Source organism: Brevundimonas sp. UBA6550 (genome assembly GCF_002434505.1).
In the GTDB taxonomy this organism is placed as follows: domain Bacteria; phylum Pseudomonadota; class Alphaproteobacteria; order Caulobacterales; family Caulobacteraceae; genus Brevundimonas.
The window spans coordinates 53616-98645 of the sequence record NZ_DJKE01000010.1 but is presented as its reverse complement, the minus strand read 5'-3'; the positions used below and the strand labels follow the sequence as shown (position 1 = coordinate 98645).

Here is a 45030-nt window from a genome sequence, read left to right as displayed (position 1 = left end):
GCCGACGACCTGTCGCGCCGCACCGAACAACAGGCCGCCAGCCTGGAAGAGACCGCCGCCGCGCTGGATCAGATCACCGCCACGGTGAACAAGACCGCCTCGGGCGCGCGTCAGGCGTCGGATGTCGTCCAGGCCGCACGCGGCGACGCCGAAAAGAGCGGCGTGGTGGTGCGTGACGCCGTCTCCGCCATGACGGCCATCGAGACCTCGTCCTCGCAGATCGGCCAGATCATCGGGGTGATCGACGAGATCGCCTTCCAGACCAACCTTCTGGCCCTGAACGCGGGAGTGGAGGCGGCGCGGGCCGGGGACGCCGGTCGCGGCTTCGCCGTCGTCGCCTCCGAGGTTCGCGCCCTGGCTCAGCGCTCTGCCGAGGCGGCCAAGGAGATCAAGACCCTTATCTCGGCCTCGACGGGCCAGGTCGGCGCCGGAGTGAAACTGGTCGGGGAAACCGGCGAGGCCCTGCAACGGATCGTGGACCGGGTCGCCGAGATCGACAGCCTGGTCACCGAAATCGCCGCCTCGGCCCAGGAGCAGGCCGTCGGCCTGGCCCAGGTCAATAAGGCGGTGAACCAGATGGATCAGGTCACCCAGCAGAACGCCGCCATGGTCGAACAGTCCACCGCCGCCAGCCACTCCCTGGCCCAGGAGGCGGAAAGCCTGCAGGCCTCGGTGGGGCGGTTCCGCGTCGGAGAAAGCCTGTCGCGGACGGCCCCGGCCGCGCCGCCGCGCGCATCCGCCGCGTCCGCGCCCAGCCGCATGGTCGCCGCGCTGAAGACTCTGGGACGCGGCGGCGCCGCCCTGAAGCCGCAACCCGCGCCCACCGAAGACGGATGGGAGGAGTTCTGATGCCCGACACCCTGATCCTTCCCGACATTCTGGACCTGAAAGCGGCCGCGCCGCTGAAGGTCGAGCTTCTGGCGCGGCGCGGCCACGATCTGGTGCTGGACGCCTCGGGCGTCCAGCGCCTGGGCGGCCTGTGCCTTCAGGTCCTGCTTTCGGCCGCCCGGACCTGGGCCGTCGATGGCGTCAACCTAAGGTTAGGTTCTGTGTCGCAGGCTTGGAGCGAACAATGGGCCGCGTTCGGCGCGCCCGATCTGATCACCGAGGGGGCTCAAGCGTGACCAAGACCGTTCTGACCATCGACGATTCGCGCACCATGCGCGACATGCTGCTGATGGCGCTGGAGGATGCGGGCTACACCGTGATCCAGGCCGTGGACGGCATCGACGGTCTGGAGACCCTGGCCGCGCGGGGCGCCGACGTCGTCATCACCGACATCAACATGCCGCGCATGGACGGTTTCGGTGTGATCGAGGGCGTGCGCGCCGATCCGAACCACCGCGCCACGCCCGTCCTGGTCCTGACCACCGAAAGCGACGTGGAGAAGAAGGCGCGCGCCCGCGCCGCGGGCGCCACCGGCTGGATCGTCAAACCCTTCGACCCCGCAAAGCTGGTCGACGCCGTTCGCCGCGTCGCGGCCTGATCGAAAAGCCCGCCGGACCCGCACCTAATGGACGCCTTCGAAGCCATCAAAGCCACCTTCTTCCAGGAGTGCGACGAATTGCTCGCGGATCTGGAGGCCAAGCTGATGCTGCTCGAGCAGGGCCAGACGGACCTGGAGACGATCAACGCCGTCTTCCGCGCCGTCCACTCCGTCAAGGGCGGCGCGGGCGCCTTCGGGCTGGAGGCGCTGGTCCGGTTCGCCCATGTCTTCGAGACGCTGATGGACGAACTGCGCGCGGGCCGCAAACCCTGCGACGCCGTCACGATCAAGACCCTGCTGCGCGCCTCCGACGTGCTGGCCGACCATATCCAGGCCGCCCAGGGACTGGTCCCGCCGGTGGACGAGGCGCGCTCGGCCGCCCTGGTCGCCGAACTGGAAGTCCTGACGCATGGCGGCGAGGCTCCGCCGCCCGTCATGGAGGAAGACGACGACTTCGACTTCACCCCCATGGCCTTTGACATGGCGCTGGACGAACCCGCCGCGCCCCTGGACGCCGCCCCCGCCGGGTGGCGCATCGTGTTCAAGCCGATGGGGCGGATGTACGCCAACGCCAACGAGGCGGGCCTGCTGTTGCGCGAACTGGGACGTCTGGGCCCGACCCAAGTCCGCCTGGACGACAGCGCGGTTCCCACGCTCGACGCCCTGTCGGTCGAGGAAGGCTGCCTGACCTGGACCATCGACCTGTCGGCCGATGTGGACGAGGCTGCCGTGCGCGAGGTGTTCGACTTTGTGGAAAGCGACTGCGACCTGACCATCACGCCGCTGGGCCAGGCGTCAGATGTCTGCGCCGACGCCGCCCTTGTCTTTGAGGACGAGCCGGCCGCGATACTGCCCGCCGGCGACGATCTGGACATCGCCGCCCTGCTGGCGCGCGCCACCGGCGCTGTCGCTGACATCGCCCCGGAAGCGGCGCCCGCGCCTGCGCCTGAACCGGCGGCGGTCCCGGCCGCCATGCCGACGGCGACGCCCGCCGCCTCGGCCGCCGCGCCCGTCACGATCAGGGTGGATCTGGATCGGGTGGATCGCCTGATCAACGTCGTGGGCGAACTGGTCATCCAGCAGGCCATGCTGTCCCAGCGCGTGCTGGAAAGCGGCCTGGCGCGGTCGTCGGGCATCGCGCTCGGCATGGAGGATCTGGAGCTTCTGACGCGCGAGATCCAGGACAGCGTCATGGCCATCCGCGCCCAGCCGGTGAAGTCGGTGTTCCAGCGGATGCCGCGCCTGGTCCGCGAGGTCGCGGACATGGTCTCCAAACAGGTTCGCCTGGTCACGGCGGGCGAGGACACCGAGGTCGACAAGACCGTGGTCGAACGCCTGGCCGAGCCGATCACCCACATGCTGCGCAACGCCATCGACCACGGGCTGGAAACGCCCGAGGAGCGCGTCGCCGCCGGCAAGTCGGCCGAGGGAACCGTGCGCCTGGCCGCCCTGCACCGCTCGGGCCGGATCGTGATCGAGATTTCCGACGATGGGCGCGGCATCAACCGCGAGCGCGTCAAGAAGATCGCCGTGGACAAGGGGCTGATCGCGCCCGACGCCGCGCTCAGCGACGAGCAGATCGACAATCTGATCTTCGCGCCTGGCTTCTCAACCGCCGCCGTGGTGTCCGACATCTCGGGCCGGGGCGTGGGCATGGACGTGGTCAAACGTTCCATTCAGGCCCTGGGCGGCCGCATTTCCATCAGCTCGGTTCCGGGCAAGGGCTCGACCTTCACCCTCAGCCTGCCGCTGACCCTGGCGGTGATGGACGGGATGGTCGTCACCGCCGCCGAACAGACCCTGATCGCGCCGCTGCCGGCCATCGTCGAAAGCCTGACGCCCCAGGCCGTCGATCTGCATCATGTCGGCGGGGTCGATCCGGTCATCCGCTTCCGCGACCGCTTCCTGCCGCTGATCGACGTGGCCTTCGTCATGGGCTTCAGCGGCACGCCCATAGATCCCACCGGCGGCGTCGCCGTGGTGGTCGAGACCGAGGGCGGCCAGCAGGCAGCCCTGCTGTTCGAGGCGATCCAGGGCCAGCGCCAGGTCGTCATCAAGAGCCTGGAGACCAACTACCAGCAGGTGGATGGCGTCGCCGCCGCCACCATCCTGGGCGACGGCCGCGTCGCCCTGATCCTCGATGTCGACGTCCTTGTCGCCGACATGCGCCGCAACGCGGCCCGCCCCGACCTCAAGCTTGCGAGCTGATCCATGACCGAAGTCAAAGACCCCCAGCGCGAACTGATCGCCTTCCGCATCGGCGCCCAGGAATTCTGCGTCGACATCATGTCGGTGCGCGAAATCCGCGGCTGGACGCCAGCCACCCCCCTGCCGCGTTCGCCCGGCTATATGAAGGGCGTCATCAATCTGCGCGGCACGGTCCTGCCCATCATCGACCTGGGCGCGCGTTTCGGTCTGGAAACGTCCGAGCCGACGGCCCGTCATGTCATCATGGTCGCCCATATCGGCGGCCGGATGGTGGGCCTGCTGGTCGATGCCGTCTCCGACATCCTGCAAATGAGCGAGGCGGCGGTCCAGCCGACGCCGGATGTCGCCAGCGACCGGGTGAAGACCTTCGTCAAGGGCATCTTCTCCATCGACGGCCGCATGATCAGCCTGATCGAGCTGGATCACATCCTGCCGCAGGTCGAGGCCGAAGCCGCATGAACGTCGCCGCCGGCCGGGGATCCATCGTCGAGGGCGAGTTCGTCTTCACCGCCGATGATTTCCGCCACATCGCCGAAATGCTGCACGCCCACGCGGGCATCGCCCTGAACGAGGGCAAGGCCGCCCTGGTCTATTCGCGCCTGGCCAAGCGGCTGCGCACCCTGGGCCTGACCAGCTTTCGCGACTATTGCGCCCTGGTCGAGGGCGTGGACGGGGTGGACGAGCGTCAGAAGATGACGGCGGCCCTGACCACCAACGTCACCCGATTCTATCGCGAGCCGCACCATTTCGACGACCTGCGCGACCGGGTGATGCCGGAACTGGCCGCTCGTGCGCGCGCCGGCGGGCGGGTGCGGCTGTGGTCGGCGGCCTGTTCGAACGGGCAGGAGCCGTATTCCATGGCCCTGACGGTGCTGCAGGCCCTGCCCGAGGCGGCGGACCTGGACGTGCGCATTCTGGCCACCGACATCGATCCCAACATGGTCGCCCAGGGCCATGACGGGACCTATTCCGAAGAGGCGCTGGAGCCGGCGCCCGTCACCCTGTGGCGCAAATATTTCGACCGCGCGGATCGCGGCCAGTGGACCGCCGGCGCCCAGCTGAAGCGCCTGGTCAGCTTCAAGGAGCTGAACCTGATCGGCGACTGGCCGATGAAGGGCAAGTTCGACGTCATCTTCTGCCGCAACGTCGTCATCTATTTCGACGACGCGACCCAGGAACGGGTGTGGCGGCGCTTCACCCCCCTGATGACGCCCGGCGCCACCCTCTACATCGGCCATTCCGAGCGGGTGTCGGGACCCGCGACCAGCCAGTTGCAGACCGCCGGCCTGACCACCTATCGGCTGGGGGGCGCATGAGCCCCGTGCGCGTCCTGGTCGTCGACGACAGCCTGACCATGCGCGGTCTGATTTCGGCCGCCCTGAAGTCGGACCCGGAGATCGAGGTCGTCGGCACGGCCGCCGATCCCATCGAGGCGCGCGCCGCCATCAAGGCTTTGAACCCCGACGTCATCACCCTGGACGTCGAGATGCCCAATATGAACGGGCTGGAGTTCCTGGAAAAGATCATGCGGCTGCGGCCCATGCCGGTGGTCATGGTCTCGACCCTGACGGCGGCCGGGACCGACGTGACCCTGGCCGCGCTGGAGATCGGCGCCGTGGACGCGGTGGCCAAGCCCGCGGTCGCCAGCGTCGACGCCTTCCACGATCTGATCGGCAAGGTGAAGACCGCCGCCCGCTCGCGCGTCCGCGCCCGCGGCGATGCGCCGGCCGCCGCCGAGGCGCCGCGCGCCTATCGCCCCGATCCCAACCACGTCCTGGCCGTCGGCTCGTCCACCGGCGGGGTCGAGGCCCTGCTGACCGTGCTCAGCGGCTTTCCCGCCAACTGCCCCGCCACCGTCATCACCCAGCATATGCCGGCGACCTTCACCGCCAGCTTCGCCGCCCGTCTGGATCGCGTCTGCGCCCCTACCGTGACCGAGGCCGTGGACGGCGCACCGCTTCAGCCGGGCCACATCTATCTGGCGCCCGGCGGCGCGACCCATCTGGCGGTTTCGCCCGGCCTGACCCCGCGCTGTCGGCTGGTCCCCAGCGATCCGGTCAACGGCCACCGCCCGTCCGTCGATGTCATGTTCGATTCCGTCGTCCGGCTGAAGCGTCCGATGACCGGCGTCATCCTGACCGGCATGGGCCGCGACGGCGCCAGGGGCCTGTTGGCCATGCGCGAGGCCGGCGGTCGCACCCTGGGCCAGGACGAGGCGTCCTGCGTCGTCTATGGCATGCCCAAGGCCGCCTTCGAACTGGGCGCCGTGGAGCGCCAACTGCCGCTGCACCGCCTGTCCCCCGCCATTCTCGAATCGTGCGCCGATCCGGCCGCACGCTCAGTCGCCTAACCGGGAGCGTACCCATGCCCGCCGCCGCCGCTCTGCAATGTCTGGTCGTCGATGATCAGATGACCATGCGCTCCTTGGTCCGAACCAGTCTTCAGCAGCTTGGCGTGCGCGACATCCGCGAGGCCGCGGACGGCGAGATCGCCCTGCGCGAGGTGGTCACCAAACCCGCTCACCTGATCATTTCGGACTACAATATGCCGAACCTGGACGGGCTGGGCCTGCTGCGCGCCGTGCGCGCCCACCCGCCCACGTCCAAGATCGCCTTCATCATGCTGACTGGCCGCGCCGACCGCGAACTGGTGCAGCGCGCGGTACAGTTCGGCGTGAACAACTATCTGGTCAAACCCTTCACGGTCGCCCAGCTGAAGGGCAAGCTGGAAGCCGTCTTCGGGCCGCTGACATGACCTTCGCCGCCCTGAAGGACAGCGTGGAGAAACGGGTTCACGTCGGCCAGGGCGAGCATTTCATCACGTCCGATCCCAATGTCGTGCTCAGCACCATCCTGGGGTCGTGCGTCGCCATGTGTCTGCGCGATCCGCTGGCGGGCGTCGGCGGCATGAACCATTTCCTGCTGCCCGAGGGGGCGGGGGCGGGGACCGATGCGGGCCGCCGCTACGGCGCCTATGCGATGGAGCTGCTGATCAACGACCTGCTCAAGGCCGGCGGTCGTCGCGAACGGCTGGAGGCCAAGCTGTTCGGCGGCGGGCGGATGTTCGACAGTCTGCGCGACGTCGGCCGCGCCAACGCCGACTTCGCCGAACGCTTCCTGCGCGACGAAGGCATTCGCGTGGTGGGCGGCAGTCTGCGCGGCGACGGCGGGCGGCGCCTGCACTACTGGCCCGTCGTCGGTCGCGCCCTGCAACGCGCCGTGACCGATATCGTCGCGCCCAAGCCCGCGCCGGTCGCCCCGCCCGCCGAGACCGGCGCGCTGGAACTGTTCTGACCATGAGCGCCCCGCCCGAACACGCCGATCTGCTGGCCGCCGTCGCCGACGAGCTGATGCTGGTGCGGCAGGGCATCGACGGGATCGAGGCCCTGGTCAGCGATCTTGTCCGCCGCGCCCTGCCCGAGGAGCGTTCGAACGCCCTGACCCAGGCCCAGGCGCTGGACGCCCTGACCCAGCGCGTCGAAGCCCTGTCCAGTGTTCTGCGGATGTTGAGCGGCGGCGCCAGCCCGTCCGAAGCCGTCAGCCGCCTGTCGCTGGCCGACATGGCCGGCCGCCTGCGACCCGCCGCCGGCGAACATCGCCCGATCTCCAACGCCGACGACGGCGACCTGATGCTGTTCTGAGGTCATGGCTAACAGCGATCGGGTCAATCTGGCGCACACCACGGTCCTTCTGATCGACGACCAGCCCGCGTCGCTGGATATGCTGGGCTCCATCGTCCAGGGCTTCGGCTGCAAGGAACAGATCAAGTGCAACTCGGCGCACGGGGCGGTCGAACTGCTGGCCCGCCGCGCCGTCGATCTGATCCTGATCGACTGCATCATGCCCGAGATGGACGGCTATGAGTTCGTGCGCTGGCTGCGCCGCGACGCCCCGACGCCGACCCGATACGTTCCCGTCATCATGATCCTGGGCCATGCGTCCCAGGCCAAGGTCCATCAGGGGCGCGATTGCGGCGCCAGTTTCATCGTCGCCAAGCCCCTGTCCCCCGCGCTTCTGCTCAAACGTATCGTCTGGCTGGGCGGCGAGGACCGCGATTTCGTCGACGCCGCCCATTACGTCGGCCCCGACCGTCGGGTGCGCAACTACGGCCCGCCCACCGGCGACGGCCGGCGCGAGGGCGACCTGTCCGGCGAACTGGGCGCCGCCGTGGAAGAGAATATGGATCAGGACGCCATCGACATGATGATGAAACCGATGAAGGTCAGTCTGTGACGGACGCGCCGGCCAAGCCCATCGTCCGCAAGGTCCATACCTCGCTGCAGCGTCAGATGGCCCGACCCGGCGGACGCCTGATCGCCGAGGCCGAGTCCCGCGCCAATCAGGCCCTGGAGGGCCAGCGCGACCAGGTGTTCTCGCTGCTGAAGAGCAATATCGACATTGTTGAGGGCCTGTGCGCCAGCCGTCCGGCCGACGCCCAGGCGCAGGTCTACGCTTGCGCTTCGGCCATGGTCGACATGGCCGGTTTCCTGGATGTTCCGACCTTTTTCGAGGCGGCCTTCAGCCTGTGCGAAATCGCCGACCGTATGCGGGCCGCCGGCGTCTGGTCCTGGCCCTCCGTCGAGGTCCACGTTCGCGTCCTGCGCCTCACCCTGGCCGACGCAGGCCAGGCCACGCCGGAATCCAAACGCCTGCTGGAAGGCTTGCGCGCCCTGACTGCCCACGTGCCCCCGGTCGGTTAACGGCTTGGCTGTTCGCTGCGGAACAAGCATGAAACGAATCGGGACCGAATCGCCGACACCGCCCCATTCGTCCTTTGTTCACCGCGATATCTGGTGGATTAATCGCCCTTAACCACAAGCCGCCCCTATCGCCCATTGGCGACCAGCGCCCCATTTTTTCGTCGCTCGACCGCCCCGACCGCTTCCCCACGCGCCCGCAAATCGCTAGGTCATGCCCCGTGGCCCCGTAGCTCAGCTGCATAGAGCAAGGCTTTCCTAAAGCCGAGGTCGGAGGTTGGAGTCCTCCCGGGGTCGCCATGTTTTCAATGCGGTAGGTCGACGGTTATCCGATTTTCGGAAAGTTGGGACGCAACTGGGACACAACCCGACAGGTTTCGCTCGGTTTCAAGAGGTTTCCGGCTGTTCGCTCCGACAGTCTGTTTCGCTTCCTCAAGCGGCGACCGGAGTGAGCAAGACAGCGTTTTCATAGTGCATTGGGAATGAGTGCGCAGCTGCGAAACCCGCCTTGGTCTGGTGGTGAGTAGGCGCCGGCCATGCTTCTTGTAGGTGCACACGGCCTTCGACTGGGACCGGCTGCTGGACGGAGTCGAATGGCCCCACGCCTCGGGCGTCACGCCCGCGACCGACCCCAACGGCTCCGCCGCCGCTGTCGCCCTCGTCGAGGCCGCTGTCCGCAAGGGGGTGAAAGTCAGCTATGACGGCAACTTCCGCGGCAAGCTGCGGGAGCAGTGGGACGGCGGCCTTTCTGCCTCACGCGCGAGACGTCCTTGATCGCGAAACGGAAGCGCTGGGCGCGCTGAGTCCGGGAAAGCACGGCGCGTCCGGGCTGCTGCGACTGACCGCCCCGGCCGCACTGGGGCGCGAAGTCATCATGCCGCTGATGCCCGAACTGCTGGACGCCCATCCTCGGATGCGGGTGGAAATTCAATTGACCGAGCGGATCGTCGATCTCGTTCACGAAGGTTTGGACCTGGCTATTTGCATCGCTGATCTCAGCGACACCGATCTCGTCGCGCGTCGTATCGGAACCGTGCGCCGGGTGATCTGCGCGGCTCCCGCTTATCTGGCGCGGCGTGGGCGACCTGAGACGCGTCGTGATCTTGCCGGCCACGACTGTCTGACCCTGGTGGGGAGCCCACGTTGGCGGTTCGATGGTGCGACCGGGGTCGAGCCCGTGCATGTGTCCGGACGCCTGACTTGTGACGCCATCTATGGCCTGCTTGCGGCCTGCCGCGCCGGAGCAGGTCTGGCGATGCTGTCCACCTGGTCCGCGGCGAGCGATCTCGCGGCCGGGCGCCTGATCGAAATAGAGTTGGACGCACCGCCGCATTCGCCGCCGATTTCCGCCGTCTATCCCAGCGCACGAATGGTCGCGCCACGAGTTCGGGTGTTTCTGGATAAGCTGAGCCAGGCGCTCGCGGATGAGGCGCGTCAAGTCAGTGGGATAAAGGATCGGCTTGGATCGTGATGATCATGCGGGCGAAGGCCGGGCACGTCGAGCCGCAGGCCGATCCAGAGGATTCTTCTTCTCGCCGGGCGTGATGCCGCCAGAAGCGAAAATCTTTGAATTGTCGTGGTGCGTGAGTTGGCGCAGCGCTTAGCTGGGGGGCGCCTCCAACCCATAGCTTGTCGTGAGCGCATCTCGGAGCGCCATCACACGGCGATTGTCGAAGTCTGGACCCCGGCAGGCGAAAGCGATCTGCCGAACAGGGGCGTTCTTGCCGAGGGAGAGTTCCTGAACCGGATAGGCGCTGACCATCCGTCCACGCACCTGCGGCAGGATAGAAACGCCGTGACCTGCAGACACCATGGCCAGAACGGCTTCGATGGACTCCAGTTCGAACCTGGGTTTCAGGCCGGGCGCCAGCTTGTGCATATGGCTGGCCGCGACGCGCCCGCTGGTCAGCGATGTATCGAACTGAAGCCAGGGGTAATGGGCGATCATGGTCTTGATGGATCGTCCTGCGGCGTCCGGCGGGGCGACGAAGACAAACGGCTGTTCCACGAGATCGTGCCAGTAAAGACGGCTGGATCCGCCGGAGGTCGGCCGGATGAGCGCCACGCCGTCGAGCCGCCCTGCCTTAAGCTGGTCAAGCAGTTCGACAGAGTCGCCCTGTATGACGCGCACGCTGAGTTCGGGATGACGTCGGTTGATTTCCGCAAGGACAAGCGGGACCAGCGTCGGCTGCAGGGACCGAATGGTTCCCAGCATGACCCGACCGGTCAGGGCGACGGTATGGCGGGTGCGGGCCGCCTCGACCGATTCCAAGGCCACACGGATGTTTTCGGACAATTCTCTGGCGAGCGGCGTGGGGCGCGACGTTCGCGCCGAGCGGTCGAACAGGGGTTGGCCCAGATATTCCTCCAGTCGCTTCATCTGCAGACTGACGGCGCTGGGCGTCAGGCCCAGGTCGTCGGCTGCGGCCGCGAAGCTGCCTTGGCGCAGGATGGCGTCCAGCGTGATGAAAAACTCGAACTTCAAGGAGATGAACCTGACGCAACTTATGGGGGCTGTCATAGCGCGTCTCGCTGATGCATGACAATTCCTCATCATTCGATCAATGAAACATCACTATTTTTGGTGATTTTCAGGCGGTAGGTCTGGGTCGTCATCGGCCGGTCGAATGGTCTGGCCGCGACAAAAGACCGAAACGTCCGACAGAGACGAGTGCGGTCAGGGAGATGAGGCAAGATGGTCAGCGGGACACCCGTCAAACAGTTCGTGGGCGGCGCCTGGGTCGAAGGCGAGGGCGCGGTGGTCGATGTCGTCGACAAGTTCACCGGCGACATCATCGCCTCGGTGCGCTGCGCCTCAACGGCGCAAGTCGACTCCGCCGTCCTAGGGGCGCGTTCCGGTTTTGAAGCCGTGAAGCTGGAGCCGTTCGAACGCGCGCGCCTGCTGAACCGTGTCGCCGACTTGATCTTGGCGAACCGCCAGGCGCTGGCGGAGACCATCGTGGCGGAATCGGGCGTGCCGTGGAAGGATTCCGATAATGAGGTGGCCAGGGCGGCCGAGACCTTCCGGCTGTCGGCCGAGGAGGCTAGGCGGCTGGTTGGCGAGGTCGTGCCGATCCAGGGCGCTCAGGGGCAGTCGCATCGCATGGCCTTCACCCTGCGCGTGCCGCGCGGGGTCGTGGGGGGCGTCAGCGCCTTCAACTCGCCGCTAAACATGGTGGCGCACAAGGTGGCGCCGGCCCTGGGGGCGGGCAACGCTGTCGTTTTCAAGCCGCCGCTGGTCACGCCGCTGTCGGCCACCCGTCTGTTCGAACTGATGCTTGAGGCCGGTGTGCCGGCGGAACTGATCGCCCTTGTGCATGGCGATGGCGCCACGGTCGGTCAGCATCTGGTCGAACATCCTGGTGTCGACTTCTTCACCTTCACCGGCAGCACGCCGGTCGGCAAACGTATTCGCGACGCGCGCGGCATGCGCCCCGTGGCGCTGGAACTGGGCAGCATCGCGGCGACCATCGTCTGCGCCGATGCGGACTTGAAGCGCGCCGCGATGCGCTGCGCCCAATCGGGCTTCCGTCGGCAGGGCCAGGCGTGCACCTCGACCCAGCGGCTTTTTGTTCAGCGCGAAGTTCTGGAGACATTCCAGGCGCTGTTCCTCGCCGAAGTGGCGGCCTTGTCGGTCGGAGATCCGACAGACCCGAAGACCGATGTGGGGCCGATGATCAGTGAGAAGGATGCGGTTCGGGCCGAGGCCTGGGCGCGCGAGGCCGTTGATCAGGGGGCGCGCATCCTTGCGGGCGGCGTGCGGCAGGGCGCGGTGCTGCAGCCGACGGTGCTGACGGAGGTTCGCCCGACGATGCGGGTGATGTGCGAGGAAATCTTCGCGCCCGTGCTGTCGATCATTCCCTTCGACACGCTGGAAGAGGCCATCAAGCAGGTCAATGCGACAGACTTCGGTCTGGCCGCCGGTCTGTTCACTCGGGACATCCAGAAAGCCCTGCAAAGCGCCGCGCGGCTGCATGTCGGGGTGGTGCATTTGAACGACGCCTCCAGCAGCCGTGTCGATCTGATCCCCTTCGCCGGGGTCAAGGACAGCGGCGTGGGCGTCGAAGGCCCGAAATACGCGATGCGCGAAATGACTGAAGAACGCCTGGTGACGGTGACCCTGTGATGGAAACGACAATGACGACAGACGACGTGACCGGCGCGATCTTCATGGCCCAATGCCTGAAAGCGGAGGGGGTCGAGAAGGTCTTCGGCCAATGCGGCCATACCAACTATGCGCTGATCGACGCCTGCCAGAGGCTCGGCATCGACTATGTGTCCTTCCGTCACGAACAGCAGGCCGTCCATGCGGCGGACGCCTATTACCGGGTGTCCAAGAAGCTGGCCGTCATCAACGTCCACCTGTCGCCCGGCCTGACCAATACGGTGACGGGGGTCGCCTCCGCCGCGATGGATGGGACGCCGATGGTGGTGATCACCGGAAACACGCCGAGCTATCACCATCCCCGCGAAGCCCACCAGAGCATGCGTCTGCATGCTGACGCATCGCAGGGCGACATCTTCAAGCCGATCTGCAAGCGGGTCTGGCGGGTCGATGACGCCAAATTCTTGCCCGAGGTGATGCACCGCGCCCTCAACATCGCCCAGACCGGGCGACCGGGCGCGGTTCTGCTCGACATTCCGATGGACGTCTTCTCGCAGAAGATCGAGGCTGAACCGATCACGCGGTCGCGTCGACCCAACTTCCCGCGTTCGATGGGGGATGCGGCGGGGGTGGCCGAAGCGGCGCGTCTGCTGGCCGGCGCCGCCAATCCGGTCATCTTCGCTGGCAATGGCGTGGCCATGTCTGGGGCGTTCGACGAGCTGCGCGCGCTGGCGGAACTGTTGCAGGCGCCGGTCGCGACGACCCTGGTCGGAAAGGGCGTATTCCCCGAGACCCATCCGCTGTCGGTCGGGACGACCGGCATCTGGGGCGCGCGCGTCGCCAATGACACGACGCGAAACGCCGACGTGATCCTGGCCGTCGGTACAGCCTTTGGTGAAGCGGACTGCAGCTCCTGGCGGTCGGAACACACGTTCGACATCCCTGGATCGATCCTGATCCAGATCGACATCGATCCGCAGGAAATCGGCAAGAGCTATCCGGTCGACATCGGCATTCTCGGCGACGCCAAGGCCACACTGGCCCAACTCGCCGAGGCCCTGGGCGCTTCTCCCCGCGCGGCAGCGGACGTCAAAGCGCAAGCCGAGACGATCACCGCCCGAAAGGCGGCCTGGCGTGAAGAGCTCAAGGATACGCAACTGATCGACACCAAGCCGATCCATCCGGCGCGTCTGTTGATGGAACTGTCCAAGGCTGCGCCCGACGACGCCGTGTTCGTCACGGATGTGGGTTGGAACAAGAACGGCGCGGGCCAGCAGCTGGAGATCGCCAGCCCGGCCGGCTTCATCACCTCCGGCGGCATGGCCACCATGGGCTATTCGCCCGGCGCGGCAGTCGGCGCCAAGCTGGGCGCGCCGGACCGCAAGGTGCTGGGCCTCGTCGGCGACGGCGGTCTGATGTCGGTGCTGGGCGCTCTGACCACGGCCGTCGAACTGGACATCCCTGTCCTGTGGGTCCTGTTCAACAACTTCTGCTACTCGACCATCCGCACTGTCGGCTCGACCTATTTCGACAACAAGTACGGCACCGAGTTCCGCACGCCGGACGGCGAACTCTACAATCCCGATTTCCAGATGCTGGCCAAGTCCTTCGGCATCGCCTCGGCCCTGATCGAGGAGCCGGACGATCTGGAGGCCGGCATTCGCGACGCCCTGGCCAAGGACGTGCCCTTCCTGCTGGAAGTGCGCACGCGCGGCGACGTGCCGATGCCGCGCACCGGCTATTGGGACATCGCCGACTTCCTGGCGAACGGCAATGACTGACGCGCAGCCGCCATCGGCCCTGCGAAGCCGGGATTACGAGCCGGATCATCGCGGCCCGCTCGACGGGGTGCGGGTGCTGGATCTGTCGCGGCTGTTCGCCGGCAACGTCCTGACACAGGTGCTCGGCGATTTCGGCGCCGAGGTCATCAAGGTCGAGCCGCCCAGCGGCGACACGCTTCGCGGCTGGAAGACCAAGGGGGTTTCGACCCACTGGAAGATCTACGCGCGCAACAAGAAGAGCCTGTGCCTGGACTTGCGCAAGCAACGCGCCAAGGACCTGTTGCTGGGCCTCGTCCCGTCGGCGGCGATCTTCGTGGAGAGTTTCCGGCCGGGCGTTCTGGAAGACATGGCGCTGGATGCGGATTCGCTGCTGGCGCTGAACCCCAAGCTGGTGATCGTCCGGATTTCGGGCTGGGGCCAGAACGGCCCCTATCATCAGCGACCCGGCTTCGGCACCGTGATCGAAGGCATGTCGGGCTTCGCCGCCATCAACGGCTTCGAAGATCGTGAGCCGGTCCTGCCGCCCATGTATCTGGCGGATGGGGTTGCGGGTCTTTACGGCGCGTCGGCGGTGATGATCGCCCTGCGCGAGGCCGAGCGGCCGGAGGGCAGGGGGCAGGTGATCGACCTGCCGCTCTATGATCCGCTGTTCGCCCTGCTGGGTCCGCAGGCGGCGAACTATCGTCTGACCGGACAGAATCGAAAGCCCACCGGCAGTCGGTCCAGCAACTCCGCCCCGCGCAACGCCTATCGCTGCCTGGATGGAAAATACGTCAGCCTGTCGGGATCGACCCAAGGCATGGCGGAACGGATTTTCCGCGCCATCGGCCGCGCCGACCTGATCGCCGATCCGCGTTTCCGTACCAACGACGACCGGCTGAAGAACGTCGAGGCGCTGGATGGCATCATCGGCGACTTCATCGCGACCCATACCCAGACCGATCTCGTGACGCTGATGGAAGCGGCGTCCGTGACCGTCGGTCCGATCTATGACATCGCGCAAATTCTGCAGGATCCGCACGTCATCGACCGTGAAATCCTGGCGGACTATCCCGACCCCGAGGTCGGCAGCCTGCCCATGCATCATGTCGTGCCGCGTCTGGCGGAGACGCCGGGCGGCATCCGTATGGCGGCGCCCAGCCTGGGCCAGGACAATCGCGATCTCCTCGGTGAGCTTGGCGTGGATTTCGCGGATTACGCCGCCCTCGTCGCTGAAGGCGTCGCCTTCGAGGATTCCGACATGGAGCCGGTGGCATGACCGGCCCCTGGCGCTCGCTGCTCTACGTGCCGGCGCACATCGATCGGTTTGTCGCCAACCCGCGTCTTGGCCAGGCCGACGCCGTCGTTCTCGACTTGGAGGACAGCGTTCCGGTCGACCAGAAATCCAATGCGCGGGATCGGCTGTCGGCGGCAGTCGCGACGGTTGCGGCGGCAGGGCCGGACGTTCTGGTGCGGATCAATGACGGCGATCCGGGTGAAGAAGACATAGGCGTCGCCGTCCAGTCCGGCGTTTCCGCCCTGGTCGTTCCGAAGGTGCGATCCGCAAGACAACTGATCCATATCGCGGATCGCGTGGCTTCGGCTGAAGCGAATGCTGAGCTGGCGACTGGAACCACTCGTCTGATCGTTCTGATCGAAACGGCGGACGGCTTCATCGCCATGACCGACATCCTGCGCGCGACGCCGCGAACGATGGGCGTCATTCTGGGGGCCGAGGATTTCGCGACCGATGTCGGCATGGCCGTCGATGAGGCGACGCTGCGCGGTCCTCGCCAGCAGGTTGTGATCGCCGCCGCTGCCGCCGGCGTCATGCCCTTCGGCCTGATGGGCGCGACCACGCGCTTCGACGATCTGGACGCCTATCGCACCTTGGCGGTCGATTCGAAACGGTTCGGCTATGTTGGTTCGACCTGCATTCATCCCAGTCAGGTCGCCATCCTGAACACGGCCTTTGCGCCCAGCACCGACGAGGTGCTGTGGGCGGAACGTGTGTGCGCGGCCTTCGCGGACGCCGGACAGGAAGGGCGTGGGGCTGTCTCGCTAGACGGCCGCATGATCGACGCACCTGTTGCGGCGCGCGCTCAAGGCCTGCTGTCCCGCCATCGCTCAATCGAAGCCCGTGCGGCTTCCAAACGGGGAGGTCCCCAAGAGGCGCGCTGAAGAAGGGGTCAGCGCGAACGCCCCGCCAAAGCCGGGGAACCAATCAAAAAAACAGGGAGGAATAAGAATGTACAGGAAGTCGAATGCGTCTGATTTCGAAGGGGCCCGCCAGCGTCGCGGGCGTCTGATCCGATCGGGTCTGATGACCAGCGTGGCGCTCGCCGCCGCTCTGCCGTCGCTGGCGATGGCCCAGGCTCGCCCCCAAACGGCGACCACGGAACGCGCCGCCGATGTCCAAGCGGAGGCGGAAAGCCAGGCCACCGAGGTCGAAGAGATCGTCGTCACAGGCACCGCCATTCGCGGCGTCGCTCCTGTCGGATCGGCCACGGTCGGGATCACGCGCGAGGACCTGGTCCAGGCCCCGGTCCGTGAACCCAGCGCCCTTGTGGCGAGCCTGCCTCAAGCATCCAATCAGGGAACGAGCCTGACCTCGACGGGCGGGCGCGCCGCAGGCGTGAACCTGCGTGGCCTGGGCAACAACGCGACCCTGGTTCTGTTCGATGGCAAGCGTGTCGTTCCGCAGGGTGGCAACGCCCAGGTTTCGGATCCCAACCTCATTCCGTTCTCGGCCATCGACCGGGTGGAGGTCGTCACCGACGGCGCATCCGCAATCTATGGCTCGGACGCCGTCGCGGGGGTGGTGAACTACATCCTGCGTCGCAACTATGACGGCGCCCAGATCACGGCGCGCTACGTCAACTCGCTCTACGACCAAGTCGTCGTCGACGGCGTCTTCGGCAAGACCTGGAAAGGCGGCAGCCTGATGGTGGCCGGCTCGTACGACACCAACAATAGCGTGGGTCGCGACATCCGCGACTACATGCTGCTCGATCTTCGACCCTTTGGCGGCAACAACAATAATCTGGTCGGGACAACGGTCTATCCTGGCGACAGCGGCGCCCTGATCATCGGCAACACGGTATATGGCCTGCCCAAGACGAGCGGCGCGCGCCCGACGGCCGCGCAAGTGCTGGCGCTACAAGGCAACCCCGACCTTTACGATCAATCGCATCTCTACGATTTCTATACCGAGCGCGAGCGTTTCGCGTTGCTGATCAAGGGGCGCCAGGAACTCGCGCCGGGCGTGGAGGTCGGATACACCGGCATCTACAATCGCCGCACCAACGACTCACGATCTGGCGATGGTTTCGAGCGCATCGCCATTCGGGTCGATCCGAGCAGCCCCTACTACATCCCGGGCATGCCCAATCCGACCGCCGCACAGACGGTGGTGTACAACTATTCGCTTAACAATCCGGGCACGTCGCGCGACCAGTCCAATCTGGAAGAGACGATCAGCCACGCCATCGATCTGACGGCGCAGCTGCCGATGGACTTCCGGTTCAACGGCCTGATCTCCTACGGCAAGACCGACAGCTGCAACGTTTGCCAGCCACAGGTGAACACGACCCGGGCCGCCGTGATCGCCAATCAGGCCAGCTACGGCTTCAACCCCTATCAACTCGGTCGTCAGGCCGCCGCCGACGCCTTGGTCGGCGGCTTCATCCAGCAGTACGACACGACGCTGTTCGACAGCGTGGCCAAGATCGACGGCTCGCTGTTCTCGGTTCCGGCCGGTCCCATCCGCATCGCGGCCGGTGTCGAGTATTCGCGCTACAAACTGTACCTGAAGGCGCAAAATACGCTGAATCTGACCAACACATATCAGACGTCGCGTTTCACCAAGAGTGATCGCGACGTGAAGTCGGCCTTTGCGGAAATCTATGTGCCGATCGTAGGGGAGGGCGCGGGCCTGCCCTTCATGCAGTCGCTCGATCTGAGCGCTGCGGTTCGTTACGACAGCTATTCCGACGCGGGCGACACCACCAATCCCAAGATTGGTTTGACGTGGAAGGCGACCGACGAGTTGGTCTTTCGCGGCAGCTGGGGCACCTCGTTCCGCGCGCCGACGTTGATCGAAGCCAATCCGCAGACCGTGGGTCAGACCAATCGCGTGTTCGTCAGCAATGGCGCCGGCGATCCCGCCATTCCGTTGACCAACACCGCCACGGGTCAGAGCGCCGTTCTGTCCCGAACCGGAAACACGGCCGGGCTGCAGCCGGAATCGGCGAAGATCTGGTCGCTGGGCGCCGACTACAATCCCAACTTTGCGCCCGATCTGCGCCTCAGTCTGACCTATTACAACGTCAACTATACCGACCGCATCGAGAACCTGCCGAACCAGACGCTGATCCTGTCCAGCCCCGCCAATCTGGCGCTGCTGCGCGATTTCTTCATCACGGCGCCCCAACCCTCGACCTGCGTTAACGGGAACTATTCGACCTACAACCCGGCCTATCTGCCGTGGCTGACCGACCCGAACGCCGTCTATTCGCCATCGACGATCAATGACTGTTCGCTGGTCGGCATCATCAAGGGGGGGCGTCTGAACCTCGGCGACGTTCGCCAGAGCGGCTTGGATTTCTCGGCCAACTATCGTCAGCAGACCGCCATTGGCGACTTCCGATACAACCTGACCTTCTCCAAGATCCTCAAGCTTGAGAAGAGCATCGTCGCCGGAGGCCCCTTGTTCGACGCCCTGGACACCTATGGCTTCCAGGTCAGCGAGCGCGGACGGTTCAACGTCGGCTACAGCCGTGGGCCGCTCTCGGCGAACGTCACCGCCAACTATGTCGGCTCCTACCTGAACAACGCCACGATCACGGTCGCCGGCGTCAAGAAGCCGGACACGCAAATCCCAAGCTGGACCACCTTCGACGCCGGCGTGGCCTATGAGTTCCAAGACAACGCCCCCACCGGGCTGGGCGGGGTTCGCCTGTCGATGACGGTGCAGAACCTGACGGACAAGGATCCGCCGATCGTCCTCAGCGGCACGACCGCCGTGGACTTGGGCAACCACAACCCGTTCGGTCGCGTCTGGAGCTTCGAGATCACCAAGCGATTCTGATCGACCCTGGACGGCTGCGGGTGATCGCTCGCCCGCAGCCGGCCGCTTTGAGAGTGGAAGACATGCGTAACATCGCAAGATTGCTGTTCTCAGGCGTCTTCGCCGCGGGGTTAATCGCCCTGGCGAGCGCATGCGCCGCCCAGACGTCTCATCCCCAACCTGCACCCCCGCCGCCCGTCGCCACGACGGGGGCGCCGATGCGCGGACTGCCCGACCCCTATGTCGGCAAGAAGAAGCTGCTGGTCGTCGCAGACGTTCAGACCGGCTTCCACCACAACTCCATCAACCATGCGATGGCGACGATCGAACGCATGGGACGAGAGAGCGGCTTCTACGTGGCCTTCCTGCGCACCGATTCACAGCTGATCACGCGCCAGCCCATCGTTGGGACCGGCGAGCGGTACGCCGGCCGGTCGATCAACGCGCGCAATCTGGACGACTTCGACGCCATCTTCTTCCTGGGCAGCGGGGAGGGCACGTTGAGCGAGGCGCAGAAGGCCGATCTTCTAGCCTTCGTGCGAGAGGGCAAGGGGTTCGTCGCCGGTCATGCCGCCACGGTCGCCTTCTACAACTGGCCGGAATATGGCGAGATGATCGGGGGATTTATGGATGGGGAATTCCCGGTCCAGCCGACCGCTTTGGTCGTCGAGGATCGTGCCTTTCCGGGAGCCGCCGACTTCCCCACCGTGTTTTCCGACCAGTTCCCTTATTTCAAGGCCCCCTACGAGCGGGGCGAGGTCCACACCATCATCCGCCTGGATCCCGCGCACCTGACGCCTGACCAGTTGGCGCGACACCCGGATGGCGACTTCCCCGTGGTCTGGGCGAAAACCTATGGCGCGGGACGGGTCTTCGTCTCGTCGCTGGGCCATCTGGACGAACCTTGGGACGACCCTGCCGTCCAGGCCCTCTATCTCGGCGGCATCAAATGGGCGCTCGGCCTTGTCGATGCGCCGATCCCGCTCGACCCGCGTCCGTGATCAGAAAACGAAAAAAGACAGAGGAAACACCATGAAGATCGCCCCCTCGCACCGTCTCGGCCTGACCGCTGGTCTCGGCCTCGCCGCGCTTCTCATGTCCAGCGCCAGCGCACTGACCCAGACCCCGGAGCGCGACCAGTGGCGCAGCTACGGCCAGAACCCGGGCAGCACCAATTTTTCGCCGCTGACCCAGATCACTCCGGACAATGTGGCCACGCTGAAGCGGGCCTGGACCTTCAACTACGGCGGCGGCACCGATGACGACGGTGACCGCGGCCTGGATTATCGGTGGGAGGTCACGCCGCTGATCATCGACGGGGTGATGTATGTCTCGACCCCGACCAGTCCGACCAAACCGGACCTCAAGGCCACGGTCACGGCGTTGGAGCCGGAAACCGGCAAGGTGCTGTGGAAATACGAATCGCCGCGCAACATTCACGGTCGCGGCTTAGCCTACTGGCCTGGCGAGGGCGATGTGGGACCCCGCCTCTTCTTCGCGACCGACCAGGGCTATCTGATGGCGCTGGACATGAAGACCGGGCAGGTCGCCGCCAGCTTCGGTGAACAGGGGGCGGTCGACGCCTATGCTGGCGTCGCCTCCGAAACGGTGGGCGAAAGCCGACGCGATACCTGGACCATTCCGAATCCCGCCTCAATCTACAAGAACCTCGTCATCACCGGCTCGCGCCCGGGCGAAGCCGGACCGCCAGGACCGCGCGGCGACATCCGCGCCTGGGACGCCAAGACCGGCGCTCTGGTCTGGAGCTTCCACACCGTGCCTCAGCCGGGTGAGGCCAACCACGAAACCTACACCGGCGATGAATGGAAGGACCGCAGCGGCGCCAATGTCTGGTCCACCATGACGGTGGACGAGGCGAACGGGATCGTCTTCGCCCCCGTGGGCGACCTGAACGGCCGCGCGGCCGGACCCGAGCTTTACGCCAATAGCCTGCTGGCGCTCGATGCCGCGACCGGACAGTTGAAGTGGTACAAGCAGATCACCCACAAGGATCTGTGGGACTGGGACATGCCCACGCCGCCGGTGCTGGTCGATTTCAAGGCCGCCGACGGCACGTCCACGCCAGCTATCGCCCTGACGGGCAAGCAAAGTCTGCTGTTCGTATTCGACCGGCTGACCGGCCGGCCCCTGCACGATGTCGCGGAGCAGCCGACGCCGCGCAGCGACGATCCGAACGATCAGGCCTGGCCGACACACCCCATTCCGGTTCGCCCCGGCCCCTTGGCGCGCACGTCGATGACGCGGGACGAGATCCCCAATATCACGCCCGAGCAATACGCCTACTGCACCGCCTTCTGGGATCAGAACAACATCAAGGTCACGGGGCTCTACGGTCGGCCGTCGTTGACGACAGGCACGCTGAGCTTCCCGTCGACACTCGGTGGACCGAACTGGGGTGGGCCATCCTACAGCCCCCAATCCGGCCTGTTCATCGTCAACGTCCAGAACATGGGGCAGTATCGCGCCGCGGGTCCTGCAGGAACGGGCTTCATGGCGCGTCCGCGCGGTGCGGCGCCGGCAGCAGGCGCGGCAAGCCCGGCGGGGGCGGCTCCGGCCATCACCCAATCCGGCTTCAACTATCGGGTGGACGCCAACACGGTGCTGCCGTGCACGCCGACCCCTTGGGGCGAATTGGTCGCGGTCGACATCAACAAGGGCGAGATCGCCTGGCGCGCGCCGTTGGGAAGCACGCCGGGCCTGGGCGAGCAGGGTCTGACGACGGGATCGCGTAATCTGGGCGGCAATATCCAGACCGCCAGCGGCCTGGCCTTCATCGGGGCGACGAATGATCGTCAGTTCCGCGCCTTCGATACTCGAACCGGGCGACAGCTCTGGTCGGTGGAGCTTGAAGCCAGCGCCCATTCCACGCCGATCACCTATCTCGGCAAGGACGGCAAACAGTATGTCGTGGTCGTCGGCGCCGGCGGCACCGCCGTTGGGTCTAAACACATGTCGGACACGCTGAACGCCTTCGTCCTGCCCTGACCGCCTGCGCGCGTCGCGCTCGGTCGCGACGCGCGCTCCTTGGGCCCGACCGGGTCCAACCGAAAGGATCGTCCATGGACACCCCCGCTTCCGTCGCGTCGCCCAGAAAGACCCATGTGCGATATGGCGTGCTCGCCCTCATCGCCACCGGCACGATGATCAACTATCTCGACCGTTCGCTGCTCAGCGTCGCGGCGCCTTCGATGACCGCCGAACTCGGCATCGGGGCGGCGACCATGGGCATACTGTTCTCGGTCTTTTCCTGGAGTTATGCGCTGGCGCAAATTCCAGGCGGCATCTTCCTGGACCGTTTCGGCGTGCGGGTGACCTACTTCCTGTCGGTCGGCTTCTGGTCGTTGTTCACCCTGCTTCAGGGGTTCGCCAACGGCCTGACCACCCTTTTGGGTTTCAGGTTTCTGCTAGGCGCGGCCGAGGCGCCGTGTTTCCCCGCCAACAGTCGAATCCTGGTCAGCTGGTTTCCCCAGCACGAGCGGGCGCGCGCCAACAGCGTCTATACGGTCGGCATGTATTCGGGCATCGCCTTCCTGAGTCCGGTTCTGTTCTGGATCACCGCGACCTGGGGATGGAGAAGCCTGTTCATCATCGCCGGCGCGGTGGGGCTGGCCTTCGCCGGGCTTTGGTATCTGGTCTATCGCGACCCGCAGCACAGCCGGTCGGCGAACCAGGCCGAGCTTGATCATATCGCCGCCGGCGGGGGCGTCGCGCCGAGCGAACGCTCGCCCTTTTCCTGGAAGGATGTCGGCTGGCTGTTGAGCAAACGCCAGATCCTGGGCGCCTCGATCGGCCAGTTCGCGACCAATGCGACCCTGGTCTTCTTCCTCACCTGGTTTCCCACCTATCTGGCGGTCGAGCGCGGAATGCCCTGGCTGAAGGTGGGATGGGTCGCCGTGCTGCCTTTCATCGCCGCGTCGGTCGGCGTGCTGATCGGCGGGCAGCTCTCGGACTACCTGGTCAAGAAGAGCGGCTCGGCCACCTTCGGGCGCAAGCTGCCGATCGTCGGCGGGCTGCTGCTGTCGTCCACCATCATTACGGCGGCCTTCATCAAAAGCGACGCGCTGGTGGTGGTGGTCATGTCCGTCGCCTTCTTCGGCCAAGGGATGTCCAACCTGGGCTGGACCCTGATTTCCGACGTGGCGCCCAAACGCCTGGTCGGATTGACGGCCGGGGTCTTCAACTTCTGCACCAACCTGGCGGGCATCGTGACGCCGATCTTGATCGGCTTCATCGTCGCCGCAACCGGGTCCTTCCTCGGCGGGCTGGCCTTCATCGGCGTGATGGCCCTGCTCGGTGCGGTTTCTTACACCTTCTTTGTCGGCAAGGTAGAAAGGATCGAAGGATGAAACGCTCTCAACTCTCGATGCGAGACGCTCGCTGGGTCTCGTGCGCCGGTCTTGCGCTCGTCGTCGGGCTGACGGCGTGCAGCAATGGCGGCCAGAGCGAAGAAGCGTCCCGGCGCGCTGCGGTGGACGCCTACAACAATCACGGCGTTCCTGCCGCTGCGACGGCGACCTCGGCGGCCCCCGACCCGCAAATGGCGTCTGTGGCCCCGGCCGCTGATGCGGTCGCCGCCGCTGCGATCGCTGCGCCTGACCCGTCGGAACCGGCGGCCGCGCCAAACGGCAAGCCTCTGGCGGCCACGCCTGCGGCGGTCGTGATCGCCCAGACGCCAGCGGCGACCCAGGCCAAGCCGCCTGTCGCCTCGCCTCCACCGGCGGCGGCCCGTCTCGGCGGGCTTCCTCCAGGGGCGGGACGCGATGTGGTCCAGCGCGTGTGCACGGGATGCCACGCCATCGGCATGGTGACGGCCAAGGGGCGGACGTCTGACGGCTGGTCGGAAATCATCGGGCGCATGATGGGCTTGGGCCTTGAGGCCAGTGACGAGGATCTGCAGACGATCCACGCCTATCTCAGCCGCGAACTGCCGCCGCGTTGATCAGAAAGGAGGGCCGCATCCATGGGGTATGAAGTCTCGACTGGTCCCACGCCGCGTCAGGCGGAGAAATGGAGCGAAGCGGAGGTCGAGCGCCTCGCCAGACTGGCGAAGCTTTGCCTTCGCGCGCGCGCCATCGCCCTCGAACTGGGTCGAACCGAAGCCGGGGTCAGAGGCAAGGCCGCCGCACGCGGGATTGAACTCGTGAGCGACCGCGCGCCCGCGCCGATCAGCTTGAGACGATCGTGGATCGCTCAAGAGTCTTCCTAGCCAGCGCCAATCAGGCTGTGCGGCCTGGGCCGGGCAACGATGGGCGAAGCTCGCATCGCCCGCCTCGGACTTCCGGGTCGCTAGAGCGCCTTGAAGCCAAAGTCGCCTACTCCGGCACGTAGATCAGATTGCCGTTTGGCAGACGGTAAGCGGAACCGGCCTTTTCGCCTTGGCCTTCCCCAATCTGCCCCTGGGATTCGTAGCGCGTCAGTTCTTCTCCGTCCTTTACCGTGATGCGCATTTGGGCCTGGCCGGGGTTTTCGATCACGACGACATTGCGGGCGTTGAACGGGTTGAGCGGGTTCTGGACCAGCACCACCAGCAGGATGGCGATTATGACCACGAACAGGTCCACCAGATTGACGACCGAGGTGATCGGGTCGTCGTCGTCTTCGTCCAGGAAACGCATCAACGGGCCTCGCGCGCGCGTTCAATGGCGCGCAGGTCCTGCAGCAGCCAACGTCGGCGCACCGTCAGGACATAGTGGGCGATGCTGGCGGCGATCAGGGCCAGGGTGACGCCGGAAAAGGCGACCACCATGTTCTGGCCCACGCCCGAGGCGTCGCCTCGGCCCAGCGACAGCAGCGCCGGTCCCATCGGAATCATGGTGGCCACCAATCCCAGCATGGGGGCGCTGCGCGAGACGATGCGAAGGCCTTCGAGGTCCTTCAGGATCATCAGCTCCAGATCGTCGCTGGCCGCATCCGTCTGGGCCTGCCGGCGGGAGAGGGAGGAGCGCCAACCGGCGCGGCGGCGCTGGACGCTTTCCACGAGAAAGGCGCCTAGGGCGAAGACGGCGTAAACCAGGGCGGCCAGTATCAGGACAAGGGCCGGGATCAGAAACAGGCTAGAGACCTGATAGAGGCCGGCTTCAAACTGGGGCATGGGGGAGCTTTCGACGGATAGCGAGACGGCTGGCGCCGCCGCAGAGGAAGACGAGAAGGAGAACCAGGGCGCCACAGGGAACCGGCGACGGCGGAGTCTGTCGGGGGGTGAGTCTTTCCAACACCTGGCCGCGAACCGTGTCTGGCGTCGCTTCGGCGGGCGCTTTCGCCACACCTTGATCGGACGCCGGCCTGGACACAGGTATGGGGCCGGCCGGCGCCGACTGCGGTGTCGCTGCGCCCTGGCCAAAGCCGGCGGCGGCGGGTGAAGCCGAGGCGTCGATCCGAGAGAGTCGCGCATCGAGTTCTCGGCGCGTCTTATTGTCGGGAGACCAGAACCCCTTGCGGATGGCGTCCTTCAGCCGGTTCAACACCTGGCGTTCGGCCATGGGATTGTTCGTCTCGAACCATTTGCGAACACCCAGGCCGCGCTCGTCACGGACATAGACGTCATGCAGGGCTTGCCACTGGTCCGCTCGAACAATGCCCGGCGTCGTCGCCTGCCAGCCGAACAGATTGTCGGCGAGAGCCACCACCGCCAGCGTCCCGGCGTAGCCCTCGGCCTGCATGGCCTGAATCCAGCTGCGGTTCAGGTAGCGGCTGCGCATCTCGGCAGCCAGGAAGTCGCGGGCCGCGACCGTGCGCGGCGCGCCCGCCCGCGCATCGGTAACGTAGAGCGACGGGGGTGCCCCGCCCGCCCGGCGGATGGCCAGCGACAGACCGCCCAGATATTCGAAAGGGTGATCGGTCGACAGGACCCCGTGTAGATTGCTGGAGCGGGACAAGGCGGCGGCCTGGACCCCGGCCAGCTGGGCGGCGAAGACGTCGGCGCCCTCGACCTTGGCGCCCCAGCGGCCTGCGCCATAGACATAGCCCAGCCGATCCAGGAAGGGATCGGCCAGGGCGGCCGGGTCATCCCAGGCCGCCGTATCGCGCACCGCCTCGGGCAGGCCGCTGCCGTAGTCGCCGGGCGCATTGCTGAAGATGCGGGCCCGGCCCAGTGCGGCGGCCTCCGAGGCGGCGACCCCTTCGGCCATCAGACGCCGGGCGGCGATACGGCTGTTCTCCGCAACCGGATCATTGGGCTCGTCCAGGGCGACGATGCGATTGACCGCATCGGCCAGAAGCCTGAGAAAGCCGTCGAATTGATCGCGATAGACTCCGGTGGCATGAACCACGACATCTATGCGGGGGCGCCCCAACTGCGCCGCCGGAATGATGTCCAGGGCGACGACCCGCCCGCCCTCGTCCCACCGGGGACGCAGGCCCAGCGCCTGAAGAATCTCACCTTCGGGCAGACCCAGGGTGCGGATGGCCTCGGACGACCACAGGGTGATCGCCAGCTTGGTCAGGGGGCGACCATCATGCTCGGCGGCATAGGCGTCCGTGAGGCTCTTCAGGGCGCCGGCCGCGGCGGCATAGGCGGCCGACGCCGGCATCTTGTCCGGTTCGAAGACGTAGAGATTGCGTCCCCCCACGGCGTCGGGATTGCGGATGGGATCTCCGCCTTCGCCGGGACGGACGAAACGGCCCGCCAGCGCCTGGAGTAGTCCTTCCGTCTCGCCGGTGTCGGCCAGACGCTGATCCAGCAGGCGCGCGCGCGTCAGTTGCTCGCGAAGGGCGGGATCGGCGGTCTCGATCGAGGCGCCGTCGCGCAGACAGGCCTTCAGGACGGTGAAGGCGCGGCTGGCGTGAAGGCCCGCCTCGTCCTGGGCCAGGGTTTCGCTTTCGGTTTCGCCAAGGGCGTCAAAGAACGGGCGGCCCAACTGCTGCAGCACGGTGGTCAGCCTGTGGTCGGATGAGGCGGGGCGCCCGAAAGTGTGCAGGCCCATCGGCGTCGGCGCCCCGCCGACCCGATGCAGATAGTCGTGCAACTCGCCCAGGAAGACCGGCATGTCCGTTCGCGCCCTGGCCGGCGACCAGCCCATGTCGGCATCGATATGACGCGCGCTGGCCAGGTGCAGTATCTGGTCGCCGACCGCGTCGCGCACCCCGCCCTCGTCGAGCTGGAGATACTGGTGGATCAGGTCGTGCAGGGTCTTCAGTTCGTCGTTCAATCCCGCAGGGGCGAAGGGCGGCGCCTGGTGGCTGACGGTGACGGCGCGGCCACGGCGCTTGGCCTGGGTGGCTTCGCCGATATTGTCCTGAATATAGGGGTAGATGACCGGCAGGTCGCCAAGCGCCAGGAAGGCGTCGTCCGTGACCGCCAGACCGCGATCCTTGCCCGGCAGAAACTCCTGCGTGCCGTGGGTTCCCAGGTGGATCAGGGCGTTCGTCTGACTGATCTCGCGCACCCACAGATAGGCCGCGAGATAGAGATGGTCGGGCGGCACGGCGACATCGTGATAGGCCTCGCCCACGCGCGCCGCACGCGGCGGCTGCGGCAGGACGGTCAGGGCGCCGTCCCTGAAGGCGGGGATGAGGAAGACCGGCTCGCCGTCCACGGTTCGAACGGCCCAATGCCGCGCCGGATCGCCCCAGCGCGCCAGGATCGGATCACGACTGGCCTCCGGCAACGCTGCCAGCCAGGCGCGGTAGCGGGCGACCGGCAGGGTCACGACCAGCCCCTGCGACCCCAGATCGTCCAAGGTCTCATGCCTGTAGAAGGCGCCCAGCATGGCGCGCGCCGCCGCGATCCAGCGGGCTTCTGACAGGGCCGGAATGGCGTATCCGGCAGCGTTCAGGTCTGTGCTCAGCGCCTCAAGGCTGCGCGGGACATTGAGGTTCGAGGCCGAAATGTTGGCCTCCCCGCCGGGATGGTTCCAGAACATCAGCGCCAGACGTTTCTGCCCGTTCGGCGTCCGGCGTAGAGCGATCTGGCGCACGGCGCGGGCGGCGACGGCCTCGATCTGCTCCGGGATGGGAACCAGCGCGCCGTGATCGACGGCCGAGACGATCATGGGATCGTTCATGCCCCAGGTTTCGGCGGGCGCCAGAAGTGCGGCGGCCGAACGACTGTTCAGACCGGCGGAGGCCCGTCGCCAGGCGTCGGCGTCGCCCTCCCGGTAAGAGAAGGTCATGACGGCGGGCACGTCGAGTTCGATCAGTTGGTCACGGATGACGCCCCCGGCGACGATGTGCTGGGTGTTGATCAGCAAGTCAGGGTTCAGCGGCTTAACGGCCTCGATCAGGCCTCGAGGCGCGCGTTGATCGAACCACACCGCCACGCCATCGATCCCCTTGGCGTCCAGGGCGGCGATCAGGGCGTCGACAACCGCCGTGTCGTCATCCGCCACCGTAGATGCGCCGATCAGTATGGCCGCGCGGGGACGTTCGGGACGCGCCGACAACCAGGCCGGCAACGCTCCAGCAGCGAAGCTCGACGCTGCCGGATAGTAATAGCCGACCGCGCCCAGCGGCGACGGCGGTGGAGCCGACAGGTCGTCGCCCGTTTTCCATTGCTTCAGATACGCGAACAGGGCGGTGAAGTTCTGTCGCCCGCCGGCGGCGTAATAGGCCGCGATCCTGCGGCCCGTCTCAGGCGTCAGGCCGCCGAACGCCGGCGGGCCGCCGCCGATCCGCACCCAGGGCCCGCTCCGCGCACGCAGCGCCTCTCCGACGTGCGCCTCCACCGCCTCGACGTCGGCCGGTCGCGGCGTATCCAGGAGCACCAGGTCGGCGTCGTCCCAGACCGCCGCCTCGGGCAGGGCCGACAGCGACCATCCCCGGACCGCTACACCCTGGGGCGAAGCAAACCCGGCCAGTCGCTCGTATTTGGCCGACAGGACGAAGTCGCTGCCGATCACGCTCACCCGCATGACGGGGGGCGTCTGCGCCGCCGCGCCGCCCACGGCGACGAAAGCCCAGAAGCCCGCCAGCAGCAGCGTCTGCAGGAGCCGCCGCAAGGACTCAGAACCCCGCCGTGAAGCCGAGATAGTAGAACCGCCCCGGCTCGGCGAAGGAGAAATAGGCCGATTCATCCGCCAGCCGCACATCGCCCAGGTTCTGCACCCCGGCGCGGACCCACAGGTTCTCCTCCAGCCGAAGCCCGCCTTCCAGCGACACCAGCGTATAGTCCGGCACGGCGTACTGAACCGTGTTCGACAACATCAGCTGCTCGCCCACATATTCGCCGCGCAACTGCACGAAGCGGTGATCGTCGGGCTCCCAGCGCAGGGTCGCATGGCCGCTGTGACGCGGTCGTTCCGACAGCTGTTGATTGGTCGACCGGTTCTCGCTGTCCAGATAGGTGTAGTCGCCGCGAAGGCTGAATCCGGCGGGAAGCCGCGTCTCCGCGCCCGCTTCGAGGCCGGTGATTCGGGCCTCGTTGATGTTTTGATACAGCCGCACTTCGCGCCCGCGAACACCGCAGAAGGCGGTGCAGCGTGTTTCGATCAGATTCTCGATGTCATTGGCGAAGCCGCCCAGGCGCACGGCCCACCCGCCGCGGCGATACTCCGCCGACGCCTCGTAGGATGTGCCGATTTCCGGCTTCAGATCGGGGTTGCCATAGACGGTGAACCGACCGCCCGCGGCCACCGTCACGAACTCGGGCGACAGTTGTTTCAAGTTGGGCGACTTGAAGCCTCGGCCGCCTCCGCCTTTGAGGGTCAGCCCCTCGACGGGGGTCCAGACGGCGTAGAGCCGGGGGCTGGTCTGCCAGCCATACTGGTCATGATCGTCAAAACGCGCGCCTCCGGTCAGGGACAGGCTGGGCGTCAGTGCCCACTCGTCCTGGGCGAAGATGGCGTAGCGTTCGCTGGTCAGAACGCCTGAGACGGCTGCGGCCGCGTCCTGCAACTTCTCTCGCCGCCACTCGCCGCCGACGCTGAGGCGGTGGCCCGCGATGGGATCCGCCGTGACGCGCCCATCGATGATGTCTTCCTGCATGCCGACCGGGCGCGACGCCGTCTGACCGTTGGTGACGGTGTTGGTCCGATCCAGTGTCGAGCGATAGGCGCGCACGACACTGTCGCCCCAGCTCCAGCGCCCCGTATGCGACAGGGCGTACTGCCGACGATCGACCGCATCGGCATAGCGGTAATAGACCGGCGTCGCGGCCGTGGTCGCGGTGCTGCGAGACCGATCATCGCGACCGGCCAGAACGGTGAAGTCGATCCGCTGGGCTGCGTCCGGCGTCCAACTGAGCGTGGCCGAACCCGACAGCGCTTCGCGAGCCTCAAGGTCCGATAGACGCGGGTTGGCGGCCTGGGGTGTGTCGCCCCGCGCCTTCGATTCGGCATAGAGGCTGAGGCCGAGACGGTCCTGGATCAGCGGTCCACCAGCATAGGCCCCGAGTTGATAGGTCTCGCCGCCGCGTCCATCCTCTCGCAGCCCGCCCATGGCCCGCAGACTGCCGCGCCACGCATCGGTCGCGCTACGGGTAATGACATTGACAACCCCGCCCAGGGCTTCCGACCCATAGAGCGACGACATCGGCCCGCGCACGATCTCCACCCGGTCCATCGCCTCGACCGGAACCCAGTTCAGCTCGAAATCCGCATGGGCGATGGCGCTGGCCGAGCCGTTCACCCGACGACCATCGACCAGGAACAGCGTGTGTTCGCTCGGCATGCCCCGGATGGAAATCCCCCGCCGCGTCAGGCCGGCGCCATTGACCGTCACGCCCGGCACGTCGCGCAGCACGTCGGTCAGATCCTGAACAGGGCGGCGCGACAGCGCCTGCTGATCCACCACCGTCACGCTGGCGGGCGCAGTCTGCAGAACACGCGGCGTCGCCGTCGCCGTCACCACCACTTCAGGCAAGGCCTGGGGAGCATCCGTGATATCGTCGGCCGATGCGCCTGAAGCGAAAGACGACAGCACGGCGGCAGAGGCAGCTTTTGTGACGAAACGAAAACTCAACGTAATCCCCCTGTAACGAGCCCGAGGTAATGTTATAACGTACTAACATTGTCAACGTTGGGTCGGCGATCGTTGAACGTCCCGTCAAACGCTTTGGAATCGGCGTGGTCGATGTCCCACCATCGCAAGTGCATTTAACTGATGGACGGGTGACGGCAGACGCCAGGGATCGTTCGTGAGTGCTCAGATGAGCGAATCTCTGAGCCCATTTGGGCTGCGATTCTGGTAGTGTTTCTTGGTGGGTTTGAACTGACGGTCATTGCTTCGAACTCGTGCCGCTTGGTGACCATATGGTGACCAAGCGGCCGGGGTCGTTTGAGGCCGTATAAAAATCCACGCCTTGTCAGGAGGATAGAGCGACGGTCTGCGGCATAGAATTTCCTGTACTGGGACATCGAGCTGGAGCCATAAGGCCGCGCGCAGCGAAATGACGCATGGCCGGCTTCGGCGGGTCGGTGAACCATTTCGCGATCAGGCGGTTAGCCCATCCTGACACTGGGAGAGGGCAGGCATGAACACCCATGAGATTTCCGGGGCGGTGATCCGACCGCTGCACAGGCTGTTGCTGGCGTTTCCGATCGCCCTGTTCACCTTCGCCCTGTTCACCGACATCGCCTATCTGCGGTCGGCGGAGATGCAGTGGTCGAACTTCTCGGCCTGGTCGATCGCGCTGGCCCTGGTGTTCGGCGGCGTGGCGGGCGTCTTCTCCATTGTCGATCTGGTGCTTTCGTTGCGCCGGGGGCGGTCGAACTGGCGGATCGTTCATGTGGCGAGCCTGACCCTGGCCTGGATTCTGGGCCTGGTGAACGCCTTCAAACACAGCCAGGACGCCTGGAGCTCGGTCGGCGCCTTCGGTCTGATCCTGTCGCTTCTCTGCACGCTGCTGGTCCTGGTCGCCGGCTGGACCGCCTATGCCGATCGGGAGATCGTCCGATGAACAAGAACATCCTGGCCGCCAGCGCCGCGACCCTGGCCATGGCCCTGACCGTGGCGTCCTGCGGCTCCTCCAGCGATCCCAAGCTGAACCAGAAGGGCGCGACGCCCGACCTGCCCAGGGTCAACGAGACCCTGGTGCCGGCCATGAAGATCAGCCCGCCGGCGGCCTGGAACGGCGAGACCCCCACCGTGCCCGAAGGCTTCACCATCAGCGCCTTCGCCACCGATCTGAAGATTCCGCGCCAGATGCTGGTGCTGCCCAACGGCGACGTTCTGGTGGCCGAAGGACGCGGCGGCGGCGCGCCGGCTGTGCGGCCCAAGGACGTCATCGCGGGCGTCATCAAGAAACAGGGCAACACCAAGATCGACGGCGGCAACCGCATCACCCTGTTGCGCGACGCCAACAACGACGGCGTGCCGGAACTGCGCACCGTTCTGGTCGAGAACCTGAACGCCCCCTACGGTCTGGCCTGGGTGGACGGCTATCTCTACGTCGCCGAACAGGACGCCCTGGTCCGCTTCCCGTTCCAGCCGGGTCAGACCGGCATCGCCACCCCGCCCGAGCGGGTCACCGAACTGCCGTCGCGCCTGAACCACCACTGGACAAAGGCCATGACGGCCAGCGCCGACGGGACCAAGCTGTATGTCGGCATCGGCTCAAACTCCAACATCGGCGAACGCGGGCTGGAGGTCGAGGAGGAACGCGCCGTGGTGTGGGAGATCGACCGGGCGACCGGCGCGCGCCGCACCATCGCCACCGGCATCCGCAACCCCACCGCCCTGGCCATCGAGCCCGGCACCAGCCTGTTGTGGTCGGTGGTGAATGAGCGCGACGAACTGGGGCCGCAACTGGTGCCCGACTATCTGACCCAGGTGAAGGACGGCGCCTTCTACGGTTGGCCATACAGCTATTGGGGTCAGAACCTGGACCCGCGGGTGATGCCGCAGAAGCCGGATCTGGTGGCGCGCGCGATCAAGCCGGACTACGCCCTGGGTTCGCACGTGGCGGCGCTGGGGCTGGACTTCGCGCGCAACGGCGGTTTCGGCGGGCCGTTCGCCAACGGCGCCTTCATCGGCATGCACGGCAGTTGGAACCGTCAGGATCCGTCGGGCTACAAGGTCGTGTTCGTGCCCTTCAACAACGGCAGGCCCAGCGGCCAGCCGGTCGATTTCGCCACCGGCTTCCTGAAGGACGGCAAGGCGCGCGGCCGCCCGGTGGGCGTGTCCTTCGATCAGAACAAGCGCATCCTGCTGGTCGCCGACGATCTGTCCAACACCGTCTGGCGGATCGCGCCGCGCGGCTGAATCGAGGCCGCGATCAATCCAGGGCGGTTTGGGCCAGCGACGGTCCGGGCCGCCCGACCGCCATACGACGATGGCGCAGTCTACGGTCGGCGCGGGCCATCTGTCCGAACGTCAGATCCGGCGACCGGCGGAAGGCCTGCCTGATCTGCTCGATGCGGCCCGGCGCCCAGGCGGCCAGCACCCCGGTCGATCCCGCCAGGAAGTCGACGATGGAAACGCTGCGCCCCGTCAGCCCCTGCAGCAGTTCGGCGGCGAAGGCGGCTGCGACGACGAAAAGCGCAAGATCGTCGCGACGCTGGCGAGGGGCGATAAGGAACAGGCCGCTGGCCACGCCGTAGAAGGCGATCGCATGAGCGGTCTTGTCGTTCAGGCCGAACACCTGTTCCAGCCCCTGGAACGGACCCACATCAGCACCGCCATGCCCAGGCTGGCCATCACGAAGACCAGACGGGCGGCCATGACGATGCGGCGCGGCGTGAGCATGGTTGGCGAGGCGTCCCTGATGTTGATCCGCCGCTGTTCTGCGCCCGCCCCTGCAAAGACGCGGTGAAGCGTCGTGCTGAACGCTTTACGAACGGCCGGGGCCTCAGCGGTTCAGCGCAGCACGGACCAGGCCAGGGCGTGGACCCGGTCTCGCCCCAGCGCGGCGGCCAGGGGCGGGGTCGCGAACAGATCGGCGACCGCCGGATCGCGCACATTCAGTCCCCCGGTGAATGCCCCGAAGGCCGGCAGGACGATCCGGCGTCCGTCCGTGACGAAACAGGGCCGGCGCACGCCCCGACCATAGGCGGCGACGCGCGCGGCCGGATGCAGGTGCCCCGCGACCTCGCCATGGCGGTCGTCGTCGGCCGACAGCGGCTCCGGCTCGTGCGTCAGCCGCAGCGCGCCCAGGGTCATGTCGCCGACGATCCGGCCGGGCAGGCGGCTGACGCTCTCGGCGTCGCGCTTCAGGGCCTCGCGGTCGTGATTGCCCTCCAGCCACAGCCAGTCGCGCCCGGCCGCCAGCCGATCCAGCCGCGCCCGATCCTCGGCCGCCATGCGCGGAACCGCCTTGGTGTCGTGAAAACTGTCGCCCAGCAGGACGACCCGGTCGGGTGCCAGATCCTCGATCTCGGCCTCCAGCCGATCCAGGGTCGCGCGGCTGTCATAGGGGGGCAGCATCTGGCCGCGCACGGCGAAGGCCGACCCCTTTTCCAGGTGCAGGTCGGCGGCGATCAGGGTGTGGTGGGCCGGAACCCACATCGCCCCCGAACATCGCAGCACGCACACTTCGCCCGCGACCCGCACGCTCAGCGACCCGCAGGTCCGGCGCGCCGGGGCCAGGGTCTGGCGCAGGGCCGCGTTCATGATGCCGCCGCGCCCGTGACGGCGCCCGGTTCGTCGTCGTCCAAGACTTCGGCGATCAGCATTTCGGCGCTTTCGTCCAGGATCATTTCGGCGGCGTCCCCGCCCACCCGCTCGCGCCCGATCTGGACCAGCACCGGCACGCAGAAGGGCGACGGGCGCGTCAGGGGCTGATGGCGGATTCGCCCCTCGATCCGCGCCAGCATCTGGCCCAGACGCGACACGTCCAGCAGGCCGGACGCCGCATCGGCGCGGGCGGTCTTCAGCAGCAGATGGTCGGGTTGATGGCGGCGCAGCACGTCGTAGATCAGATCGGTGGAGAAGGTCACCTGCCGGCCGGTCTTCTCGGCGCCGGGCTGGCGACGCTCGATCAAGCCCGAGATCAGGGCGCAATTGCGGAAGGACCGCTTCATCATGAAGCTTTCCTCCAGCCAGGCCTCCAGATCGTCGCCCAGCATGTCCGGCTGGAACAGGGCGTCCAGGTCGATCCCGTCCATCGGTCGGATCGACCATATGGCCAGCGAATAGTCGGTGACGACGAACCCCAGCGGCCCGACGCCCAGCCGGTCCAGCCGCCGGGTCAGCAGCATGCACAAGGTCGTGTGGGCCAGATTGCCCTCGAACGGATAGGCGACCAGGAAATGCCGACTGCCGCGCGGGAAGGTCTCGACCAGCATGGATTCGGCGTCGGGAATGACCGAGCGTGCCTCCTGCAGCTCCAGCCATTCCTGCACGTCGGGCGGCAGGACGCGCCAGTGGTCGCGGTCTTGCACCATGTCGCGCACCCGGTCGGCCAGGGAGGTGGACAGCGGGAACTTCGACCCGCCCCAGGACGGGATCTTGGGGTCCTTGTCATTGGCGTGGGTGACCAGGGCGTCGGTTCCGGTAATGCCCTGAAACGCCCAGATCTGGCCGGCGAACTGGAAGGTGTCGCCGGGCGTCAGCTGTTCGAAATACCACTCCTCGGCCTCGCCCACCTTGCGCCCGCCGATCAGTTGGCGAGAGGCCCCGCCTCGGCGGCTGGCGACGCGGACGTTCAGGGTTCCGGCCGAGACGATGGCGCCGACATTCATGCGATGGCGCTGGGCGATCTGCTGGTTTCGCACCTTCCAGCGCCCGTCTTGGGTCCGCACGATGCGGGCGAAGCGGTCATAGGTTCGAAGCGCATATCCGCCGGTGGCGACGAAATCGACCACCTCCTCGAACTGCTCCCACGTCAGGTCGCGATAGGGGCCGCAGCCGATGATCTCGTCATACAGGGCCTGCATGTCGAAGGGTTCGGAACAGGCGACCCCCATGACGTGCTGGGCCAGGGTGTCCAGGGTGCCGATGTGGATCGGTTCCCAGTCGAAGGCGTTGGCGGCGACGGCCTCTCGCGCCGCCTGGCATTCCAGCATCTCGAACCGGCTGGCGGGCACCAGCAGGGCGCGCGACGGCTCGTCCAGCCGGTGGTTGGCCCGACCGATGCGCTGGACCAGACGGCTTGACCCCTTGGGCGCCGCCATCTGGATGACCAGATCCACGTCGCCCCAGTCGATGCCGAGGTCCAGGGTGGAGGTGCAGACGACCGCCCGCAGGTCGCCCCGCGCCATGGCCGCCTCGATCTTGCGGCGTTGCTCCGCCGCCAGGGAGCCGTGGTGCAGGCCGATGGGCAGGTCGTCGTCGTTGATCGCCCACAGCTGCTGGAACACGAACTCCGACTGCCAGCGGGTGTTGACGAAGATCAGGGCCAGGGTCGAGCGCTGGATGGCGGCGTAGACTTCGGGAATGGCGTGCTGGCCCGTATGACCCGCCCACGGCACCTTGCCCTCGGAGATCAGCACGTCGATGACGGCCGGCGCGCCGGGGTCGCCGCGCACGAGAGTCACCGCGTCAAGAGCCCCTTCATCGCCTTCGACGGTCCTCCTCCCCCTTGCATGGGGAGGAGACAGGTCGGCCAGCGTCCCCTCCCCGCCTTGCGGGGAGGGGGACCGCGAAGCGGTGGAGGGGTTCTTTGCATCCGCATCGCCCGGCGCCAGCCACTCCCGGATCAGATCGGGGTCTTCGATGGTCGCGCTCAGCCCCACCCGCCGCATCTGGGGGGCAAAACTCTGCAACCGGCCCAGGCCCAGCGACAGCAGATCGCCCCGTTTGCCGCTCCAGATCGCGTGCACCTCGTCCAGCACCACGCATTTCAGATCGGCGAAATAGGCCCGTGCGCCCTCCCAGGCGCAGAACAGGGCCAACTGCTCGGGCGTGGTCAGCAGGATGTCGGGCGGGAAGTCCCGCTGGCGCTGGCGCTTGGACTGCTTCGTGTCGCCCGTGCGCGTCTCGACATGGATGTTCAGCCCGATCTCGCGGATCGGCGTCATCAGATTGCGCTCGACGTCGGTCGTCAGGGCCTTCAGCGGCGACAGATAAAGCGTATGCACCCCCGACCCCGGCCCTGTCTGCGGCCTGGGGCCACGCTCGGCCAGATCGATCAGACTGGGCAGAAACCCCGCCAGCGTCTTGCCCCCGCCTGTCGGCGCGACCAGCAGGGCGTGCCGGCCCGCTTCACCCGCCGCGACCATCTCCAGCTGATGCCGCCGGGGCGACCAACCGCGCGACGCGAACCAGTCGGCGAACAGGGGCGGAAGGGCCGTCATTCGCTCCACGGCGAGAGCAGACGACAGCCGCTATGTTCGAAGTGGCGAAGATTTCGGGTGACCAGCGTCAGCCCGTGAACGTGAGCCGTCGCCGCGATCAACTCGTCCGTCATTTCCGACGGACGCCCAAGGGCGCGGGCGGTTTCCGCCAAGGCGGCCCAACGCTCGATGACCTCCAGATCGACCGGCAGAATGCGGGCATCATACCGTAAGACGAGATCCGTCAGCCAATAGTCCAGATCGTCACGCCGCCGCCCCGGCTCCAATCGCACGATACCGCGTCGAAGCTCGCCTACGGTGATGGCGCTGAGGTGCAGGTCCGAAAGCAGTTGATCCGCCAGCCACGCAACCACTCCAGCATCGGGACGGGCGCGCTTGGGTTCGCTGATGACGTTGGTGTCGAGCAGGAACATCAGAAAGGATCAATCTCCCTCGCCGGTCGGCGGTCGCGTTCCAAATCGACGCCGTCCAGAGATGGACCGTTCAGCAGCCAATCCTTGAAATCGCGCGACGCTCGGGGGTCTTTCAGGCGTCGGAAATCCTCCGCGGAGATCACCACCGCAGCGGCCTCGCCATGCAGGGAAATCTCCTGTGGGCCTTCAGTGCGGGATTTTCGGATGACTTCGGAGAAGTTGTCCTTGGCTTTCGCTACGCTCCAATTCATCGCTGCGTCTCCGGTCTGGCTATTATTTATGGCCATACTCGCGGATAGCGTTTGGATCAATGAAATGTTCCCGTTCCGTTTCAGCCCCAGGGTCGCTATCTATCGGACGTGGCCGACGAATCCGTCATCGCTGAAACCCGCCTGACCGGCGCCGAGCTGTGGGCGGGGCTGCCGTCGGCTCTGGCCACGCCGCCGGGCGCGGGGGCGGTGTGCGACGATGCGGGGGTCAGGAAGATCGGGCGCGGCGCGGCAGAAGGGGTGTTCACGACCGGGGCTGTGATGGTGGCCCATGCGTCGCTGACGGCGCGGCGGCTGGGGCTGACGCCGCCGCCCCGGTCGCCGGACCTGATGGATGTGCTGGAGCTTTACGCCTTCGTGCGGCCGGCGCGGTTCTGCGCGCCGTCGCCGACGGGATTGGCCCTGGCGCTGGGGCTGGCCGAGCCGAAGTCGGTGGAGGAACAGGCGGCGGCGCTGCGCGAGGCGGCGGGTCTACTGCTGCGCGAACTGGCTGAACCGGCCTATCCCGAGCGGGAGGCGGCCTATGGGCTGGCCCTGACGATGCAGCGCGCGAACTGGGCCTGGGGCGCGCGGGTGGTGCAGGCGCTGGAGGCGGGCGGGGTGCGGGCGCGCCAGCATCGCGGGTCCGGGATGGATGTATGGTCGCGCCTGACCGAATGGGAGGACGAGGCGCCGCGCGGCGAGGCCGGATCGGCTCCGGTCGACAGCGAGAGCGCGCGCATCCGGCTGGAGAAGCTGCTGCAGGCCTCGGGTCTGGACGAGACACGGCCCAGCCAGTCCGACTACGCCGCCGAGGCCGCCTTCGCCTTTTCGCCACGCAACGAGGAGGGGCGGCCCCGCGTCCTGCTGGCCGAGGCGGGGACCGGCACCGGCAAGACCCTGGGCTATCTGGCGCCCGCCTCCCTGTGGGCCGAGCGGAACCAGGGGGCGGCGTGGATCTCGACCTATACCCGCGCCCTGCAGCGCCAGATCGACCGCGAGAGCCATTCGCTGTGGCCCGATCCGGCCGAGCGCAAGAAGAAGGCGGTGATCCGCAAGGGGCGCGAAAACTATCTGTGCGTCCTCAATCTGCAGGACATGGTCCAGGCGGCCCAGTTGGGGAACGGCGACCTGATCGGTCTGGCGTTGGTGGGGCGCTGGGCGCTGCATACGCGCGACGGCGACATGACGGGCGGGGATTTTCCCGGCTGGCTGCCTGGCCTGTTCGCCCTGCCGGCGGCCCATGCGGCGGGGGCGGCCAATCTGGTGGATCGGCGGGGCGAGTGCGTCCACGCCGCCTGCCCGCATTACCGCACCTGTTTCGTGGAGAAGACCATCCGGGCCAGCCGCCGCGCGGATCTGGTCATCGCCAACCACGCCCTGGTCCTGACGCAGGCGGCGTTCGACGGGGCGCGGTCGGCGCGGGGCCAGAAACAGGACGGCGAGACGGCGGCTCTGAAGCGGATCGTCTTCGACGAGGGCCACCACCTGTTCGACGCCGCCGACAGCGCCTTTTCCGCCTGCCTGTCGGGCCAGGAGGCGGCCGAGCTGCGCCGCTGGATCAGAGGGCCGGAGGGGCGGGGGCGGCGCGGGCGCGGGCTGGAGCAGCGCCTGGGCGACATGGTCGATGACAATGAGGCGGCCCTGAAGGCGCTGCAGGACGCCATCCGCGCCTCGGCCGCCCTGCCGGGCGAAGGGGTTTCGGGCCGGGTCGCCCCGGCCTCGGGCGAGGTCAATCCCATCGGTCCGATCGAGGCCTTCCTGGCCGCCGCCCTGGACCAACTTCGGGCGCGCACGGCCGAGACCAACAGCAATGGCGGATTCGGGGGCGGCCCCGAGTTCGGCATGGAGTGCGCGCTGAAGCCGGTGACCGATCCTGTGGCGGAGACCGCGCGTGCGGCGGCCCAGGCCCTGGCCGCCATCGAGGCGCCGCTTCTGGCGCTGTCGCGGCATCTGGAAGACATTCTGGACGACGAGGCCGCCGAACTGGACGGGTCGCAGCGATCCCGCATCGAGGGGGCCTTGCGCGGGCTGGATCGCCGCGCGCGCATGACCCTGCCGGGCTGGCGGTCGATGCTGGCGGCGCTGGAGGACGGCGGCGATCAGCCCGATCCCGATTTCGTCGACTGGCTGTCGGCCGAGACCGCGTTCGGCCGCATTCACGACGTGGCGCTGCGCCGTCACTGGATCGACCCGACCGTGCCGCTGGAGGCCGCGGTGATCGTGCCGTCGCACGGGGTGCTGGTCACGTCCGCCACCCTGTCCGACCCGTTGCAGGAAGACCCGTTCGACCTGGCGCGGCTGCGGACAGGCTCGGCGCGGCTGATCGAACCGCCGCGCACGCTGAAGGTCGAAAGTCCGTTCGACTATGCCGCCAACAGCCGGGTCATCGTCGTCAACGACCTGGTCAAGGACGATCCGCGCCAGACGGCGGCGGCGATGCGCGAACTGTTCCTGGCGGCGGGCGGCGGGGGGCTGGGGCTGTTCACCGCCATTCGTCGGCTGAAGGCGGTCTATGAGCGGCTGGGGCCGGACCTGGCCCGGTCGGGCGTGCCGCTCTACGCCCAGCACGTCGATCCGCTGGAGGTCGGGGCGCTGGTCGACATGTTCCGGGTGGAAGAGAACTCATGCCTTCTGGGCACCGACGCCGTGCGCGACGGGGTGGACGTGCCGGGGCGGTCCCTGCGCGTCCTGGCCTTCGACCGCGTGCCGTGGCCGCGCCCGGATCTGCTGCACAAGGCGCGGCGTGAAAGGCTGGGCGGAAAAGGCTATGACGACGCGCTGGCCCGCGCCCGCATCGCCCAGGCGTTCGGCCGCCTGATCCGGCGCGGCGACGACAAGGGGGTGTTCCTGATGCTGGACGCCGCCACCCCCACCCGCCTGTTCGCCAGCCTGCCGCCGGGAACCGAGGTCCAGCGCATGGGGCTGGCCGATGCGGTCGAGCTGACCCGCAGTTTCCTGAACCCCGAGCCGGCCTGAGCCATGTCCAAGACCACGCCCGCGACCGTCGCCCTGACCAAGGCCGGCGTCGCCTTCCTCCTGCACCCCTACGACTACGATCCCGACGCGCCGCGCACGGGATTGCAGGCGGCCGAAGCCCTGGGCTGGGCGCCGGAGCAGGTGTTCAAGACCCTGATGACGCTGGTGGACGGCGCGCCCGCCTGCGTCGTCGTTCCCTCCGACTGCGAGGTCAGCATGAAGAAGCTGGCGGCCGTCTTCGCCGCCAAGTCGGCCCAGATGATGAAGCCCGCCGACGCCGAACGGCTGACCGGCTTCAAGGTCGGCGGGGTCAGCCCGTTCGGTCAGCGAAAGGCCGTCAGGACCGCCCTGGACGAGACGGCGATCCTGTTCGACCGCATCCTGATCAACGCCGGCCAACGCGGCCTGCTGCTGGAGATCGCGCCAGAGGACGCCCGGCGCGCGGCCGACGCCGTACTGGCCGATCTGACCGCCTAGAAACCCGTCGCCCGACTGCGGTATAGGACGACGAACGCCGGAGCCTGCATGACCGAAACCCCGCCTGCGAGACACAGTCGCAAGGGCCTGTATGCGCCCTTCATCCTGGTGCTGATCGTCCTGGCGGGCTGGACCGGCTGGTGGTTCTATCTGACACGCCAGATCGACACGCGGCTGGAGGCCCAGGTCCAGACCCTGCGCCAGGGCGGCTGGACCGTGCGTTACGACGACAAGACCATCACCGGCTGGCCGTTCCGCACCCATGTCGTGCTGGATCACCTGGTGATCGGCATGCCGTCGGGCCACGCTCTGGCCGCGCCCGAACTGACGGCCGAGGCTAACGCCTATCAGCCGACCAAATGGGTGGTGGTGGCGCCGCAGGGGCTGGTCCTGACCCGCGCCGGCAAGGGCGAGGTGGCGGTCAAGGGCGACGCCATCCGCATGAGCGCCAGCGGCATCGACCAGCGCTGGCCCAATCTGGCGCTGGAGATGGTCAATCCGATCTTCACGACCCAGACCGGCGCCGAACCCTTCCCCATCGCCCGCGCCGAACGGATCGAGCTTTACGCCCGCCCGCATCTGGAGGGTTCGACCCTGCCGGCCGACGACGTCGATGTGATGTTCCGTCTGGTCGGCGGTCAGGGCCGCGCCGACGGTCCGGTCGAGGGCTTCGCCCAGGACGGCTATCTGACGACCCAGCTGGAGGCCGTGATCGGCCGGGCCAGCCTGTTGAAGACCGGCGGGGACGCCGCCGGCGTCTTTTCCGCCTGGACCAGGGCCGGCGGCGCCTTCCGCGACGTGCGCGGCGATCTTCAGGCGGGCGACAGCCGCGCCACCCTGACCAGCGACCTGCTGAAGGCCGACGCGAACGGCCGGCTGACAGGCCAGGTGGAACTGCAGGCGCAAAAGCCGTTGCCGGCCCTGTCCGGCCTGATGGCGACGCGCCAGGGGCCGGTCAATCGCATCGGCGCGGCGGGGGCCGCCGCCGCCGCCGGCGCGGCCCAGGCGACGGGACAGGAGCAACTGCCGCTGACGCTGGTGTTCCGCGACGGACGAACCTGGCTGGGGCCCTTCCCCCTGGCCCCGGCGCCGAAGCTGTTCTGATGACCCTGCTGGACGAACCGCAAATGGACCAGGACCTGCTGGCGCTGGATCAGGCGGTGGTCCGCGCCGTGGCCGCGCGCATCGCGGCCGGACCGCGCGACCGCCTGGATGCGTCCGCCATCGCCCTGCGCGCCCTGCTGGACGGTCTGTCGCCGGTCGAGGCCGCCGTCATCAAGACGGTCTGGGGCCGGCTGGAGGCGGCGACCGGCCCTGCCCTGGTCGCCAGCGGCGGCGTGGCCCAGGCCCTGGCGACGGATCGGTTCGGCCTGGGCATCCGCCCCTTGTCGGCCGAGGACGCGCTGAAGGCGGCCGATTCGGGATCGCGCGCCGTGATCGACCTGTCGTCCGATCGCCCGTGGTGGGGACGGCTGCTGGCGCGGCCGGAGCTTCGCATCGTCGCCGCCCTGCCCGACGACCGGCGCGGCCGGCCCCAGGCGTTCGTCGTGGCCAGGGAGCCGTCCGGTCCCAGCGGCGACGACCGCAGCTTCTGGGTCACCGACAGCGGCTGGTCCGAGACCAAGATCGTGGACGCCCTGGGCGCGGCGGGGCTGATCGCCGACCCCCTGGCGGCGGCGGGCGGGTTGAAGCTGTTCGTGTTGACGGGTTATGTGCAGGCCGACGACGGGCGGCTGAAGACCGCGCCCGGCCGGTTGAGCGGCGTCATCGGCGCCGCCCCCCTCTATTAGTTCAAGGCTTTTCATGACCGACGCGACCGCGACTCCAGGCCCCGCGCTCCAAGGCCCTGCGCCCAAGCCCGGCATCCTCGACATCGCCCCCTATGTCGGCGGCAAGTCGTCCATCGCGGGCGTGGCCGAGCCGATGAAGCTGTCGTCCAACGAGAACATGCTGGGCGCCGGCGAAAAGGCGCGGGCGGCCTATGAGGCGGCAGTTCGCAACATCCACGTCTATCCCGACGGCCGGGCGACCAAGCTGCGCGACGCCGTCGCCGAACTGCACGGGCTGGAGCCCGAGCGGCTGATCTTCGGCAACGGCTCGGACGAAGTGTTCGCCCTGTTGAACCAGACCTATCTGACGGCGGGCGACAATATCGTCTGCGGCCAGTACGGCTTCCTGGCCTACCGCATCAGCGCTCTGGGCTGCGAAGCTCAGGTCAAGCTGGCGCCCGAACCGAACTTCAAGGCCGAGGTCGACGCCCTCTTGGCCCAGGTCGATGACCGCACCAGGATCGTCTACGTCTCCAATCCGTCGAATCCGACCGGCAGCTACAACACGGGCGAGGAAATCCGCCGCCTGCACGCCGCCCTGCCGTCGCGTGTCATTCTGGTCGTGGACGAGGCCTATGCGGAATATGTGACCGAGGCGGACTGGGAGACGTCCTTCCCGCTGGCCAAGGAGGCGTCGAACATCGTCGTCACCCGCACCTTCTCCAAAATCCACGGACTGGGGGGCCTGCGCATCGGCTTCGGCTATGCGCCGGTCGCGGTGGCCGAGGCCATCGACCGCATCCGCCTGCCGTTCAACGTCTCGGTTCCGGGGCTCGAGGCGGCGACGGCCGCCCTGTCGGACACCGCGCATCAGGAGGCGTCGCGTGATCTGGTCACGACGTGGAAGCCGCGCCTGACCCAGGCCCTGCGCGGCTTTGGCCTGGAGGTCCTGCCCAGCGCCGGAAACTTCGTGCTGGTGCTGTTCGACGACGCCGAGCGCGCCGCCGCCGCCAACGACTATCTGAACAGCAAGGGCGTCATCGTCCGCCCGGTCGGCGGATACGGCCTACCCCAGGCCCTGCGTATCACCATCGGCACCGAAGACCAGAACCGCGCCGTGATCGACGCCCTGAGCGAGTTCGCGGCGACCTGACCGGTCGCCGCCTTTTCGTCGTCAGCCGCCGAAGCGACGGGCGATGAAGACGCCCGTGCGGATGGCGTCGTCATTCCTGGACAGAAGGCTGTCGGCGACGTCGCCCAGACGGCGTTCATAGTTCAGCAGGCCGCCCGCGCCCCATTTGTCGCCGATCGGAACGAGCAGGACCAGACTGGCGCCGGCGCCTTGCAGGCCGCCGCCCGGCGAATAGGCGCGATGCCGTTGGCCGTCGCTTCGGACGCGCTTACGCCATAATAGGCGTCGGCCAGCTTGGCGTCGCCGCCGCGCACATAGACCGAGGCGTTCAGAAGACCGACCGGCGTGACCCGCTGATGGCCGACGGAGGCGTAGTATTCCGTGCCTTCGCTGACGTCGCTGATGTCGCGGCTGATGCGGCCGCCGACGACGACGTTGCCCGGCAGGCGTTTGAAGGCGTAGGCGGCCAGATCGGCGCCGAAGCCCGGACGGTCCAGCGCCAGCCCTTCGATATCATCGGCCGAGAAGCGCGGGCGAACCTGAACCCCGGCGCGGAAATCG

The 45030-nt window shown here is 67.3% G+C and carries 41 protein-coding genes, 1 tRNA gene and 1 pseudogene (1 of these 43 cut by a window edge); 32 read left to right on the top strand and 11 right to left on the bottom strand.

The genetic code is table 11. The annotated features are described in order from the left end of the window. The 15 genes from B3Z70_RS12765 to B3Z70_RS12695 all read left to right on the top strand — a co-directional run. A partial coding sequence (locus B3Z70_RS12765; protein WP_292045706.1) for a methyl-accepting chemotaxis protein occupies window positions 1–849 on the top strand: 849 nt, incomplete at its 5' end. After that, complete coding sequence (locus tag B3Z70_RS12760) at window positions 849–1124, top strand: STAS domain-containing protein (protein WP_292045705.1); 276 nt, start codon at window positions 849–851, stop codon at window positions 1122–1124. The genes B3Z70_RS12765 and B3Z70_RS12760, both read left to right, overlap by 1 nt. Next, entirely contained in the window at window positions 1121–1486 is a 366-nt protein-coding gene (locus B3Z70_RS12755) for a response regulator (RefSeq protein WP_292045704.1), read from the top strand. Before B3Z70_RS12760 ends, B3Z70_RS12755 begins: the two co-directional genes overlap by 4 nt. 27 nt (window positions 1487–1513) lie before the next feature. Continuing rightward, window positions 1514–3694: a chemotaxis protein CheA gene (locus tag B3Z70_RS12750; protein WP_292045703.1), complete on the top strand. Its 2181-nt coding sequence runs from the start codon at window positions 1514–1516 to the stop codon at window positions 3692–3694. A 3-nt stretch (window positions 3695–3697) separates the two neighbouring features. Continuing rightward, on the top strand, window positions 3698–4153 hold the full coding sequence (locus B3Z70_RS12745; RefSeq protein ID WP_292022222.1) for a chemotaxis protein CheW: 456 nt from the start codon (window positions 3698–3700) through the stop codon (window positions 4151–4153). Next, window positions 4150–5010: a CheR family methyltransferase gene (locus B3Z70_RS12740; protein WP_292045702.1), complete on the top strand. Its 861-nt coding sequence runs from the start codon at window positions 4150–4152 to the stop codon at window positions 5008–5010. Before B3Z70_RS12745 ends, B3Z70_RS12740 begins: the two co-directional genes overlap by 4 nt. After that, complete coding sequence (locus tag B3Z70_RS12735; protein WP_292045701.1) at window positions 5007–6044, top strand: protein-glutamate methylesterase/protein-glutamine glutaminase; 1038 nt, start codon at window positions 5007–5009, stop codon at window positions 6042–6044. The genes B3Z70_RS12740 and B3Z70_RS12735 overlap by 4 nt, the downstream gene beginning before the upstream one ends. 14 nt (window positions 6045–6058) lie before the next feature. Beyond that, a complete protein-coding gene (locus tag B3Z70_RS12730) occupies window positions 6059–6448 on the top strand; it encodes a response regulator (protein WP_292021953.1) in 390 nt (129 codons plus the stop codon). Then, entirely contained in the window at window positions 6445–6987 is a 543-nt protein-coding gene (locus B3Z70_RS12725) for a chemotaxis protein CheD (protein ID WP_292021956.1), read from the top strand. The genes B3Z70_RS12730 and B3Z70_RS12725 overlap by 4 nt, the downstream gene beginning before the upstream one ends. A gap of 2 nt (window positions 6988–6989) precedes the next feature. After that, complete coding sequence (locus tag B3Z70_RS12720) at window positions 6990–7334, top strand: hypothetical protein (protein ID WP_292021958.1); 345 nt, start codon at window positions 6990–6992, stop codon at window positions 7332–7334. 4 nt (window positions 7335–7338) lie between these two features. After that, on the top strand, window positions 7339–7926 hold the full coding sequence (locus B3Z70_RS12715) for a response regulator (RefSeq protein ID WP_292021960.1): 588 nt from the start codon (window positions 7339–7341) through the stop codon (window positions 7924–7926). After that, the gene (locus B3Z70_RS12710) at window positions 7923–8393 is read left to right on the top strand and encodes a hypothetical protein (protein WP_292045700.1); all 471 of its coding nucleotides are present in this window, start codon (window positions 7923–7925) and stop codon (window positions 8391–8393) included. The genes B3Z70_RS12715 and B3Z70_RS12710 overlap by 4 nt, the downstream gene beginning before the upstream one ends. Window positions 8394–8613: 220 nt before the next feature. After that, window positions 8614–8690: transfer RNA gene (locus B3Z70_RS12705), tRNA-Arg, on the top strand. Window positions 8691–8939: 249 nt separating this feature from the next. Continuing rightward, on the top strand, window positions 8940–9164 hold the full coding sequence (locus tag B3Z70_RS12700) for a hypothetical protein (protein WP_292021963.1): 225 nt from the start codon (window positions 8940–8942) through the stop codon (window positions 9162–9164). Continuing rightward, a complete protein-coding gene (locus tag B3Z70_RS12695) occupies window positions 9088–9861 on the top strand; it encodes a substrate binding domain-containing protein (RefSeq protein ID WP_292021965.1) in 774 nt (257 codons plus the stop codon). The genes B3Z70_RS12700 and B3Z70_RS12695 overlap by 77 nt, the downstream gene beginning before the upstream one ends. Before the next feature lie 129 nt (window positions 9862–9990). Here B3Z70_RS12695 and B3Z70_RS12690 read toward each other — a convergent pair whose 3' ends face one another. After that, window positions 9991–10875, bottom strand: a complete 885-nt coding sequence (locus tag B3Z70_RS12690) for a LysR family transcriptional regulator (RefSeq protein WP_292021967.1) — start codon at window positions 10873–10875, stop codon at window positions 9991–9993. 210 nt (window positions 10876–11085) lie between these two features. Here B3Z70_RS12690 and B3Z70_RS12685 point away from each other — a divergent pair, with 210 nt between their 5' ends. The 10 genes from B3Z70_RS12685 to B3Z70_RS12640 all read left to right on the top strand — a co-directional run bounded on the left by B3Z70_RS12685 (window position 11086) and on the right by B3Z70_RS12640 (window position 24550). Then, entirely contained in the window at window positions 11086–12516 is a 1431-nt protein-coding gene (locus B3Z70_RS12685; RefSeq protein ID WP_292021969.1) for an aldehyde dehydrogenase family protein, read from the top strand. An 11-nt stretch (window positions 12517–12527) separates the two neighbouring features. Next, window positions 12528–14276: a thiamine pyrophosphate-binding protein gene (locus B3Z70_RS12680; RefSeq protein ID WP_292021971.1), complete on the top strand. Its 1749-nt coding sequence runs from the start codon at window positions 12528–12530 to the stop codon at window positions 14274–14276. Beyond that, entirely contained in the window at window positions 14269–15534 is a 1266-nt protein-coding gene (locus B3Z70_RS12675; protein WP_292021973.1) for a CaiB/BaiF CoA transferase family protein, read from the top strand. The genes B3Z70_RS12680 and B3Z70_RS12675 overlap by 8 nt, the downstream gene beginning before the upstream one ends. Further along, a complete protein-coding gene (locus B3Z70_RS12670) occupies window positions 15531–16436 on the top strand; it encodes an HpcH/HpaI aldolase/citrate lyase family protein (RefSeq protein ID WP_292021975.1) in 906 nt (301 codons plus the stop codon). The genes B3Z70_RS12675 and B3Z70_RS12670 overlap by 4 nt, the downstream gene beginning before the upstream one ends. A gap of 67 nt (window positions 16437–16503) precedes the next feature. Next, window positions 16504–19344, top strand: coding sequence for a TonB-dependent receptor domain-containing protein (locus B3Z70_RS12665; RefSeq protein ID WP_292045699.1), 2841 nt, complete (start codon window positions 16504–16506; stop codon window positions 19342–19344). 197 nt (window positions 19345–19541) lie between these two features. Further along, on the top strand, window positions 19542–20324 hold the full coding sequence (locus B3Z70_RS12660; RefSeq protein WP_292021980.1) for a ThuA domain-containing protein: 783 nt from the start codon (window positions 19542–19544) through the stop codon (window positions 20322–20324). Between the two features lie 31 nt (window positions 20325–20355). Next, window positions 20356–22329: a PQQ-binding-like beta-propeller repeat protein gene (locus B3Z70_RS12655; RefSeq protein ID WP_292045698.1), complete on the top strand. Its 1974-nt coding sequence runs from the start codon at window positions 20356–20358 to the stop codon at window positions 22327–22329. Window positions 22330–22403: 74 nt separating this feature from the next. Beyond that, window positions 22404–23690: an MFS transporter gene (locus tag B3Z70_RS12650; RefSeq protein WP_292021984.1), complete on the top strand. Its 1287-nt coding sequence runs from the start codon at window positions 22404–22406 to the stop codon at window positions 23688–23690. After that, window positions 23687–24283 carry a c-type cytochrome gene (locus B3Z70_RS12645; protein WP_292021987.1) on the top strand — a complete coding sequence of 199 codons (597 nt, stop codon included), beginning with the start codon at window positions 23687–23689 and terminating at the stop codon, window positions 24281–24283. Before B3Z70_RS12650 ends, B3Z70_RS12645 begins: the two co-directional genes overlap by 4 nt. A 21-nt stretch (window positions 24284–24304) precedes the next feature. Continuing rightward, window positions 24305–24550: a hypothetical protein gene (locus B3Z70_RS12640; protein WP_292021988.1), complete on the top strand. Its 246-nt coding sequence runs from the start codon at window positions 24305–24307 to the stop codon at window positions 24548–24550. A 106-nt stretch (window positions 24551–24656) separates the two neighbouring features. Here B3Z70_RS12640 and B3Z70_RS12635 read toward each other — a convergent pair whose 3' ends face one another. From B3Z70_RS12635 to B3Z70_RS12620, 4 genes are read right to left on the bottom strand one after another with little or no spacing between them, the layout of a single operon-like run. After that, window positions 24657–24959: a DUF2149 domain-containing protein gene (locus B3Z70_RS12635; RefSeq protein WP_292021990.1), complete on the bottom strand. Its 303-nt coding sequence runs from the start codon at window positions 24957–24959 to the stop codon at window positions 24657–24659. Beyond that, entirely contained in the window at window positions 24959–25435 is a 477-nt protein-coding gene (locus tag B3Z70_RS12630; RefSeq protein ID WP_292021992.1) for a MotA/TolQ/ExbB proton channel family protein, read from the bottom strand. The genes B3Z70_RS12635 and B3Z70_RS12630 overlap by 1 nt, the downstream gene beginning before the upstream one ends. Further along, window positions 25422–29279 (bottom strand): cobaltochelatase subunit CobN, encoded by a 3858-nt coding sequence (gene cobN / locus B3Z70_RS12625; protein ID WP_292021993.1) that lies wholly within the window; start codon window positions 29277–29279, stop codon window positions 25422–25424. Before cobN ends, B3Z70_RS12630 begins: the two co-directional genes overlap by 14 nt. A gap of 4 nt (window positions 29280–29283) precedes the next feature. Beyond that, window positions 29284–31131, bottom strand: a complete 1848-nt coding sequence (locus tag B3Z70_RS12620) for a TonB-dependent receptor domain-containing protein (protein ID WP_292022017.1) — start codon at window positions 31129–31131, stop codon at window positions 29284–29286. Window positions 31132–31750: 619 nt separating this feature from the next. Between B3Z70_RS12620 and B3Z70_RS12615 the strand changes: the two genes are divergently transcribed. Both B3Z70_RS12615 and B3Z70_RS12610 read left to right on the top strand, forming a co-directional pair. After that, window positions 31751–32176, top strand: a complete 426-nt coding sequence (locus B3Z70_RS12615) for a DUF2231 domain-containing protein (RefSeq protein ID WP_292021995.1) — start codon at window positions 31751–31753, stop codon at window positions 32174–32176. Continuing rightward, window positions 32173–33480, top strand: a complete 1308-nt coding sequence (locus B3Z70_RS12610) for a PQQ-dependent sugar dehydrogenase (protein ID WP_292021997.1) — start codon at window positions 32173–32175, stop codon at window positions 33478–33480. Before B3Z70_RS12615 ends, B3Z70_RS12610 begins: the two co-directional genes overlap by 4 nt. 13 nt (window positions 33481–33493) lie before the next feature. Here the strand turns inward: B3Z70_RS12610 and B3Z70_RS12605 are convergent, their stop codons facing one another. The 5 genes from B3Z70_RS12605 to B3Z70_RS12585 form a co-directional block, all read right to left on the bottom strand. Next, entirely contained in the window at window positions 33494–33886 is a 393-nt protein-coding gene (locus B3Z70_RS12605; protein ID WP_292021999.1) for a hypothetical protein, read from the bottom strand. Window positions 33887–34074: 188 nt separating this feature from the next. After that, window positions 34075–34827 carry a ligase-associated DNA damage response endonuclease PdeM gene (gene pdeM, locus B3Z70_RS12600; RefSeq protein WP_292022002.1) on the bottom strand — a complete coding sequence of 251 codons (753 nt, stop codon included), beginning with the start codon at window positions 34825–34827 and terminating at the stop codon, window positions 34075–34077. After that, on the bottom strand, window positions 34824–37451 hold the full coding sequence (locus B3Z70_RS12595; protein ID WP_292022004.1) for a ligase-associated DNA damage response DEXH box helicase: 2628 nt from the start codon (window positions 37449–37451) through the stop codon (window positions 34824–34826). Before B3Z70_RS12595 ends, pdeM begins: the two co-directional genes overlap by 4 nt. Then, window positions 37448–37864: a type II toxin-antitoxin system VapC family toxin gene (locus tag B3Z70_RS12590; protein ID WP_292022005.1), complete on the bottom strand. Its 417-nt coding sequence runs from the start codon at window positions 37862–37864 to the stop codon at window positions 37448–37450. Before B3Z70_RS12590 ends, B3Z70_RS12595 begins: the two co-directional genes overlap by 4 nt. Beyond that, window positions 37864–38175, bottom strand: coding sequence for a type II toxin-antitoxin system Phd/YefM family antitoxin (locus tag B3Z70_RS12585; RefSeq protein ID WP_292022007.1), 312 nt, complete (start codon window positions 38173–38175; stop codon window positions 37864–37866). The genes B3Z70_RS12590 and B3Z70_RS12585 overlap by 1 nt, the downstream gene beginning before the upstream one ends. Window positions 38176–38223: 48 nt before the next feature. On the opposite strand from B3Z70_RS12585, the gene B3Z70_RS12580 reads away from it, so the two are divergent. The 5 genes from B3Z70_RS12580 to hisC are packed head-to-tail and all read left to right on the top strand — an operon-like array spanning window position 38224 to window position 44490. Beyond that, entirely contained in the window at window positions 38224–41091 is a 2868-nt protein-coding gene (locus B3Z70_RS12580; RefSeq protein ID WP_292022009.1) for an ATP-dependent DNA helicase, read from the top strand. A 3-nt stretch (window positions 41092–41094) separates the two neighbouring features. After that, entirely contained in the window at window positions 41095–41568 is a 474-nt protein-coding gene (gene ybaK, locus B3Z70_RS12575) for a Cys-tRNA(Pro) deacylase (protein WP_292022011.1), read from the top strand. A 48-nt stretch (window positions 41569–41616) separates the two neighbouring features. Then, entirely contained in the window at window positions 41617–42672 is a 1056-nt protein-coding gene (locus B3Z70_RS12570; protein ID WP_292045697.1) for a DUF2125 domain-containing protein, read from the top strand. Further along, window positions 42672–43358: a hypothetical protein gene (locus B3Z70_RS12565; protein ID WP_292020825.1), complete on the top strand. Its 687-nt coding sequence runs from the start codon at window positions 42672–42674 to the stop codon at window positions 43356–43358. Before B3Z70_RS12570 ends, B3Z70_RS12565 begins: the two co-directional genes overlap by 1 nt. Before the next feature lie 13 nt (window positions 43359–43371). Next, window positions 43372–44490 (top strand): histidinol-phosphate transaminase, encoded by a 1119-nt coding sequence (gene hisC, locus B3Z70_RS12560; RefSeq protein ID WP_292020827.1) that lies wholly within the window; start codon window positions 43372–43374, stop codon window positions 44488–44490. A 21-nt stretch (window positions 44491–44511) separates the two neighbouring features. On the opposite strand, the pseudogene B3Z70_RS12555 reads toward hisC, so the two are convergent. Then, window positions 44512–45030 (bottom strand): annotated as a pseudogene (locus B3Z70_RS12555) (MipA/OmpV family protein); it runs 248 nt beyond the window's last position.

What these genes read in the sequence shown, in the direction of transcription:
- B3Z70_RS12760 (WP_292045705.1), top strand. Translation starts at nt 849, where the DNA reads ATGCCCGACACCCTGATCCTTCCCGACATTCTGGACCTGAAAGCGGCC.
- B3Z70_RS12750 (WP_292045703.1), top strand. Translation starts at nt 1,514, where the DNA reads ATGGACGCCTTCGAAGCCATCAAAGCCACCTTCTTCCAGGAGTGCGAC.
- B3Z70_RS12745 (WP_292022222.1), top strand. Translation starts at nt 3,698, where the DNA reads ATGACCGAAGTCAAAGACCCCCAGCGCGAACTGATCGCCTTCCGCATC.
- B3Z70_RS12740 (WP_292045702.1), top strand. Translation starts at nt 4,150, where the DNA reads ATGAACGTCGCCGCCGGCCGGGGATCCATCGTCGAGGGCGAGTTCGTC.
- B3Z70_RS12735 (WP_292045701.1), top strand. Translation starts at nt 5,007, where the DNA reads ATGAGCCCCGTGCGCGTCCTGGTCGTCGACGACAGCCTGACCATGCGC.
- B3Z70_RS12730 (WP_292021953.1), top strand. Translation starts at nt 6,059, where the DNA reads ATGCCCGCCGCCGCCGCTCTGCAATGTCTGGTCGTCGATGATCAGATG.
- B3Z70_RS12725 (WP_292021956.1), top strand. Translation starts at nt 6,445, where the DNA reads ATGACCTTCGCCGCCCTGAAGGACAGCGTGGAGAAACGGGTTCACGTC.
- B3Z70_RS12720 (WP_292021958.1), top strand. Translation starts at nt 6,990, where the DNA reads ATGAGCGCCCCGCCCGAACACGCCGATCTGCTGGCCGCCGTCGCCGAC.
- B3Z70_RS12715 (WP_292021960.1), top strand. Translation starts at nt 7,339, where the DNA reads ATGGCTAACAGCGATCGGGTCAATCTGGCGCACACCACGGTCCTTCTG.
- B3Z70_RS12695 (WP_292021965.1), top strand. Translation starts at nt 9,088, where the DNA reads ATGACGGCAACTTCCGCGGCAAGCTGCGGGAGCAGTGGGACGGCGGCC.
- B3Z70_RS12685 (WP_292021969.1), top strand. Translation starts at nt 11,086, where the DNA reads ATGGTCAGCGGGACACCCGTCAAACAGTTCGTGGGCGGCGCCTGGGTC.
- B3Z70_RS12680 (WP_292021971.1), top strand. Translation starts at nt 12,528, where the DNA reads ATGACGACAGACGACGTGACCGGCGCGATCTTCATGGCCCAATGCCTG.
- B3Z70_RS12675 (WP_292021973.1), top strand. Translation starts at nt 14,269, where the DNA reads ATGACTGACGCGCAGCCGCCATCGGCCCTGCGAAGCCGGGATTACGAG.
- B3Z70_RS12670 (WP_292021975.1), top strand. Translation starts at nt 15,531, where the DNA reads ATGACCGGCCCCTGGCGCTCGCTGCTCTACGTGCCGGCGCACATCGAT.
- B3Z70_RS12665 (WP_292045699.1), top strand. Translation starts at nt 16,504, where the DNA reads ATGTACAGGAAGTCGAATGCGTCTGATTTCGAAGGGGCCCGCCAGCGT.
- B3Z70_RS12660 (WP_292021980.1), top strand. Translation starts at nt 19,542, where the DNA reads ATGCGCGGACTGCCCGACCCCTATGTCGGCAAGAAGAAGCTGCTGGTC.
- B3Z70_RS12655 (WP_292045698.1), top strand. Translation starts at nt 20,356, where the DNA reads ATGAAGATCGCCCCCTCGCACCGTCTCGGCCTGACCGCTGGTCTCGGC.
- B3Z70_RS12650 (WP_292021984.1), top strand. Translation starts at nt 22,404, where the DNA reads ATGGACACCCCCGCTTCCGTCGCGTCGCCCAGAAAGACCCATGTGCGA.
- B3Z70_RS12645 (WP_292021987.1), top strand. Translation starts at nt 23,687, where the DNA reads ATGAAACGCTCTCAACTCTCGATGCGAGACGCTCGCTGGGTCTCGTGC.
- B3Z70_RS12640 (WP_292021988.1), top strand. Translation starts at nt 24,305, where the DNA reads ATGGGGTATGAAGTCTCGACTGGTCCCACGCCGCGTCAGGCGGAGAAA.
- B3Z70_RS12635 (WP_292021990.1), bottom strand. Translation starts at nt 24,959, where the DNA reads ATGCGTTTCCTGGACGAAGACGACGACGACCCGATCACCTCGGTCGTC.
- B3Z70_RS12630 (WP_292021992.1), bottom strand. Translation starts at nt 25,435, where the DNA reads ATGCCCCAGTTTGAAGCCGGCCTCTATCAGGTCTCTAGCCTGTTTCTG.
- B3Z70_RS12615 (WP_292021995.1), top strand. Translation starts at nt 31,751, where the DNA reads ATGAACACCCATGAGATTTCCGGGGCGGTGATCCGACCGCTGCACAGG.
- B3Z70_RS12610 (WP_292021997.1), top strand. Translation starts at nt 32,173, where the DNA reads ATGAACAAGAACATCCTGGCCGCCAGCGCCGCGACCCTGGCCATGGCC.
- pdeM (WP_292022002.1), bottom strand. Translation starts at nt 34,827, where the DNA reads ATGAACGCGGCCCTGCGCCAGACCCTGGCCCCGGCGCGCCGGACCTGC.
- B3Z70_RS12595 (WP_292022004.1), bottom strand. Translation starts at nt 37,451, where the DNA reads ATGACGGCCCTTCCGCCCCTGTTCGCCGACTGGTTCGCGTCGCGCGGT.
- B3Z70_RS12590 (WP_292022005.1), bottom strand. Translation starts at nt 37,864, where the DNA reads ATGTTCCTGCTCGACACCAACGTCATCAGCGAACCCAAGCGCGCCCGT.
- ybaK (WP_292022011.1), top strand. Translation starts at nt 41,095, where the DNA reads ATGTCCAAGACCACGCCCGCGACCGTCGCCCTGACCAAGGCCGGCGTC.
- B3Z70_RS12570 (WP_292045697.1), top strand. Translation starts at nt 41,617, where the DNA reads ATGACCGAAACCCCGCCTGCGAGACACAGTCGCAAGGGCCTGTATGCG.
- B3Z70_RS12565 (WP_292020825.1), top strand. Translation starts at nt 42,672, where the DNA reads ATGACCCTGCTGGACGAACCGCAAATGGACCAGGACCTGCTGGCGCTG.
- hisC (WP_292020827.1), top strand. Translation starts at nt 43,372, where the DNA reads ATGACCGACGCGACCGCGACTCCAGGCCCCGCGCTCCAAGGCCCTGCG.